The sequence below is a fragment of the [Flexibacter] sp. ATCC 35208 genome (genome assembly GCF_001975825.1).
Taxonomy (GTDB): Bacteria; Bacteroidota; Bacteroidia; order Chitinophagales; family Chitinophagaceae; genus Chitinophaga.
Window position 1 is genome coordinate 1 of the sequence record NZ_MTKN01000047.1, and the last position, 57,671, is coordinate 57,671.

The 57,671-nt window shown below is 44.2% G+C and carries 46 protein-coding genes and 1 tRNA gene (1 of these 47 running past the window's edge); 16 read left to right on the plus strand and 31 right to left on the minus strand.

The genetic code is table 11. The features are described from left to right. The first annotated feature begins 489 nt into the window (after nucleotides 1-489). Nucleotides 490-1,533 carry a virulence RhuM family protein gene (locus BW716_RS24670; protein WP_083727073.1) on the plus strand — a complete coding sequence of 348 codons (1,044 nt, stop codon included), beginning with the start codon at nucleotides 490-492 and terminating at the stop codon, nucleotides 1,531-1,533. Nucleotides 1,534-1,811: 278 nt separating this feature from the next. On the opposite strand, the gene BW716_RS24675 is transcribed toward BW716_RS24670, so the two are convergent. Further along, a tRNA-Ser gene (locus tag BW716_RS24675) sits at nucleotides 1,812-1,896 on the minus strand. A gap of 148 nt (nucleotides 1,897-2,044) precedes the next feature. On the opposite strand from BW716_RS24675, the gene BW716_RS24680 reads away from it, so the two are divergent. From BW716_RS24680 to BW716_RS38500, 3 genes are read left to right on the plus strand one after another with little or no spacing between them, the layout of a single operon-like run. Continuing rightward, nucleotides 2,045-4,075, plus strand: a complete 2,031-nt coding sequence (locus BW716_RS24680; protein ID WP_083727075.1) for a gliding motility-associated C-terminal domain-containing protein — start codon at nucleotides 2,045-2,047, stop codon at nucleotides 4,073-4,075. A 22-nt stretch (nucleotides 4,076-4,097) separates the two neighbouring features. After that, on the plus strand, nucleotides 4,098-5,804 hold the full coding sequence (locus BW716_RS24685; RefSeq protein WP_083727077.1) for an amidohydrolase family protein: 1,707 nt from the start codon (nucleotides 4,098-4,100) through the stop codon (nucleotides 5,802-5,804). A gap of 57 nt (nucleotides 5,805-5,861) precedes the next feature. Then, nucleotides 5,862-5,990 (plus strand): hypothetical protein, encoded by a 129-nt coding sequence (locus tag BW716_RS38500; protein WP_255373899.1) that lies wholly within the window; start codon nucleotides 5,862-5,864, stop codon nucleotides 5,988-5,990. Nucleotides 5,991-6,488: 498 nt separating this feature from the next. Here the strand turns inward: BW716_RS38500 and BW716_RS24695 are convergent, their stop codons facing one another. Then, nucleotides 6,489-6,728: a hypothetical protein gene (locus BW716_RS24695; protein ID WP_083727081.1), complete on the minus strand. Its 240-nt coding sequence runs from the start codon at nucleotides 6,726-6,728 to the stop codon at nucleotides 6,489-6,491. Nucleotides 6,729-6,897: 169 nt separating this feature from the next. On the opposite strand from BW716_RS24695, the gene BW716_RS24700 reads away from it, so the two are divergent. Then, nucleotides 6,898-7,311, plus strand: coding sequence for a hypothetical protein (locus BW716_RS24700; protein ID WP_083727082.1), 414 nt, complete (start codon nucleotides 6,898-6,900; stop codon nucleotides 7,309-7,311). Between the two features lie 3 nt (nucleotides 7,312-7,314). On the opposite strand, the gene BW716_RS24705 is transcribed toward BW716_RS24700, so the two are convergent. Next, entirely contained in the window at nucleotides 7,315-7,725 is a 411-nt protein-coding gene (locus BW716_RS24705) for a hypothetical protein (RefSeq protein ID WP_083727084.1), read from the minus strand. Between the two features lie 68 nt (nucleotides 7,726-7,793). On the opposite strand from BW716_RS24705, the gene BW716_RS24710 reads away from it, so the two are divergent. Further along, nucleotides 7,794-8,276 carry a GNAT family N-acetyltransferase gene (locus tag BW716_RS24710; RefSeq protein ID WP_083727086.1) on the plus strand — a complete coding sequence of 161 codons (483 nt, stop codon included), beginning with the start codon at nucleotides 7,794-7,796 and terminating at the stop codon, nucleotides 8,274-8,276. A gap of 34 nt (nucleotides 8,277-8,310) precedes the next feature. Here BW716_RS24710 and BW716_RS24715 read toward each other — a convergent pair whose 3' ends face one another. The 3 genes from BW716_RS24715 to BW716_RS24725 all read right to left on the minus strand — a co-directional run bounded on the left by BW716_RS24715 (nucleotide 8,311) and on the right by BW716_RS24725 (nucleotide 10,297). Continuing rightward, nucleotides 8,311-8,550: a hypothetical protein gene (locus tag BW716_RS24715; protein WP_083727088.1), complete on the minus strand. Its 240-nt coding sequence runs from the start codon at nucleotides 8,548-8,550 to the stop codon at nucleotides 8,311-8,313. 9 nt (nucleotides 8,551-8,559) lie between these two features. Further along, the gene (locus tag BW716_RS24720) at nucleotides 8,560-10,056 is read right to left on the minus strand and encodes a S8 family serine peptidase (protein WP_083727090.1); all 1,497 of its coding nucleotides are present in this window, start codon (nucleotides 10,054-10,056) and stop codon (nucleotides 8,560-8,562) included. Nucleotides 10,057-10,132: 76 nt separating this feature from the next. Next, the gene (locus BW716_RS24725) at nucleotides 10,133-10,297 is read right to left on the minus strand and encodes a helix-turn-helix domain-containing protein (RefSeq protein WP_083727092.1); all 165 of its coding nucleotides are present in this window, start codon (nucleotides 10,295-10,297) and stop codon (nucleotides 10,133-10,135) included. Nucleotides 10,298-10,520: 223 nt separating this feature from the next. On the opposite strand from BW716_RS24725, the gene BW716_RS24730 reads away from it, so the two are divergent. Further along, nucleotides 10,521-11,420, plus strand: coding sequence for an AraC family transcriptional regulator (locus tag BW716_RS24730; RefSeq protein ID WP_083727094.1), 900 nt, complete (start codon nucleotides 10,521-10,523; stop codon nucleotides 11,418-11,420). A gap of 94 nt (nucleotides 11,421-11,514) precedes the next feature. On the opposite strand, the gene BW716_RS24735 is transcribed toward BW716_RS24730, so the two are convergent. Beyond that, a complete protein-coding gene (locus BW716_RS24735) occupies nucleotides 11,515-12,576 on the minus strand; it encodes an alpha/beta hydrolase (RefSeq protein ID WP_235643939.1) in 1,062 nt (353 codons plus the stop codon). A 287-nt stretch (nucleotides 12,577-12,863) separates the two neighbouring features. Between BW716_RS24735 and BW716_RS24740 the strand changes: the two genes are divergently transcribed. After that, a complete protein-coding gene (locus BW716_RS24740) occupies nucleotides 12,864-13,325 on the plus strand; it encodes a GNAT family N-acetyltransferase (protein ID WP_083727096.1) in 462 nt (153 codons plus the stop codon). 190 nt (nucleotides 13,326-13,515) lie between these two features. On the opposite strand, the gene BW716_RS24745 is transcribed toward BW716_RS24740, so the two are convergent. The 7 genes from BW716_RS24745 to BW716_RS24775 form a co-directional block, all read right to left on the minus strand. Then, complete coding sequence (locus BW716_RS24745) at nucleotides 13,516-13,974, minus strand: RICIN domain-containing protein (RefSeq protein WP_083727098.1); 459 nt, start codon at nucleotides 13,972-13,974, stop codon at nucleotides 13,516-13,518. A gap of 307 nt (nucleotides 13,975-14,281) precedes the next feature. Beyond that, nucleotides 14,282-15,763, minus strand: a complete 1,482-nt coding sequence (locus BW716_RS24750; protein WP_083727100.1) for an efflux transporter outer membrane subunit — start codon at nucleotides 15,761-15,763, stop codon at nucleotides 14,282-14,284. Nucleotides 15,764-15,783: 20 nt separating this feature from the next. After that, nucleotides 15,784-18,951 (minus strand): efflux RND transporter permease subunit, encoded by a 3,168-nt coding sequence (locus BW716_RS24755; RefSeq protein ID WP_083727102.1) that lies wholly within the window; start codon nucleotides 18,949-18,951, stop codon nucleotides 15,784-15,786. Between the two features lie 186 nt (nucleotides 18,952-19,137). Beyond that, nucleotides 19,138-20,334: an efflux RND transporter periplasmic adaptor subunit gene (locus BW716_RS24760; RefSeq protein WP_083727104.1), complete on the minus strand. Its 1,197-nt coding sequence runs from the start codon at nucleotides 20,332-20,334 to the stop codon at nucleotides 19,138-19,140. 403 nt (nucleotides 20,335-20,737) lie between these two features. After that, nucleotides 20,738-21,619, minus strand: a complete 882-nt coding sequence (locus BW716_RS24765; RefSeq protein ID WP_083727106.1) for an AraC family transcriptional regulator — start codon at nucleotides 21,617-21,619, stop codon at nucleotides 20,738-20,740. A gap of 258 nt (nucleotides 21,620-21,877) precedes the next feature. Next, nucleotides 21,878-22,312 carry a MarR family winged helix-turn-helix transcriptional regulator gene (locus tag BW716_RS24770; protein ID WP_083727108.1) on the minus strand — a complete coding sequence of 145 codons (435 nt, stop codon included), beginning with the start codon at nucleotides 22,310-22,312 and terminating at the stop codon, nucleotides 21,878-21,880. Nucleotides 22,313-22,474: 162 nt separating this feature from the next. Beyond that, on the minus strand, nucleotides 22,475-24,598 hold the full coding sequence (locus BW716_RS24775; protein WP_083727110.1) for a DNA mismatch repair protein MutS: 2,124 nt from the start codon (nucleotides 24,596-24,598) through the stop codon (nucleotides 22,475-22,477). A 185-nt stretch (nucleotides 24,599-24,783) separates the two neighbouring features. On the opposite strand from BW716_RS24775, the gene msrA reads away from it, so the two are divergent. The 3 genes from msrA (at nucleotide 24,784) to BW716_RS24790 (ending at nucleotide 27,343) form a co-directional block, all read left to right on the plus strand. Beyond that, nucleotides 24,784-25,440, plus strand: coding sequence for a peptide-methionine (S)-S-oxide reductase MsrA (gene msrA / locus BW716_RS24780; RefSeq protein ID WP_083727166.1), 657 nt, complete (start codon nucleotides 24,784-24,786; stop codon nucleotides 25,438-25,440). A 140-nt stretch (nucleotides 25,441-25,580) separates the two neighbouring features. Then, on the plus strand, nucleotides 25,581-26,261 hold the full coding sequence (locus BW716_RS24785) for a hypothetical protein (RefSeq protein ID WP_083727112.1): 681 nt from the start codon (nucleotides 25,581-25,583) through the stop codon (nucleotides 26,259-26,261). A gap of 29 nt (nucleotides 26,262-26,290) precedes the next feature. Beyond that, a complete protein-coding gene (locus BW716_RS24790; protein ID WP_179091256.1) occupies nucleotides 26,291-27,343 on the plus strand; it encodes an SGNH/GDSL hydrolase family protein in 1,053 nt (350 codons plus the stop codon). A 75-nt stretch (nucleotides 27,344-27,418) separates the two neighbouring features. Here the strand turns inward: BW716_RS24790 and BW716_RS24795 are convergent, their stop codons facing one another. Next, nucleotides 27,419-28,591, minus strand: a complete 1,173-nt coding sequence (locus tag BW716_RS24795) for an AGE family epimerase/isomerase (protein ID WP_083727114.1) — start codon at nucleotides 28,589-28,591, stop codon at nucleotides 27,419-27,421. A gap of 236 nt (nucleotides 28,592-28,827) precedes the next feature. After that, complete coding sequence (locus tag BW716_RS24800; RefSeq protein WP_083727116.1) at nucleotides 28,828-29,031, minus strand: hypothetical protein; 204 nt, start codon at nucleotides 29,029-29,031, stop codon at nucleotides 28,828-28,830. Nucleotides 29,032-29,122: 91 nt separating this feature from the next. Here BW716_RS24800 and BW716_RS24805 point away from each other — a divergent pair, with 91 nt between their 5' ends. Beyond that, nucleotides 29,123-29,542, plus strand: a complete 420-nt coding sequence (locus BW716_RS24805; protein WP_235643940.1) for a hypothetical protein — start codon at nucleotides 29,123-29,125, stop codon at nucleotides 29,540-29,542. Nucleotides 29,543-29,608: 66 nt separating this feature from the next. On the opposite strand, the gene BW716_RS24810 is transcribed toward BW716_RS24805, so the two are convergent. From BW716_RS24810 to BW716_RS24860, 11 genes are all read right to left on the minus strand, one after another. Continuing rightward, the gene (locus BW716_RS24810) at nucleotides 29,609-30,634 is read right to left on the minus strand and encodes a family 43 glycosylhydrolase (RefSeq protein ID WP_143709013.1); all 1,026 of its coding nucleotides are present in this window, start codon (nucleotides 30,632-30,634) and stop codon (nucleotides 29,609-29,611) included. Between the two features lie 56 nt (nucleotides 30,635-30,690). Next, a complete protein-coding gene (locus BW716_RS24815; RefSeq protein ID WP_083727120.1) occupies nucleotides 30,691-32,190 on the minus strand; it encodes a SusD/RagB family nutrient-binding outer membrane lipoprotein in 1,500 nt (499 codons plus the stop codon). A gap of 3 nt (nucleotides 32,191-32,193) precedes the next feature. Continuing rightward, nucleotides 32,194-35,349: a SusC/RagA family TonB-linked outer membrane protein gene (locus BW716_RS24820; RefSeq protein WP_083727122.1), complete on the minus strand. Its 3,156-nt coding sequence runs from the start codon at nucleotides 35,347-35,349 to the stop codon at nucleotides 32,194-32,196. Between the two features lie 33 nt (nucleotides 35,350-35,382). Further along, on the minus strand, nucleotides 35,383-36,303 hold the full coding sequence (locus BW716_RS24825) for a FecR family protein (RefSeq protein ID WP_083727124.1): 921 nt from the start codon (nucleotides 36,301-36,303) through the stop codon (nucleotides 35,383-35,385). 46 nt (nucleotides 36,304-36,349) lie between these two features. Continuing rightward, nucleotides 36,350-36,907, minus strand: a complete 558-nt coding sequence (locus BW716_RS24830; RefSeq protein WP_083727126.1) for a sigma-70 family RNA polymerase sigma factor — start codon at nucleotides 36,905-36,907, stop codon at nucleotides 36,350-36,352. A gap of 161 nt (nucleotides 36,908-37,068) precedes the next feature. Beyond that, complete coding sequence (gene eutC / locus BW716_RS24835) at nucleotides 37,069-37,842, minus strand: ethanolamine ammonia-lyase subunit EutC (RefSeq protein ID WP_083727128.1); 774 nt, start codon at nucleotides 37,840-37,842, stop codon at nucleotides 37,069-37,071. Next, nucleotides 37,839-39,209: an ethanolamine ammonia-lyase subunit EutB gene (locus BW716_RS24840; protein ID WP_083727130.1), complete on the minus strand. Its 1,371-nt coding sequence runs from the start codon at nucleotides 39,207-39,209 to the stop codon at nucleotides 37,839-37,841. Before BW716_RS24840 ends, eutC begins: the two co-directional genes overlap by 4 nt. After that, complete coding sequence (eat, locus tag BW716_RS24845) at nucleotides 39,206-40,522, minus strand: ethanolamine permease (RefSeq protein ID WP_083727132.1); 1,317 nt, start codon at nucleotides 40,520-40,522, stop codon at nucleotides 39,206-39,208. The genes BW716_RS24840 and eat overlap by 4 nt, the downstream gene beginning before the upstream one ends. 124 nt (nucleotides 40,523-40,646) lie before the next feature. After that, nucleotides 40,647-43,844 carry an LpqB family beta-propeller domain-containing protein gene (locus tag BW716_RS24850; protein WP_083727134.1) on the minus strand — a complete coding sequence of 1,066 codons (3,198 nt, stop codon included), beginning with the start codon at nucleotides 43,842-43,844 and terminating at the stop codon, nucleotides 40,647-40,649. Nucleotides 43,845-43,934: 90 nt separating this feature from the next. Next, a complete protein-coding gene (locus tag BW716_RS24855) occupies nucleotides 43,935-44,387 on the minus strand; it encodes a GNAT family N-acetyltransferase (protein WP_083727136.1) in 453 nt (150 codons plus the stop codon). After that, nucleotides 44,359-45,819 (minus strand): amino acid permease, encoded by a 1,461-nt coding sequence (locus BW716_RS24860; RefSeq protein WP_083727138.1) that lies wholly within the window; start codon nucleotides 45,817-45,819, stop codon nucleotides 44,359-44,361. The genes BW716_RS24855 and BW716_RS24860 overlap by 29 nt, the downstream gene beginning before the upstream one ends. A gap of 418 nt (nucleotides 45,820-46,237) precedes the next feature. Between BW716_RS24860 and BW716_RS24865 the strand changes: the two genes are divergently transcribed. Together BW716_RS24865 and BW716_RS24870 are read left to right on the plus strand one after the other, a co-directional pair. Further along, a complete protein-coding gene (locus tag BW716_RS24865) occupies nucleotides 46,238-47,284 on the plus strand; it encodes an AI-2E family transporter (RefSeq protein WP_083727140.1) in 1,047 nt (348 codons plus the stop codon). 68 nt (nucleotides 47,285-47,352) lie between these two features. Further along, complete coding sequence (locus BW716_RS24870; protein ID WP_235643941.1) at nucleotides 47,353-47,847, plus strand: DinB family protein; 495 nt, start codon at nucleotides 47,353-47,355, stop codon at nucleotides 47,845-47,847. Here the strand turns inward: BW716_RS24870 and BW716_RS36255 are convergent. The 4 genes from BW716_RS36255 to BW716_RS24890 form a co-directional block, all read right to left on the minus strand. After that, a complete protein-coding gene (locus BW716_RS36255; RefSeq protein WP_143709014.1) occupies nucleotides 47,806-48,234 on the minus strand; it encodes an AraC family ligand binding domain-containing protein in 429 nt (142 codons plus the stop codon). The two genes, BW716_RS24870 and BW716_RS36255, sit on opposite strands and share 42 nt — an antisense overlap. Before the next feature lie 10 nt (nucleotides 48,235-48,244). After that, nucleotides 48,245-48,781 carry a DUF1877 family protein gene (locus BW716_RS24880; RefSeq protein ID WP_179091257.1) on the minus strand — a complete coding sequence of 179 codons (537 nt, stop codon included), beginning with the start codon at nucleotides 48,779-48,781 and terminating at the stop codon, nucleotides 48,245-48,247. Between the two features lie 207 nt (nucleotides 48,782-48,988). After that, nucleotides 48,989-50,914, minus strand: coding sequence for an alpha-L-fucosidase (locus BW716_RS24885; RefSeq protein ID WP_083727146.1), 1,926 nt, complete (start codon nucleotides 50,912-50,914; stop codon nucleotides 48,989-48,991). Between the two features lie 159 nt (nucleotides 50,915-51,073). After that, nucleotides 51,074-54,268: a carboxypeptidase regulatory-like domain-containing protein gene (locus BW716_RS24890; protein WP_235643942.1), complete on the minus strand. Its 3,195-nt coding sequence runs from the start codon at nucleotides 54,266-54,268 to the stop codon at nucleotides 51,074-51,076. A gap of 323 nt (nucleotides 54,269-54,591) precedes the next feature. On the opposite strand from BW716_RS24890, the gene BW716_RS24895 reads away from it, so the two are divergent. Both BW716_RS24895 and BW716_RS24900 read left to right on the plus strand, forming a co-directional pair. Next, on the plus strand, nucleotides 54,592-56,766 hold the full coding sequence (locus BW716_RS24895) for a catalase (protein ID WP_083727150.1): 2,175 nt from the start codon (nucleotides 54,592-54,594) through the stop codon (nucleotides 56,764-56,766). 579 nt (nucleotides 56,767-57,345) lie between these two features. Beyond that, nucleotides 57,346-57,671 carry the 5' end (the start) of an STAS domain-containing protein gene (locus tag BW716_RS24900; RefSeq protein ID WP_083727152.1) on the plus strand. The gene runs 544 nt beyond the window's last position, so the window shows 326 of its 870 coding nt (coding positions 1-326); it begins with the start codon at nucleotides 57,346-57,348; its stop codon lies beyond the right edge, outside the window.

Here is a 57,671-nt window from a genome sequence, read left to right on the forward strand (position 1 = left end):
TACCTGTTACAGTCAAAATCATTCGCGGCATGACCGCCAATTTCGATCTCAAACCTACCAAATATTGAAGGCCTTCAGATGGAAAATCTGAAGGCCTTCAATATTTGCTAAACCCGGTCAGTTTATTTAGTGGGCTGCCGGGGTACAACTTTCGAACCAGTTTATAGAAGATTTATCTAAAATTCACGCTTTCATTAGAGATATTATTCATTCTGAAACTAGTTATTGGTAATTGTGGAATACTCCACCGCCTTGTTACCTCTTAGTTTTGAGTTGAGCTTTATTAAACTTAAGTGTGCAAATACGAACCTGCCGGATTTCACTCAAGGAGCCCTGAGAAGGATGCTTCAACATTTGATTTGCTAATCAGCTACCAATAAAATAACTTCATAAAGTGAAGTAAAAGAAGATGATTTTGGGAGTTGTAAATCACTTTCTTACATTATCATATTGGCCAAAACATAACCTAATTATACGATATCATTCTAAATGGAAAACGAAAATTCATTTCAATATAACGACATTATTTTCTACAGTACACCTTCAGGAGATATAAGAATTGAAGTAATATTTAATGATGAAACATTTTGGCTTACTCAAAAACGGATGGCCGAATTGTTTGCAGTGGAAGTACCTGCCATTAGTAAGCATCTGAATAATATATATGAGTCGGGAGAGCTGGATAAAGGTTCAACTATTTCCATTTTGGAAACGGTTCAACAAGAAGGGGAAAGGCAGGTAAAACGTAAATTGGAATTTTACAATCTGGATGCAATAATAGCTGTCGGCTACAGGGTAAATTCAATGCAGGCTACTCAATTTAGAATTTGGGCTACCAGGAACCTGAGAGAATTTATCGTTAAGGGTTTTTTGTTAGATGATGAACGTTTGAAACAAGGGAAGTCATTTGGCAAAGATTATTTTGACGAACTATTGGAACGTATTCGCGAGATACGGGCAAGTGAACGTAGATTTTATCTCAAAATAACCGATATATATGAACAGTGCAGTATCGACTATAGCAAGGATTCTGAAATAACACAAACCTTTTTCAAGACAGTACAGAATAAATTACATTGGGCTATTACCGGTAAAACAGCTGCTCAAATTATTGCGGAGCGGGCTAATGCTGACAAGCCCAATATGGGGTTGCAAACATGGAAAAATGCGCCGTCCGGTAAAATACTTAAAACAGATATCAGTGTTGCGAAGAATTATCTAATTGAAAAGGAAATTAAGGAACTGGAACGTATTGTAACTATGTATCTTGACTTTGCTGAGTTACAAGCATCGAGGCAGATTTCTATGAAAATGGCAGATTGGATAAGTCGTTTGGATGCCTTCCTGCAATTTAACGAATATGAGATACTAAAGGATGCTGGCACAGTAAGCCATGCAGTCACTATTAAGTTAGCCGGTGATGAGTACCAGAAGTTTAGGATAACACAGGACGAAAATTTTGAGAGCGATTTTGATAAAGAGATTTTAAAGATTACGACATCTTCCGCTAAAGGACGAAAAAAGAACGTCTGATTAATATCTGCCTATTGAATTATATCAACGGTAATAAGAATCAACTTTATCCGCTAATAATTCTTAGTGTCGGTTTCGAGTTTTCTAAAAAAAGCCTTCAAATCTCACGACTTGAAGGCTTTTTATTTAGCGAAGAAAGAGGGATTCGAACCCCCAAACCTGTTACAGTCAGAATAATTTTTGATAAGACCTGCCATTAGATCTCAAATACGAAAGAAGCCTTCAGATTTTTACATCTGAAGGCTTTAATATTTCCGAAACTGGTCAAGTTTCTTCGGCGGAGAAAGAGGGATTCGAACCCCCGGACCTGTTACAGTCAACGGTTTTCAAGACCGCCGCATTCGACCGCTCTGCCATTTCTCCGGTGCAAAAGTAGGAAACTGGAACAATTTTCAAAAAAAAATTTTCAAGTCCCCCCTCATCACGCACGAAAATCCAACCGTAGTCTGCATTTGCAAAGAAAAAAAACCTATTTTTAAGAACTAAAATGTTTACCCGGACGACTTAAAACATGCTAATTAAGAAATTTTTCCTGTACCACCTGTTGGTGCTGGCTCTTATGAAAACTGCTACAGCGCAAACCTGTACCTCCATCGGCCAGACTCCCTCCACCGCCTTCCCGGTCTGTGGTACAAAATCTTTTATTCAGCAATCCGTCCCCGTCTGTGTCACCCACGAAATTCCCGGACCAAATTGTAACGTGCCCGGCGATGGCACCCACACAGACGTCAATCCTTACTGGTATAAATTCACCTGCTATACTTCCGGCACCCTGGGCTTTACCATCACCCCCAATACATTATCCGACGACTACGACTGGCAGATCTTCGACATCACCAACAAAACAGCTGATGCTGTTTTTACTGATAAGTCATTGTATGTCTGTATGAACTGGTCAGGCGAAGGCGGTAAAACCGGCGCCTCTTCTGCCGGCACCTCCCTGGATGTATGTGGTGGCTATGGACAGCCACTCTTCAGTAAGATGCCCACCATCACCAAAGGACATAACTACCTGTTACTAATCAGTCACTTCGATGGCGATTCGCAAAGCGGGTACAGCCTTTCCTTCGATGGCGGTACCGCAGATATTACAGATCCGACTGTTCCGGAATTACAGTCAGCAACTTACCGCTGTCTCAATAATACCATCAAGGTGGCCCTCACCAAAAAGGTCAATTGTACGACCCTCGCTGCAGATGGCAGTGACTTTACTTTCGTAACCACAGGCGGTTACCAGGTAACCGGCGCTTCCAGCACACAGTGTAGTAATGGGTTCGACCTGGATACCATCACGCTCACCCTCAATACCACACTGCCTTCCGGAGATTATATCATTGCCGCTCAGGCAGGTACAGATGGCAATACATTGGCGAATACCTGTGGCAACCCGGTACCTGTGGGTGATACGTTGCATTTCCATATTGGCACGCCATCAGTGGTCACCACCGTTTCGGATGTAACTACCGGCTGTGCTCCGGACCAGTTAAAAGTAGGACTATCCTCCCCGGTACGATGTGGATCTATCGCGGCCGATGGTAGCGACTTTACCATAAGCGGACCCACAACAGTGAGTATTACAGCCGCTTATGGCCTTTGTGACAGCGATAACCTGACGGATACAATCGTGCTGCAACTCTCCCGCCCTATCTATACAAAGGGCAATTATAGCGTCACTATCAAAAACGGCAGTGACGGCAACACCTTGCTAGGTGAATGTGGCCAGTCGGTACTATATCCTCAAACCACTGTTTTTCATACGGCCGATACCGTAAATGCGGCTTTCTCTTACACCAGGAATATCAATTGTAAGATCAGTACCATTGATTTTTCGCATGATGGCGCCCACGATGTAAACAGCTGGCTATGGACATTTGAAGATAGTTCCACCGCTACCACACAGGAAGTGGTGAAGGTGTATAATTCCTTTGGCGTCAAAACCGCACAACTGATAGTGTCCAACGGTGTATGTACAGATACCGCATTTACCAGCATCACCTTTGAAAAAACACTGGGCGCCTACTTCACAGTAGATCCTGGACCATACTGTCCACTGGATGTAGTGATGGCGAAAGACAGTAGTTATGGCAATATCATCCGTTACTACTGGGATTATGGCAATGGGGTAACCAGCGTCAGCCCATCTGCAGAGCCACAACAATACTTCCCGACCAGCAGGGAGCAACAATACCTGATCCGGTTAATTGTGGAAGACGAACTCCATTGCAAGGACACTGCCGATCATTACATTACAGCTGTAACGAGTTGTTATATAGATGTTCCGAATGCATTTTCTCCCAATAATGATGGAGTGAATGATTATCTTTATCCACTGAACGCATACAAAGCGATAGACCTGTATTTTGCTGTATATAACCGCGTAGGACAACTGGTATTTGAAACCACCGACTGGACCAAACGGTGGGACGGAAATGTAAAGGGACAACCTGCCGATATTGGCACTTATGTGTGGATGCTCAGGTACACAGTGAAAGATTCCGGAAAGAAGATTTTTAGAAAAGGGACAGCCACCCTGATAAGATAAGATAACCTAAATTAAATTTACGATGAAGAGCCCTTGTTTGCTGCTGGCAGCACTATGCCTGACTGTGTCAGCAGCAGCCCAGACGATTTGCATTGCCCATGTGAACATGATAGATGTGAAAAAGAATGTGACCCTGCCAGACCAAACCATTATAATTACAAAGGATCGCATTGTCACCACCGGCCCTGCAAATAAAGTAAAAGCCCCCGCTGATGCCACCGTCATTGATGGCACAGGCAAGTATATCATGCCGGGGATGACAGATGCACATATTCACTTCTTTCAGAGTGGAGGTTTGTATACACGCCCTGATGCGATCAACCTGACCAATTATCATCCTTATCAAAAAGACCAGGATTATGTAAAAGCAAACCTGAGCGACCTCATGGCGAGATACCTGGCTTGTGGGATTACGTCTGTCATAGATGTAGGTGGTCCCATGGCTAATTTTGAAATCAGGGACAGAGCGAATAGCGATTCCGCAGCGCCGACAACATGGGTGACGGGCCCCCTGGTTTCTACCTACCTGCCGCAGAGACTGGATGAAAAAGATCCGCCGATTGTGAAAGTGACCTCTCCGGAAGAAGCGAAGAGACAGGTGCAAAAAGAGCTGCCTTATAAACCGGATTTTATCAAGATATGGTATATCGTCTATTCCGGACATAAAGCGGATAGTACTTTGCCCATTGTGAAGGCCGCTATTGCAGAAAGCCATGCCAATGGACTGAAAGTAGCAGTGCATGCTACACAGTACGAAACAGCCAGACTCGCGGTAGCGGCGGGTGCCGATATTCTCGTACATAGTGTGGATGATGCTGTTATGGATGGTGGCATGCTGAAGATGCTGAAGGATAAACATATCCTGTATATTCCAACACTGAGGGTGATGGATGGATATTACAGGGCAATGATACAACGACAGCCATTTACCACGCATGAACTGGCCTATAGTGATCCTTTTATGCTGGGTACGCTGACTGATTTGCTGCATATGCCTGAAGCATATGATTATAAAGCGGCGCGTGGTTTTATTCATGTACCGAACAAAGCAGATACGATTATGGCCACTAATTTAAAACTGGCTCAGGATGCAGGTGTATTGGTAGCGGCAGGTACGGATGCGGGAAATATTGGTACTCTGCATGCCAGTTCTTTTCTGGAAGATTTGTTGGCCATGCAAAAAGTGGGTTTGAGTAATGCTGAGATTATTAAGGATGCGACATTGAATGCAGCGATCGGTTTTGGAAAAGAGAAAGATTATGGGAGTATAGAGAAAGGGAAAATCGCTGACCTGATCTTGTTGGAAAAGGATCCTTTACTCGATCTGAATGTGTTGGGGAACGTATCGATGACTATTCATAATGGAAAGATCTTTACTAAAGAAAAATTATTGCCGGTGACACCGGAGATACTCGCACAGCAACAACTGAATGCGTATAATGCGGGGAACCTGGAAGCTTTTCTGGCGCCTTATAGTGATAGTGTGAAGATCTATGATCAGGCAAGTGGTAAATTGTTACTGGAAGGTAAAGAGGCGATGAGGAAAAGTTATGGACCGCTTTTTAAAGCAGCACCGGAATTACATTGTCAGGTGGTGAAGAGGATTGTGGCAGGGAATACAGTAGTGGATGAGGAACGGGTAACGGGGATAAAAGATAAGGCGCTGACAGCGGTAGTGATTTATACTATTGATCATGATAAAATAGTGAAAGTTGCAATGGCGATGTAGGATTGTTGCAGTGGGATAGTGTAAATTGATTGCTTTATTACCTTCAAAATAACATGTATGAAAAAGCAACAAGCGAAAAAGCTGAACCTGCAGAAGATTAAAATTGCAAATCTGAATGTGAGTAAAGGTGAGAAGAATGTAGCGCCGACTACTACGGTTTGGTTGAGTTTGAAGAATCTTTGCTGAGTGATTAAATCATTGTCAAAATGAGAATGGGATTGGCTTAAAAGTCAATCCCATTCTCATTTTTTGTGCAATATCATTCATTATTATGGACTTTAAAAAAAACATACGACATTTGAAAGAAATGAAAAAGCCCGCCATCCGACCAAAGATAAAACGGGCTTTTATTTTGTAACCTGCAGGGCCGTAACCCTGCAAAAAATTTGAGATAATGAAAAAGAAACGAAAACCTCCGCGATGTTTTTGGGAGGTATTCCCTATTATTTTAAAATTGTTACCGGTCATTATTGATTTATTACACAATCATCGATGGTAACAGAAAAATTTAATTACATTCATCATAAACGGCCTGGGAATTCCTTCCTGGGCCTTTTCTATTTCATTGATACCAAAGATAAGAATATATTCATAATTACACTCCGATTATCAACTCAGAAAATATTTATACAAAAATGATAATTTCAATATCATATCCAATTTAATTTCGCCAACATCAGCAAGCTATTTTGCAGCTTTTTTTTCTTCAATCATTCTCTCAGCAAGATGAATAAGGTCTTCATTATAATATTTATTCTCTTTATCAAACGCAGCCCAAACGGTATTTCTATGGAATGGTCTGCCATCTTCTCTCAATTCACCACTACGCTCTTCAATAGCTTTAAGAGTGATCCGATAGTTTTTCAATTTAGCTCGAACAATCCCCTTCTTTACTTTTTGCTGGCGGGTGGTTAATACGGACATGAGTAATTTTTATATTTATATTTGCTAAAATCTCACTGTGAAAATCACTATGGAAAATACTGTGATAAATACCGTGAAATTCACTGTGGACGTGATACAATAAGATTTAAATTCATCAAATTATTCAACGTGAAATTACAGTTTTTCTGTATAAAAATAAAAAATCACTATGGCAGCAAACCAGCTAACTGAACGGTTTATAGACCTTTTTAATATCCTGAAAAAAATTAAAGGACTTCCTGCTAACAAAATTTTAGCTTCAGAACTGGGATATAAAACTGGAAATTCAATTACTGAAATCTCAAAAGGAAGGCAGAATATTACATTAAAAGCAGTTCAGGCTTTCTGTGATATTTACGGAAAAAAATATGGTTTTTCTATTGACTATTTTATTAGAAGTGAAGGAAGCCAATCAGAAATAAAAACCTTGATCGAAGAAGAAAGAATTACACGCGAATTTTATATGGATCAATTTGCTGAACTAAAAATGGAGCTTGCCGAGTTAAAAGGCCAATCATTCTCCCGGGAAGATTATAGAAAAAAACTATCAGCAAAATTAAAGGCCAAACTTCAGGGGGATTAAATATTACATCAACTCCAACTCCTCCCCTGTCAAACCATAAAACAAATTCTGCAACTGATGCACATACACCATTGACCTCCCATACGGCACCAACCCTGCCGGTGACTCTGCCAGCATTTGAAAAGAATACCCCTCATCCCGGATATAAACACTATCCTTGTGCGTATACCGATAAGAATATACGTTGATATCCTCCCCATACTCCCGCTCCCCCCTCACAAAACCCAACGCATTCAACTGATCCACCTCCAACTTTAACGGATTCACTTTTGCCAATGGCAACTTGCTTTTCGGCAGACAGGAATTATAGACATACCCTTCCAATATACCTTCTATTTTGAAAGTAGTTTCATTCATATACAAATCATAGTAATAAACTAAATTCCCCACACGGATGTCTGTATCTGCTATCATTTACAAAACTTTGTTATGCAATTATAGGTATTTTGTCTATTTTGACGACCTACTAATTTTAATTATTGATGCCCACTATCAGAACAATGGAACAGCGAGACAATAGCGCACTCGCAAAAATAATCAGGGACATCTTCATTGAATTCGACGCACCTTTGATCGGAACAGTTTATGACGATCCGAATACAGATAGATTGTATGAAGTTTTCCAACACCCCGGATGTGTTTATTATTTAGCAGAAGAAAATGGAGAAGTATTAGGAGGATGTGGATTGTACCCTACAGATGGATTGCCGGATAAATGTGCAGAACTCGTGAAGTTTTATCTTTCTCCTGCAGCACGTGGAAAAGGATTAGGGAAAATATTAATGGAGCAGGCTATTGCCGCGGCACCCGGATTGGGATATAAGGAGATCTATTTAGAAACATTTGATCAACTGGCGACTGCGGTGGGAATGTATGAGAAAGCAGGATTTAGAACACTGGAAAAACCGGTGGGAAATTCAGGACATTATAATACCACCCTGTGGATGATAATGGACGTGAAATAAACAAACCAGTTTTGCCATAAATGGCAAAACCGGTTTACTTTAAAGGACGTTTCTTTGTATCCGGCACCCTATATTTCTTTTCAGGAGTCAGCGACCACTCCGCTTCAAACCGCCCCCGCACATTCTCCACCTCACCATCACTCATATCCAACAGTACCGTCTGCGGCAGCAGACTACCATCAATAATATTCACGCCACAAATATGTAAAGTCTCCTTTACCTGCTGTGAATCAGGAATACCTTTACCCCTGTATTGTAATATATAGTTTGCCATAACAATGAATTATTTTTCTTCTGTCAACATACCTTTTCCCTCATAATTCGCACCAAATCCCATAAATTGAATCTTTGTTGAAAGATATTTCATCATCTCATCTGCCCTTGCTGAAGCTCTTGGCAAAGCCAAAATATCAGGCGCATCCGCCAATACCCGCGCTGCCATACCTACCGCCGCCGGACAAGCCATACTCGTACCATCCATGATCGCATACAAATCATCCGGAAAGGTAGATATAATTCCCACCCCAGGAGCTGTCAAATCCGTTTCCACACCTATATTGGAAAAGTCTGCTATAAAGTTAGCCTTATCTGTACCATATGGTGACTTTACAATCCCTGTTTGTACCGTATTTTTTGGAAACGTATTTTTACGCCCCATAGCAGACACGGCTACCGACAGACTGTAATTGGCAGGAAAACTCACCGGTCCCCTATCATCATTGCCATTGGCACAAAAACACAATATCCCCGCATTATAAGCCTGCTTGATATAACTACTAATCCCTTCATCCGTTCCTGATTCACCCAGACTCATGTTGATGATATCACATTCATCCTGTATCGCCTGCGCCAATCCTTTCATGATGTAAAAGTTAGACGCATCGGAATTTTTAGGGAACACCCTGTAACTATAAATTTCCACGCCGGCAGCCAGTCCATATACCCCCCCATAGGCACTTACAATACCTGCTACGTGGGTCCCATGCCCTTCGCCATTATCTTTATAATCACCAGGATCTTCATTCGCCACACAATTCAGACCGCCACTTACCACCAGGTCTTTGTGCGGCCCTACACCTGTATCTATAATACCAATGCGGAGCTTCTGCGTAATTTTTGGCCACTGTGGTGTGTCGTAAAAATGACGTAAGGAATCGGTGTAACCGGTATCTATTTTCTGCAGTTTGATGGTGAGACTGGTGGCAGAAAAACCCGTTTTGTAATATCCCCAGTACGTATGTTCCGGATACACATAAATCCGCTCTATATTCTTGCTGGCTAAGGTCAGTGAGAGCCTGCCCTTTGCATTGGTATTCCCGGAATCTCCCGTTCTGTTCTCAAAATCAGTAAATGCAACAATGAAAATACCAGCTATGGGCGTACCGTCTGTATCCGTTACTGTCAGATCCAGTTTTTTAGTGGTCTTCGTTTTCTTTGCCTTCTGTTGAATAGATTCCCTGAATACCAGCGCTTTCTTGTAAAATTTCTCTTTAATAATACGCAGACCGGGATAGGAGAAACGAAAATCTGCCAGTTCTTCCTGACTAAGTTGTACGAGCTTGGCACCGTTTTCCTGAATAGAGTCGATGACTTTCACAGGAATTCTCTTTGCAGATTTTTCAGGTCCGCGGGTTTTCAGGCTAACGGCCTCCCTGCTTACTGCGGGTTCTAACACAGCTGTCAGGAAGTTTTCAACTTTAGGATTCGTGTCGGCAGTAGTTTGAGTGTCTGTGACGGGCAGCAGGATGTAGTTACCGGTCTTTGATTTGCTCTTTGCCATAACAGGTAGTTTTTTGAGTAAATGGAATTCTTCTAATGGTATAAAAGTTAACTATATGAATGTACTAAAGAAATAGCTAATCGTATCTGAACTTATTAAAATGAGCCAAATCATCAAAACCAAGCTGACGCGCAATCTCCTTCATACTCGCCCCTGAATAGGGAGCCTGTCGCCTGACCTCGGGCACGACCCGTTGCCTGATATGATGACTCGCAGGAAAACCGGAGACCTTCTTCACCATTTCATTCAGATATCCCTCCTACTACACTGGAGTCAAAAATGAGAAAACCGGGGATCCGGAAACAACATTTCCCGATCGACTAAATAACGATATTTCGCACCAATTTTAATAATATAACGATATATCGTTAATTTCAAAATCGGCACCTATTCATAAATAATTGATTTACAATCATATTTAGTTAGGCACAGGATGTGACACTTTCAGGCAAAACACAGCTATCATGAAATATCCTGAATATTTTCCTTTGGTGGAATTTAAACAGAAGGAAGCTGATCTTCCTTTTGAAATCCATCCCTTCCGGTGGGATGATGAATCTGTCAGAGCGCATAACGCGCTTCCTCACCGTCAGAACTTTATTGAGATCATCTGGATAACAAAAGGTCACAGCACGCTGATAGTAGATTTGCAAAAGTATGAGATGCCCGCCAATAGTGTTTACTGTGTTACTTCCGGACAAATCCATCAGCTGGTTGGGAATGAACATACTGAGGGGTACATTTATCAGTTCACGGAAGACTTCCTGTATATGGGAAAGCATGAGTTTGATCTGATGTATCATTCGGGTTTGTTTCAGGCGTTTTCGCGATCGGCAGGCATAACCGTTGATAGCGAGATAGCGGTGGAAATGAAAGAGATTACATTGAAGATGATGCGGGAGGCGGATAATTTGTATTTATTGCGGACGGAGTTGATGCGGAGGTATCTGAAGATCTTTTTGATTTATTTGACAAGACAGCTGAGAGGGACTTTGCAGACGACGATTCAGACGAGGAATATTGAATTGGTGGAGAAGTTCAAGAATATGGTGGAGGCGATGTTTAAGAGTAAGAAAAAGGTGGCGGATTTTGCGAGGGGGTTGTCAGTCACGCCAAATTATCTGAATGAGATTGTGAAGAAGATTACGGGATATCCGGCGAGTCATCATATCAGGCAAAGGATTGTATTGGAGGCCAAGCGGCAGGCAGCGTATTCAGATGTGTGTATGAAGGAGGTGGCGTGGAATCTGGGGTTTTCTGATATTGCGCATTTTAGTAAGTTTTTTAAGAATTCGACTGGGACAAATTTTTCTGATTTTAAGAAGGAGTGCCTGGTATTTGCTTCTACACCCCCTGAAAATTAGTCCCCAAAAATCGCTTTTACCTTCGGCAAAAGCGATTTTTTGGGGCGTAGTGGCCTGCAGCTGGCTTTTAATGTTTATAATTTTATGAAAGCCTTTATTTTATGAATGCTTTGATGAATGCACCAGCATGTAACATCGCATCTTGTGTACTAGGTACTGTCGCCAGTGGATTCAACAGCCCCCAATCGTGGATGGTAGTGCTATAATCTACAAGTGTAGTGGTTACCCCTGCAGCATCCAGTTTGTGTGCATAAGCAGTGCCTTCATCATGCAGTACATCATTACCTGCTACCATTACCAATGCTGGTGGTAAACCTTTCAGTTGTTCGGTGGTAGCCTGTAATGGAGATGCGTAGATATCTTTACGCCTTGCAGCATCAGGCAGGTAGTTATCCCAGAACCATACCATCATGCTCTTTGTGAGGAAACGGCCGGTGGCATATTTATTATAAGATTCAGTTTCGAAGTTAGCATCTGTCACTGGCCAGAACATCAGCTGGAACCTTATTTCAGGACCTTTCTTATCTTTGGCCATGAGCGCTACTACAGCGGTCATGTTACCACCTACGCTATTACCTGCGATACCCAGTTTTTTGCTGTCTACATTGATTTCTTTACCATGTGCAGCTACCCATTTTGTTGCAGCATATGCCTGGTTAATTGCTACAGGATATTTTGCTTCAGGAGAAGGTGTATAATTTACGAAAACCGCTACAGCGCCGGAACCTACTACCAGGTCACGTACCAGACGCTGGTGTGTTGGAAAATCGCCCAGTACCCATCCACCACCATGGAAAAACATAAATACAGGCAACTGCCCTTTTACACCTACAGGACGAACGATGTTTAATTTAATAGACTCACCATCTTCAGTGATTGTCTTTTCAGACACTTCGATGCCAGACAGATCAACTTTTACAGATTCCTGTGCACCTGTCAGTACTGCGCGTGCATCTTTTGGAGAGAGGGTCTCGATTGGAGCACCACCACTTGTATTGAGGGCATGTAGAAAACCTTTTACACGGGTTTCAATGGCGGGGTCTTTGTCCGGATCTAACGGTGTAATGGTTTGTGCTCTCATGTTCATTGCGTTGAATGTGAAAGCTGTCATTAACAGGAATGCAGCGGCTTTGTTCACTCGTTTGATTTGTTTCACTTGTAGTTATTTATATTGTGAAAATTCCTGCAAATCTATGCCTGTATTGGGCGGGAGTCAATTGATAAATACTGTTTACCCTTGTACATTTCACTGTGTTGAAAATAACCATTATACGTACAGCGCTTTCGATAATTTGTACAACAGTTGCGATAATCCGGCAATTGGTTATGGAGTTGGTTGCACCTAGCTTTGACCCCATATTGTCTCCATAAAAATCAGGTATCCACGTTACTGTTTAACCGCTTCAGCATTTAGTTAAAGCATTATTTTAAAAAATATTAAGAATGAATACTTCATATAGATTAGCGCGGCTGATGGATGCTGAAGAACTCACCATAATGTCGATGGAACTATACACCGAAATAAGCAGTCGCAAAGACTTTACGGAGAATAAGATTGTGGCTACGCTACGGTTCTATGAGCAGCATAGTAATATGGGGGAAGTATTGATGATTGAATGTAATGGTGGACTGGCAGGGTACTCGGTGATATTTCGGTTTTGGAGTCAGGAATATGGAGGGCTGATGGTGGGGGTAGATGAATTATATATCAAAAAGAAATACCGCAGATTAGGGACGGCGAAGCAATTCATCGATCTGTTAATAGATAGTGAACGTATGCATCCCCAATTTGCGGGTATTGAGCTGGAAGCGCATTATAGTAATACACTTGCACTTAAACTATTCTCCTCTCTTGGTATTCCTAAGAATAATAACGCTTTTTATATAAAGCTGCTCAAGGAGTAAATACCCCTAATACGTACAAGTTATTCCGCTTAAATGCCATTGCAGGTGTGTGATGGGATGAGCATCTTTGTGTTACAATTTATCAGGTTGGCATTGGTTATGATCCGGCTTTTTTTATAGAGGAACAGCCTATTTTTTGAGAGGATGTTGAATGACAGTGTCAAACAATCTATTCAGAATTTACCTTCCTCTACATGGTCGGATGCTGTTCAACCAAGGTCCATGATTGTGAACGAACATCTTTTTTCTTTGCAGCTAATACAATGTTCTCCTCCGCCTGTGTAATGTATAACTCCGTTCCCTTCACCCGAATCAGGTAACTATTCTTTTCAGCAGGCAGAAATTCATACTGCTGGTCCGCAATAGGTTGCTCTTCCAGAGATGCTCCTTTTGGTTGTAATGTTTTACCAGAAAAAAGATTCTTTAGCTGGTAGGTCTGGCCTTCTACAATTTTGAAATCCCAGGTCACACATTTCCAGTTGACTGGAGAGTATGGAACAATGGGGGTACCATTGGCTGTATTCGCATCTTTAATACGGAGTACCATGCCGGAGGCTACGTTCTTAATGGCATATGTGCCATGGATGGTCTGAGCATACGTGGTGACAGTGGCTATGATGAGCGCCAATGTACAAAATAAGCTTTTCATGTTGGATGGATTTTTCTATATCAAATATATAAAAAAGGCAGCGCCATACGGGGAATATGGCGCTGCGGGTTAACAACAACTTATCTACCTATTACAACTGTTATTTTTTTTGATTTTATATAAATCTGATTCGATCTGGTTCTGATCCCTTCTACTTTTGATCAAATCTAATTCCGACCCTTTCTAATTCTGATCCTATCCAATTCGAATCATTTCTACTGCCGATCCCATCTAATTCTGATCCTATCCCAACCAGATCATTTCTACTCCCAATCCATCCAATCAGATCTAAATCTTTCTTCGCTTCTTAATTCCATCCACCCCCCAGGCTTCTGTACAATTCCACACCAGCACTCAGTTGCTGACGGGTAATATCTGCCTGTGTCAGCTCAGCCTGCAAATATTTTCCCTGTGCAGTGATCACTTCCAGGTAGTTAGCCATACCGCTGCGGAATAGTAATTGTGCTTGACGGGTAGCCAATTGCGTAGTTTCTACCTGTTGGGAAGCGATGGTTTGCTGCGATTTCAACTTATCCAGTTTCACGAGTGAATTGCTCACCTCTCCTACTGCATCCAATGCCAGTTGGCGGAAACGGATCACAGCTTCTTCACGCTGAATCTTTGCTACTTCCAATTGTGTTTTCAATTGTCTGTGCTGAAACAATGGCTGAGTGATACCTGCAGCAGCTACTCCAAACAGGGAAGCCGGCACGGTGAACCAGTCACTCGCTTTGAAAGCATTCAATCCGCCGGTGGCAGTGAGGGTCAGAGTGGGATACATACTCCCCTGCGCCACACCTACTTTTGCATTGGCAGCTACCAGCGCCATCTCTCCTGCTCTCACATCCGGACGCTTGCTGATCAGATTGGCAGGAATACCTACCGGCAATGATTCGCGCATCAGGTTAGTACTCAGTTGCTGACTACGTACGATGGTACCTGGTAATTCACCTGTGAGGATACGCAGGGAATTTTCCTGGATAGCCAGTGCCTGTTCAAGCTGAGGTATGAGCAGGGCGGCTGTTTGCTGTTGGGCAATGGCCTGCTGTACACCTAGTTCTGTTACTTCGCCCGCTGTTTTTTGCAGGCGGATCATCTGCACAATGGTATCGCTCAGCGACAGGCTGTTTTTAGCTACCTTTAACTGTGCATCCAGCATAAGCATGTTATAATATGCATTGGCGATATCTGATACGAGGGTGGTTTGCACAGCATGTGCTCCTTCGTAGGTTTCCAGATAACTGGCCAGTGCTGCTTCTTTTTGTCTTCTGATCTTGCCCCACACATCTATCTCCCAGGATACTGCTGCATTCAATGAATAGTCTTCGATATGATCGGTACCCAGGAATGAACTAAGGCTAAGTCCATTCAAACTGTTATCAGACGGATTGGTGGTATTCGCGGATACATTCAGCGTGGCAGTTGGCAACCAGGCTGACTTTGCCTCCTTTAAGTAGGCAGATGATTCTTCGATTCGTTTTACAGCCAGCTGCAGGTCGTAGTTGCCACTCAGGCCTGCGGCGATCAGCCTTTGTAGTGTCGTATCGGCAAAGAAGTTCTTCCATGGTATCTCCGCTATACTGGTATCTGAAGGAGCTTTACCACCGCCAGCAGTGCTGGTACCTGAAGCAGCCTTATCGCCAGCAGCACTCGTACCTGAAGAGGCATTGTCGCCAAACCGCTCCGGCAGTACCAGGGCAGGCTGTTTGTAGTCACGGCCCACCCGGCAAGCTGCCAGTATAATTATAGCAATGAAGACGGTTAGGACACTGATATATTTTTTAGTCATCACTTTTTTCTTTAATTTTTTTAATACTCTGCTGCTGTCTGCATGTCTTCCTGTCTTGCAGGTTTACCGCTGATGCGCTCCTGTATATACTGGAAGATGATGAACAACACCGGTATCACAAAGATGCCCAGCAATACGCCTGTCAACATCCCTCCTGCTGCACCGAAACTGATTGAACGGTTACCCTGTGCAGATGAACCTGTCGCTCTCATGAGTGGTGTCAGACCTGCAATGAATGCAAACGATGTCATGAGGATCGGACGCAAACGTAACCTGGCCGCTTCCAATGCGGAGGCCAGCAGCCCCATTCCACCCTTGCGCCGTTGTACGGCATATTCTACGATCAGAATGGCGTTTTTAGCCAGCAAACCTATCAGCATGATCAGACCTACCTGCACATATATATTGTTGTCTATACCAAACAGATTGATGAAGGCAAATACACCGAAGATACCCAGTGGAATAGAGAGGATCACTGAGAATGGCAGAATGTAACTTTCATACTGTGCTGACAGCAGGAAGTATACAAAGATCAGACACAACAGGAAGATAATACCAGCCTGACCACCAGCTGCAATTTCTTCTTTTGTCATACCTACCCACTCGTAAGAATAACCTCTTGGCAGGTAACTAGCCGCCACTTCTTCTACTGCCCTGATCGCATCACCAGAACTATAACCCGGTTTTGGCTGACCATTGATGCTCACCGCATTAAAGAGGTTATTGCGGGTAACGGTTTCAGGGCCATATACTCTTTCCAGTTTTACCACGGCATTGATCGGTACCATTTCACCTGATTCATTCTTTACAAACACTTCATCCAGTGAAGAAGGTTCTGCACGTGCAGGTACATCCGCCTGTACGATAACACGGTAGTATTTACCAAAACGGTTAAAGTCAGATGCAAAGGTGCTACCATAAAACACCTGCAATGTTTGCAGGATCTCTGATACTTTCACTCCCAGCTGTTTCGCTTTGCTGTCGTCGATCTGCACACTGTACTGAGGGTTACCGGCATTAAAGGTGGTAAAGGCAAATGCAATTTCTTTGCGCTTCATCAATTCTCCGATAAAACCGTAAGTGGTATTTGCCAGTTTATCCATTGGGCCACCGTTACGGTCCTGCAATATCACTTCGAAACCATCTACGTTACTGAAACCAGGTACGGTTGGCATGTTAAACATGAAGATATTTGCTTCAGGAATACCTGCCAGTGCGCCTTGCATCATACCCATCACGGTTTTCAGGTCTTTCACCTTCCCACGCTGTTCGAATGGTTTGAGTTTTACAAACCCTACACCAGATGAAGAACTGCTGGAGTTGGTGATGATGTTAAAACCGGAAACGCTCAGATAAGAATTGACAGACTCGAAGTCGTGCATGATTTTTTCCACCTTGCCCACAACTTCCCGGGTACGTTGCAATGAAGCACCTGGAGGCATGCTCACAGAGTATACTACGAAACCATTGTCCTCTGTAGGAATAAACCCGGTAGGGGTACGTTTTACTAAGAATACCGTTACTGCAGTGATCAGTGCCAGACCACCTATTGCAATCCATTTACGTCTTACGAGGAAACGGAGACTATTGATATATTTATTTGTTACCGCATTAAAACCTGTATTGAATGCTTTGAAGAAACGACTACCGAAGCCCATTGTTACATGCTTTGGTTGATGGTCATCTCCATGGTGTATGTTCTTCAACAACAGGGCACAGAGAGCAGGACTCAGGGTCAATGCATTCAATGCAGAGATCAGGATCGCGATAGCCAGTGTGAAGGCGAACTGACGGTAGAATACACCCGCAGGGCCCTGCATGAAACCAACAGGTACGAATACCGCTGCCATGACGAGGGTGATGGAGATGATCGCACCGGATATTTCCTGCATACTGGTGATGGTCGCATTTCTTGGAGACATATTGATCTTCTCCATCTTGGCGTGCACCGCCTCGACGACGACGATAGCGTCATCCACTACGATACCAATAGCCAGCACCAGTGCAAAGAGGGTAAGCAGGTTGATGGTAAAACCAAACAGCTGCATGAAGAAGAATGTACCTATGATCGCTACTGGTACTGCGATAGCAGGAATCAGTGTAGAACGGAAATCCTGTAAGAATATGAATACAACGATAAATACCAGTATAAATGCTTCCAGCAGGGTGTGTTTCACCTGGTCAATAGATTCATCCAGATATTCCTTGGTGCTATAGATATTGAAATATTCTACGCCTTTAGGGAATTGCAGGGATGCTTTCTTCATCAGGGCATTGGCAGCTACCTGGATATCATTTGCGTTTGAACCCGCTGTCTGATAGATAGCTATACCAATACCGTATTTCCCATTCACCTTGGTGTCACTGCTATATGTAAAGGAACCGAACTCCACTCTTGCCACGTCTTTCAAACGCAGTAAGGAACCATCTGCATTTGCCTTCAGCACCATGTTTTCATAGTCTTCGTGCTGATTCAGTTTTCCTTTATATTTTAATACATATTCGAATGCCCTGTCACTGCTTTCACCGAAACGACCCGGTGCTGCTTCTACGTTCTGCTCCTGGATTGAACTCAGTACATCCTGTGGTGACAGGTGATTGGCAGCGAGACGATCAGGGTGCAGCCAGATACGCATTGAGTAATCTTTGGAACCGAATACCATGGCCTGACCTACGCCTGTGATACGCTGTAATTCAGGGATGATGTTGATCTTTGCATAGTTCTGCAAAAACTTTTCATCGTATTCTGATGTATTACTCATCAGGTTCACCACCATAATCATACTGTTCTGTTTCTTCTCTGTGGTGATACCTGCACTCACGACTTCGGATGGTAAGAGGCTGGTGGCTTTGGATACGCGGTTTTGCACGTTTACTGCTGCCAGATCAGGATTGGTCCCCAGTTTGAAGTACACGCTCAGGGTCATGGAACCGTCGTTGTTGGAAGTAGAGGTCATGTAGGTCATGTTCTCTACGCCGTTTACCGCCTCTTCTATAGGGGTGGCTACGGAACGGGCTACCACTTCGGCGTTAGCGCCGGGGTAGGATGCTGTAACGGCCACGCAGGGAGGGGCAATGTCCGGAAACTGAGTAACCGGCAATGTGAATAGCGATAAGATCCCCAACAGTACCAGCAGGATGGAGACCACCGTAGCCAGTACCGGCCTTTCTATAAATCTTCTTAACATAAATCTTTAGTTGAATTTTTTACAAATGGACTTGCCTTTAGCTGGCAATCCATTTAACTGGTTTGGCCATCTACAGGTAATTCATGATAATGGAACTGCTTTCGACACATCATCCATTTACATGTTTTTCACCTTTAGACAGGCAATCCATTTATGATGGAATCACCTTCATACAGCCGCCCCATTTTACAATGGCTTTACCTTCAGCAGGCTATCCATAGATATTGGCTGTGGAGCAATCACAGCACCATCCTGTAGTCTTCCCAATCCTGCATATACAATAGTCTCACCTGCCTGCAGTCCTTTCTCTACGAAGTAGTACGCGCCAGATTTACCAGAGATTATAATTGGCTTGCTCGCCACTTTATTGCTATCTCCTACTGTGAATACAAATACTTTGTCCTGCACCTCAAATGTCGCTTCCTGTGGCACCAACAGTGCTGCAGAGAGTTGTTCAGGAATACGGACTTTACCTGTATTACCGGAACGAAGCAGCCCTGCACCATTCGGGAAAATAGCCCGGAAACTTACAGAACCCATTGTTTTATCAAACTGACCTTCCATCGTTTCTACATGCCCTTTTTCGGTGTAGATGGTATTGTCTGGAAGTACCAGGTCTACAGCCGGCAATTTTTTCACTTTATCAGCGACGGTATTACCAGCTATTTTATTTTTAAATTGGAGAAAGTCGATCTCACTCATGGAAAAGTAAGCATACACCTCATTTATATCCGATAATAAGGTAAGTGGCTGTGTTTCTCCACGGCCTACCAGGCTACCGCTTTTGAATGGAATACGACCGATGTAACCACTAACAGGTGCAGTGATCAGGGTGTATCCTACACTGATACGTGCATTGCTTACATTGGCACGTGCCTGCGATACGTTGGCTTTCGCAGCCGCATAGGCAGCATTGGCAGTTTTCAGTTGTACGTCAGATACCACGTTGTTTTGTACGAGTGGCGTAAGACGGTTTACCTCTACCAGTGCCTTTTCTTCATTGGCCTGTGCAGCGAGTAAGAGTGCAGATGCATTACTCAATTGTTCCTGGTAAGGACGGTCATTGATGCGGAATAAAGGTTGGCCTGCTTTTACGTAAGCACCTTCATCTACAAAGATCTTGTCGAGGTATCCATCTACCTGTGGGCGGATTTCAACGTTTACCTTTCCTTCTAATGTCGCGTTGTATTCACGATAGGTAGTAGCTGGAACGGAAGTTACTTTCAGCACAGGAAGTACTGCTGCTGGTGCTCCTCCTGCATTTTCTGTTTTTGCAGAAGAGGAGGCGCATGATGAAAGGAACGCGACAATAATGATACTATAAAGAAGACTCGCTGGTCCGTGTTTTTTGTGCGCTTGTTGTAAAAAGAATAAGTGATTCATACAATTGTTCATTTTAAGAAAAGTATGGCAATAGATAGCCACGCCGCCAATGGCGGAAATTTTAGGCAAAAGCCTCCCCATGGCCATAGTTAGCCATTCCACCATTGTCAGAGATGTAATGCATACCTCTCCCACACACGGTGGTCACCGGTTAATAAATAACGACAGTTATTGGAGATAGAAAAGCCACCCCACCCGCCTGAACCGGGAAGCCAGATGACAAAGTTTTTTGATTGGTTACTGCTAAGAGAAACTTATGAACAGGTTAGCAGGAGAAATTTAGATACTTCATGTGCTAGTGGTTTTTTAGGACGACATTATTTCAACATCATCATGTTATGATTATTATAACCTTACAAAAGTACAATGATCAGCAAGGAAGTTCATTTAACTAATTACGGTATTAATTGTACTTTTCCCGGATACTCTTCTGGAACGTTGCTGGTGTGTATCCAGTATGCTTTTTAAAGAACCGATTGAAGTACCCATCGTCTTCAAACTTAAGCTCCCACGCGATTTCCTTGATGGTATGTTCGCCATAAAACAAGAGTCGCTTGGCTTCCATCACCCGTTTTTCATCGATAATCTGTTTTGCGGTTTTTCCCAACACAGCCTTGATCGTATCGTTGAGATGACCAGGTGTTACATACATCATATCTGCATAGTGCGCTACCTGCGTTTTGTCTTTGTAATGCACATCAGACAATTCATCGAACTGACGTACGATGCGGTTAGGCAGCGTATCTGATTGCATAGCGGCAATGTCCCGTTGTGGTAAACGGGAGATAGCAGCAATGAGAGAATGTAGCATGTTGCGGATAATCAGTTCCCGCAATGGTTGCCTGGTTTCCATTTCTCTCAGCATGAGACGCGCGAATCCCATGAGATCTTTCAGTTGTGCATCCGTGAGTTCAATTACAGGCGTGCCGCATACGCAACCCCAGCAGATAGGACTACCTAAGCCTGTTTCATTCACAAGAAATTCCTGTGAAAAGATAATATTAACGACCTCGCATAAACTATCGCCTGTATGTTGATGTACCTGGTCAGGATATAACATCACTACAGCAGGACCTGTGACAGTATATTTTTCGAAGTCGATATATTGAGTTGTTTCGCCTGATAGCACAAGTGTGATACTGAAATGCTTACGGCGATGCGGTTCTTTAAGATCTTCTGGTTGTACCAAGTAGGTAGTGCGGTTGATTAAAAAACCTTTTAAAGGATTTTGTATATCAACACAGTCGTCAACATTGTAAACTGGTATGACTACATTAGTCTTCATATCACATACAGTTTAGTCGTTAAAAAGAAGAGGGCTCAGTCGTAAAAGTTCAGAGGCAGTGCCATTCTAGCTACAGAATCGGCATGGATTAATTAGTCGGCAGGATTGTAATCAGTAGATGATTAGCAGATTATATCTATTACATAGTGCGACAAAAATATAATTTACATTTCATTTTTCATCGAACTATTTTTACATGATAAATATACTTATTATCTTCAATTATTATTAGCCGGCTAATTAAATAAGTAAAAAATATTATTTCTTCAGATTTTCCAGTACCTGCATGAGCAGACGTTTTAAGATTATCCTTTCTTCTGTACTTAGCCCTTGCACCATTTGCTGCTCCAATTGGTTCCAGGTTTGTTCTGTGATATGCATAGCGGCTTCTTTACCTTTTTCAGTAAGGGAGACGCGGACGGCGCGCTGATCGGTACAGCATTTTTCTTTGACAAGGAAGCCGTTTTTTTCGAGACGGTCAGCCATGCGGGTGACAGTTACGGGTGTGACTTCCATGTTAGTCGTAAGGTCACTGAGCATGATGCCGTTGTGACATAGTACTTGTTGCAGGAAGATCTCCTGACCGGCGTGCAGGTTGTATGCCGCGAGCATTTGATTTCCTTTGTTTCTGTGCGCTTTGCTGATTTGTACCAATAGGTGACCAATGGTACTGCACATAAGCGGTTTGTTCATGAAGCAAATATAATAATTAGCCGGCTAAATAAAATAAAAATTAAAAAAAACGCTTTTACCACAGGTAAAAGCGTTTTTTTTCGAACGAAAGCGGTCTTTCTGATGCCGTCGCATTAGAAAGACTGCAGAAACACAGAAATGCAGGAAGCCTGCAAAAATCTATTATTTAGTAGCCGGCTCCTTTTCTTTAGGACGTTCTTTCACTAATATCAGATCAGCCAACAATACGTTCATCGGGATATTACCCAATTTAACGATGCCTCGCTTATCACGTATTTCGATCAGTTTGCCCACCTGGCCGTTTGTTTTAATTTTTACAAGGTTGCCAATCTCGAGGTTGCTACCCACTACTTCCTGGAATTTGTCCTGTACCTTCTTCTCCAGCTTGTCATTGATAGCCTTTTCACGTTTTCTGAACAGGAGTGCTTCGGCCTGCTTCAAAACTTTCTGTTTGTCGTCGGTACGCTTCCATTCAATCACGATCTGCTTCATCTTGCGCTCCATATCTTTCAGGTAGGCCAGTTCGTCTTCCTTGATCTTATTCTGCAACTTCATCATGCCGAACTGCTGGTTCTTTCGTTCCTTGTCAGAAAGTACCTCGTACTCACGTTTCAACTTTTCGTTTTCACGCAGCAACTGCTGTAATTCCTTCTCTTTTGCCTCTATCTTTTGCAGATCCTGTTCTGCTTTGTTCAGGAGCTTATCCAGCTGAAAATGGCCTTCATCTACCAGGTTTCTGGCCCTGTTGATCAGGGAAGGATGCAGACCTATCCGCTGTGCGATAGAGAATGTATAGGAGCTACCCGGTTTACCTACTATCAGTTTGTACATCGGTGACAAGTTCTCCTCATCAAAGCCCATCGCCCCGTTGATGATACCCTTTACCTTGTTGGCCATTACCTTCAGGTTCAGGTAGTGGGTGGTCACAATACCAAATGCGTGTTTCTTAGCCAGCTCCTCCATGATCACCTCCGCAAAAGCACCACCAAGGTTCGGATCGGAACCGCTTCCCAACTCATCGATGAAAAAGAGGGTCTTACCATTCGCATTTTCCATAAAATACTTCATATTTTTCAGGTGCGAACTGTAAGTACTCAATTCAAATTCGAGGGATTGTGTATCACCAATATGGATCATCAGTTGCCTGAAAATACCTATCTGGGAACTGGGATGTACCGGTACCAGCAGTCCTGCCTGCAGCATGAGCTGGACCAAACCGACTGTTTTCATAGTCACCGTCTTACCACCGGCATTCGGTCCACTGATCACGAGGATATGATTGTTCTGATCCAGCGTGAGGTTGATGGGAATGGTCGGCTTGGTATTACGACGGTTGTACAAAAGTAACAGTGGGTGATACGCATCTACCAAATGCAGTTGTGCTGTGGGTGTGAGCATTGGGTAATTACCATCCATATCAAGTGCCAGCTTAGCTTTGGCACGGATAAAGTCGTAAGTACCGAGAATAATGTGGTAGTTGTTCAGCAGCAATGAATGCTTGCTCAGGTCTGCTGTCAGGGTACGCAATATCTTGTACACCTCACGGCTCTCATCTCTTTCCAGGGCGGCTACATCATTATTCAGCTCAATGGTTTCTTCCGGCTCCACGAATGCGGTACGACGGGTATCAGATTCTCCATGGAGAATTCCTTTTACCATACGTTTGTTTTCGGCATAAATGGCCACTACCCTTCTGCCATTCAGAAAAGCTTCGCCTGTATCGGCGAGGTAGCCCAGTTTGCTGAGTTTGGACAAACTACGGTCAAATACCCGGCGCAGTTCATTCCGCTTGCGAAACAGGGACATACGGATCCTGGATAACTCCGGAGTGGCGTTATCCCTTATCAGTCCTGCCTCATCCAATATCTCGTCGATGATCAGGATGATCTTCTTTTCGTAGTGGGTATGAGTGATCACTTCGAACAGACCCGCATAAGTGACGCGCCTGTCGTGATCAAAAAAACGTACAATGCTGCCCATGCTTTCGGCCAGCTTGCGCAATTGCATTACCTGCTCTCCGCTCAATACGGCTCCCTGGATGCCCAGTAAGCGCAATTCACTTTTCAGGTTCAGTACATAATCGTTGGGAAAATGTTCCTGCAGCAGCGTGAGCTGCTTATATTCGTGCGCCTGCTGTAATGCTGTTTTGACGTAGTCAATGTGGGTATGTAAACGCAGTTCCTGCGCCATTTCTTTACCCAGCTCCGTTTTACAATGTTCCTCCAACAAAGCCTGAACTTTGTCGAATTCCAGCTGTACTAAGGCTGAATCGGGAAAATACTTCATCTTAAATTAATTCCATACAAAGCCTGCGGTTACAATTACACAGGCGGTTAAAATTGGCTTTTGGCCCTTCAAAAGAATGTTAAAGTTAATTAATTGGGCGATCCGTTACATCAAACTTATCGTAATTTAACTTGTCTGGGGTGGAAGTGGTTACGCATACAAAACTACTCCAAACGAAAAAAATCATGCGAAGATACTCATTATTAAGCTTTTTGCTCGCACTTACCTTTGTAGCCTGTGCGCAAAGCAAATCATCGAACGACAAAGTTCCAGGTGATATAAAAGTTCCTAAAGACCTGAAAACAGAGACCGCGACCTTTGGCGGAGGGTGTTTCTGGTGTACCGAAGCCCAGTTTCAATACCTGGATGGGGTGATAAAGGTAGAATCAGGTTTTTCCGGAGGTACGGTAAAAAATCCTTCTTATGAGGAAGTGTGTACCGGCACAACGGGGCATGCGGAAGTGATCCAGGTGACTTATGACCCTGCTAAGATCTCCTATGAGGAATTACTAAAGGCTTTCTGGACCGCCCATGACCCCACCCAGCTGAACAGGCAGGGGAATGATGTGGGTACCCAGTATAGATCTGTGATCTTCTATCATAATGAAGAACAGCATAAACTGGCGGAATTATATAAGGACAAACTGGATAAGTCCGGAGCCTATGATAAGCCGGTGGTAACGGAGATTGCGCCTTTTACGAAGTTTTATAAGGCAGAAGATTATCACCAGGATTATTATAAGCAAAATGGAGAACAACCATATTGTCACTTTGTGATAGCCCCAAAATTGGAGAAGTTTAAGAAAGTGTTTAAGGATAAACTCAAAGCTGACGCAAACTAATTTATAACAAAAACGCTTTTCCCTAAGGACAAAGCGTTTTTGTTATAGGCTGATACCAGTTAAAAACCGGGAACTTAAAATTTAAATATTATATATTAAAAAATTTATTATATTGCTGTAGTACAATCCCAACCTATGCTATGAATCACGTTACTACTCAATCCCTAATTACCCTGATCCGCCGGGATGCTGTTTTAATTTCGTTTCTGGAAACAGGTACTATTCCCAAAGGAGGTCGGTTCCTGAACGATCCCAGATACAATGAACCTGCATTACTACAAATCATCGCTCCTCATTTTGAACCTGTCTTTACCGCAGCAGTCATTAGTTGCCTGCAAATGAAAGATACTCAATTGATGCGCGATCTGATGGCGAATCCACATCTGCTCGATGATAGTCATGAGGCAAAGAGCTACACCGCAATCCTGCAATTCCTGAATGAAAAAGAGCGATTCTTATTGTCACTCAGACATCAGCTGCAACTGGCGCAGGCCGTAGATGCTGTGGCGCTGGAAGAAACGGCTGACATCACGTACATCTGTCTCCTCAATTTACTGCCGGATGAATTTCATTCCTTCCGCTCAGAATATTGTAAGGAGGTGATAAAAACCGCCCGTATACTCGCGAAGAAACATCACAAAATGGCGATAATAATGCTCTCTAATATCCTCGAACTGCAATGCGATTCGCCTTCTCACCTGCGGGCAGAAATGCTCTACAATGAATTACAGGCGGAAATCCCTGACCTGAGCAGACAAATTCCGACTTCACGCACATCTATCTGGATGACGATCGGCAGTTTATATTCTAAGTTATTTTAGTATTTTTCGCAGAGATTTATTTCCCTGCTATGATACAACGTATTTTATTTTCGCTGCTCATACTATGCAGCCTGCAGACCTTTGCACAGGACCTGGTCGACTACAGGGCCAATCATCCTTATATCCAATACACCGGCCGTATTTTTAAGAGCAATTTTGTGACATATCGCTTCTGGCAGCCAGGGGTATATATCCGCGCGAAATTTAAAGGCACTTACTGCAATATCGTGATGGATGATGAAGAACTGTATAACCAACACAATTACCTGGCTATTCAGATTGACAACCAACCTCCTCAAAGGGTGCAGACCACTGCGAAGCACAATGTGATCAAAGCCGCTTCCAATCTGCGTGACGGAGAGCACATCATCACTATCTGTAAAAATACAGAAGCAGGTATCGGCTACCTGGAGTTTATCGGATTCCAGTGTAATAAGCTCATGCCTATTACGGCTACTCCATCGAGAAGACTTGAATTTATAGGGAATTCAATTACCTGTGGTACGGGGAGTGATCAATCTACCTTTCCCTGTGGACAGGGACAATGGTATGATCAGCACAATGCCTTCATGAGTTATGGACCCTTGACCGCCCGTGCGCTGGATGCACATTGGATGCTGTCTTCCGTGTCCGGCATTGGATTGATCCATAGCTGCTGTGACATGAAGATCACTATGCCTCAGGTGTTTGACAAGATCAACATGCGGGATAATAGCCTGCAATGGGATTTTAATAAATATCAGCCACATGTAGTGACGGTTTGTCTTGGGCAGAATGATGGTAAGCAGGATTCTACTACTTTTTGTAATGCCTACCTGCGGTTCATTCGTACATTGAGAGGGTATTACCCAAATGCCAGTATTGTTTTGTTGAGCAGTCCAATGGCAGATGCAGACCTGAGTGCTGTATTGAAGTCTTATATTAAGACGATCGTGGTGGCAAGTGGCGATAAGAATGTATCTTATTATTTCTTTTCGAAAAGATATCATGGCGGATGCGGAGATCATCCTACACTGGAAGAGCATCAGCTGATTGCCAAAGAACTGACGGCTTATATCAGTAAATTGAAAGGATGGAATTAAAATAAAAAAGGCCGGCTAATCAGTGGCTGTTGTGCAACGGCCACTGATTAGCCAGCCTTTATGTTCATGTACGTGTTAAACAATTCGGTGAATGAGTTCCAGGCACGCCCTGCTATTGTGATAAGGACATTTCCAGAACCCGGCTTTATCTTGTCCGGGCATGATTGTCAATGTTTCTGTAACCCCCCAGTACCACTCCCCTTTTTCCGGGTCAATGATGTATTTTTTTACAAATGCCCAGGTATCTAAAGAATAGTGTAAATAATTTTCCTCCCCACTTAGTTGCCAGGCGTTGAAAAATCCCACCATTGCTTCTGCCTGTACCCACCAGTGTTTTTCTTTGTTGTCATCTTCGTATTGCAAACCTCCGTTCTCTTCTACACCGGCAATGGTAGCTTTCGCCATCAGGATGGCGTTTTCTTTCACTTTGTTTAAAAGGGACTCATCTGCCAGGACCTCTGCGGCATCGTACAACAGCCAGGATGTTTCTATGTCATGACCATAAGAAACGACGGCTGATTCCGGCTCCCAGGCTGTATTGAAGAACAGAATCTGCTGGTGGGTGACAGGATGAATGATCTTATTTAAAAAGAGTTCAATGAGTTGTTTTATTTTTTTATTCAATTCCGCATCCGGCCAGATACGATACAGGTTAGTATAAGCCTCCAATACATGTAGATGCGTATTCATGGTCTTGGCGGCATTGTCATCTTTTGCACTCAGGCGCAAGTCTGATATAGGCCCCCATTCCCTGGAAAATGCTTCGTAGTAACCCCCGTCTACAGGATCATAACTATGCGCTTCCAGCAATCGATATACATCAATGGCCCAATCTAATACTTCTTTTGAAGGTTGAATGGCATGGTACTCACTTAAGGCATAGATCAGAAAAGCTTGTCCATATACCTGTTTCCGTGTTTCCAGTGGTTCGCCGGTGGCGGTTACCGACCAATATATGCCACCGTATGCAGGATCATTGAAGTGAGTACGTAAGTACTGGAACGCTCTATCGGCCAGTGCTAAAAATTGTGGTTGTGGATCGAATTTATATGCGGCGGCAAAGGTCCACAATATGCGGCTATTCAGCACCCCACCTTTGGGACTTCCCTCCAACACGACATTGTCGTTGTTTAATGCCCCATAAAATCCCCCATCTTGTATATCAACTGTAAATTGTTGCCAGTAGTGCAGGATATCGTATAACGCTGTTGTTACCTCCTGCCTGTAAGCCGCTAGTCGCTTGTCCATAGTCTTTCGAAAACGTGGTGCTGTTTCTTCAAAGCTAGGGTTATTCCGGATGCAGGAATAATACTTTTTTATCTAAATATTGACCTTAAAGGCATAGCGCGATGCCGCCATGATCAGTATACCAAAAGGTCACTAAAAGGTCACTTCAATATCCCTGGGATAATGAGGTGTCCTTTTAGTGACCTTTTGGTGACCTTTTAATGTACTAGTTGTACTATAGCTTGCCTATAGCCCGACTAAGGCTCCATATGCTCATGAATCATATTATTAACTTTTTTGCGGGTTTTGCGCAAATGTTTCTTTGCCAGACGACGACCTTCGTCTGCGGTATCATTCAATTCGTCCAGGATCTGTTCTGCACGACTTCTGTTGGTCAGATAATAAATTACACCGGCTGCTGCTGCACCCACGATAGTGGCTGCTATTAATGCCTTTTTCATATCTCTGCTTTTTTGGTTCCCTATAGATATTACAAGAGTTATACCAATTGATGCCAGATTTTTTATTTTTGCCCCTCAATCAAAATCAACAATGGCTGAAACCACCATTACGCAGGAGAAAAGTCCTGTTTACAGCATTCCCCTTAAATACCGGAAGATGGAGAACCTCCACATCGTTTTCTGGTTGCTCAAAGATATCAGCTGGTGCATGGCATGGCCTGTATTAGGGATTATTATGATCTTCCCAACGCTGATCATTTCTATTGTGATTGCATGGCGTACACGGCAGTTCATGTCTGAACTCTGCCATAACCTGGCGATTACTGTGTGGATTACGGCGAATTCTTACTGGATGATCAGTGAGTTTATGCATTTCGACACGGAGATCCTCTTTGGAAGTATTACTTACAAGCATCTGGCACTGATTCCATTTTTTATGGGGGTGGTGATCCTGGCTTATTATTATTTCTGGCACAAGCCCAGGTACCCTGAGGAGCAGGAAACGATGTAATTTCTTTTTAACAGGAAAATAACTTCGAAACGGAAATGGATTTGTCCCCAGGGGGCTCCGGCACAATCATTTCGAAGGCAGGAAGAACTCAAACGGCGCATCTCTGTCGCACGTCAACGTACCATTATCAAACTTCAGTTCAGCTACCTCAATGCTGGATCGGCGGATGGAGTAAGGTTGTATGCCATCTTCATTCACCGGACTTTCGCTATGTACTTTTCTGCCTGGGTGGGTGAAGTAGATCACGTATGCCTGATCGCCGGTGACTACCACATCGCCATGTGCACCGGTAGGCGTATCGTCTTTTCTCTTGCCCGGAACGTCAAGTATTAATCCCTGTCTGGTCCAGGTATTCAGGTCGTCAGAACGGTATACGCGCATGCCATGCCATTCATCGGTGACCATCCAGTAGTAATCTTTGAAGCGGAATACCTTGGGACCTTCGTGGCCGGTGCCGCCAATGGCTGGTTTGGTACTGGTGTAGGTCCATTTATTGAGGTCCTTGCTACCGGCCATCATGGTGTTTGAGCCATGATCTTCATCTTTGTACCAGATGCGCCAGGTCTTGTCCGGGAGTTGGTATAGCGTAGGGTCAATCACTTTTTCGGAGGTGAGTTGAGGGAAGCCTTCGAACTTCCAGTCCCACATATCTTTGCTGGTGTAGTGTGCAATGCGGGCGTGACCTCCCCAGTTGCTGCGAACGCCCTGGATATAGGCGACGAACATATGGTAGGTACCGTTGTTGTAAACGACGTCGGGAGCCCAGAAGGTGTTTTCGCCTTTTTCGAATTCAAGGTTTAGTGCGCCTCTGTATACCCAGCTGTGGCCGTTGTCTTTTGATTCGGCAATACCGATTTTACTGCCATAACAGTAAGCCACGTTTTCAGCGTCGACGCTGGCACGGCGTTGGGTGTAGAGCATCCACCAGGCTTTTTCTTTGTCGTTCCAGATGAGGGTTGGGTCAGCGGCGCCATCGAAGATAGGGTCGCGGTAGAGAGGTGCAGATGCTGTATGGATGGGCTTTGTTTGCGCACAGCTGTTGAGTACAGGCAGGGCTGTAGCCAGTGTTAAAGCCAGATAAAGTTTATACATAGTGGAACGCATGATTATAAGCGTGCGAATTACAAATAATTCGGGAGATATTATAATCATTTATTCCACCATACTGGTATCATCCAGTCATTGCTCCCTCCCAGCCTGTCTATCGCTTCCTGGTAATGTACAGGATTAGATGTGGCCTCTGTAGCTGGATAGAATAACCGCTTTGGCTCATGGCCGCCAGTTTCAGACTCCCCATCTATGTCCACTATCGGGTTCAATTCAGGATAACCTGTTCTACGTTGATTCGCAAAAGCCTCATATCCATTTGGAAATAACGCTACCCATTTCTGCATACTGATAGCTGCTATTGCATTGGATGGTAAAGTATGTGTACCCACAAAACTATCGATCGCAGCACCAGATAACGGCGTCATACCCGGATACATTTCCAGTTGATGCATAGCCGCTCTCAATCCTGACTGATAATGGGTATTGGCATCTTCGCCAATCCAGCCACGTACGGCGGCTTCTGCCAACAATAATTCTACTTCTGCATAGCCGAGATGTAACCATGATCCTCCCTGTTGATAGAAAGGTGCATTGATGTGGCAATATTTATTCGCCTGTCCTACTATCTCTCCGTTTTCACCTACAAAGTCTGACCAATACTCCCACCAGTAAAGGCCCGATTGAATAGGGAGATAATTGGTAATGCTATCTGTATTTACGAAAAACAATCCTAAGCGGGGATCATTTTCTGCTTTGAGGTAATTGACAAAGGTAGTTGTACCAATGGTATATTTATATGCTGCTTCCTCCTGTAATGCCTGCGCATAGCCATTGCCACGAAGATCAGGGTAACTGTAGTCTTCATGTATCATCACAAAATTATCATTATTGCTTTGCATCACGCCACCGGCAAATGCCGCCGCTGCCTGTATTTGTGCCAATGAGGGATCCGCGGCAGACAGGCGTATGGCAAGGCGTAGTTGTAGCGAACGGGCCATGCGCTTCCATTTGGTGAGATTACCATTGTAGACAATATCATTGAGGATGACAGGCTTACGATCATCAAATTGCTGAATAGCGGCTTCCAGTTCTACAAAGAAATCTTTGTAAATATCTTCCTGCTTATCGTAGACAGGGGTGTAAATTTTATCATAATAAGCAAGACCTGCCTGAGAATAAGGAATATCACCATATGCATCTGTCAATAAGGAAAAGATATATACTTTCAAAATGCGCGCAGCAGCTACATAGTTCACTTGTGTGCTATCATCCTGATGTTGCTTCAACAGGTCTGCCAGTTGTTTGATGCATTTACCATAATAGTTAGACCACATCAATCCATTGTAAAATTCATCTCTTACATACTTGCCACCTGCACGCATACCATAAGTACCACTTACATATTGCACCATTGGCTGGAATAGATATAAGTTTGGATATCCCATTTCCCGGCCACCATCCAGCAGGTAAGCAGCGGCTGTGAGTTGCTCTCCGGCTGCAATGGTAGTGTCATTGACAGGATCCGTATTTATGACGCCAAAGTTTGTTGTACAGCTGCTACTCAAAATTATGATCAGGCAATAATGATAAAACTTCATCTTTTAAAATTTTGCATGCAGGGTGATACCATAGGCACGGCGGGTAGGCAACGATCCATATTCAAAGCCCTGCCCATCGCCACTATTATAACTGGATTCAGGATCTATATTGGGTACATGTTTACTTAATGTAAGCAGATTACGGGCAATCACTGATACAGATACTTCTTTCAAAATCCTGTACCCCAGCGTGAGTTCGCGGATCTTTACCATACCTGCATCGTATACAAAAGGTTCGGGAATATTCTCTGTCACTCTTGTCCAGTAGGTTTCAGGATTTACGTACCGGTCTACCTGCTCATATTGTGGTCTGTTCAAACCGACTATTTTTACCCCCTTCACACGCAGTCCCCCGGTAGGTGTCCAATCTGCTGACGATACACCGGCGGCGATCCTTTCTTTTTCTGATCTGGCCCACCCCTCTCTGCCTTCCAGCGTGCCTTTCTGTTGGCCATTCTGATAGGCAAGTAAGTTGGTCATGGAGAATATCTTACCTCCTTGTTTGATATCTAATAAGACGGCGCAGGACCAGCGACGATACGTAAATGTATTTGTGATACCTCCGATCCAATTGTATTGCGTACTTCCAAGGTTGTAATCAGTAGATGTATATTGAGGTAAATAATTTGCATCCAGTACCATCTGCCCATTCTCATCACGAAGAAATTTCTTACCGGTGATCATACCATAAGTGGATCCGGCTTTTGCAATGATACTGGCATTTCCCCAGCGTGCGGAAGCAAGGGTGTAGTAGTCGGAGACCAATGAGCTTAGAGAGATAATCTTATTCCTGTTGCGTGCAAAGTTGGCGTTCACCTGCCATTTAAAATCTTTGTTGCATATAGGCCGCCCTCCCAATGAGATTTCTACACCTTCGTTGGATACATCTCCTGAATTGATAACTGCACTGGTGTAACCACTGGTTGGTGAAATAGGTGCATTCAATATCTGGTTCCTTGTATTGGAATGATACCATGTCAGATCCAGGTTAATACGGTTATCAAAAAACACCATGTTCAATCCTGTTTCATAAGAACGGCTGATACTTGGTTTCAGGTTTTCATAAGGTACTTTATCTGTCGCTACGCCACCAATGAGATAGCCACCCACACTGGGGATATCAGGATTCGTGGCATAAGTGAGTGCTGTCTGATAAGGTGCGATGGCATCTGTGCCTGTCTGCGCAATGCTTGCTCTCAGTTTTCCAAAGGATAATATAGCATTTGACGGTAATAATGAAGAAAATACAAAGCTGGCAGATGCAGAAGGATAAAAATAAGCATTGTGTCCGGCGGACAATGTAGAAGACCAGTCATTACGACCAGTCAGATCCAGGTAAAGAAAGGCATCATAACCAATGGTGACCCCTCCGTAAACAGAGTTGATCCGCTTTCTGTACAATTGATGACTGCTCAGTTGTGTCTCAAAATTATTGAGTTTTTTAACACCTCTTGTTTTCATATCTCTCCCAGTTATATTGCGCACATCTTCTGTATAGTCCATTCTATTGGTACCCACATTTATTTCGAGAGAGAACCTGTTCCATTTTTTATGATAATTCACTAAAAGATCGGAGTTGGTTTCCTGCAGATTCCGGTGCAGGAGTACGATACCCCCGGTTGTATAGTAAGGCGTGGAATATTGCATAAACTCAGTAAATGAAAAACGGGAATAATCCGTACCTGTACGTCCCTGAATATATAATCCCGGCCACAACTGGTATTTCAATAGGAGGAATCCATTAAAGCGGCGCTGAGTACTGTTGTTAGGTTGTTCATTAATAGCCCAGTAAGGGTTTACCTGGTAGGCATTGTTATTCCAGTTGATATAATCGCCAGCGGAATCTTTGTATTTTTTGAGCCAGTTGATATCGATATTGGGTGCAATGCCACTCAGTACATAACCGATATTATTCGGGTTATCAGAGAGTGCAGGGCGATTAAATACATCTTCGGAAAGATAAGTTCCTTTGGCATCAAGTATCAGTTTTGAAGACAGCTTTGCAGTACCTCTCAGGGAAATATGATGACGATCGAGTTTACTACGGGGAATAATATCATTGTTTCTCACATTAGTATAGGTAGCGCGCAATTGCGCTTTGTCTGTACCCGTAGATAAAGAAACTGAATTGGTAAGTGTCAGCCCTTTGCGAAAAAACTTACTAATGGCATTACTTGCATTCACGTAAGGAACTTTTCTGCCATCCCAGATCACGACGGTGCTGTCTTTACTCATTTTTGGTCCCCAGCTTTTCTGTGCATCCACCCGGGCAGTAAAAACATCTTTTGGTAAAAAGCCATCCTGCCCACTACCATATTCATGCTGAAAGTCGTAACTATTATTCAGTTTTTCAACGAGCATATTGGCAGTGTATTCTACCGAAACACCTTTGTTTCCTTTCTTTGTGGTGATAATAATCACACCATTTGCAGCGCGACTACCATACAATGCGGAAGCAGAGCCGCCTTTTAAAATAGAGATGCTGGCTATTTCATCAGGATTGATAATGGAAGTCCCATCTCCTAAATCATATCCGCCATATTTATCTGCCTGACCGGGGGAGGAATTATTCACAGGAATACCATCTATTACAAACATAGGGGTATTATCACCACCTATAATTTTCAATCCTCTCAGGGTCACTTTGGCCGATCCTCCTACTCCGCTATTCACAGGCGTGATATTCAATCCGCTTACCTTTCCGGATAGTGCACTGACCGGATTTATCGTAAAAGTCTGCGGTCCCAGGTCGGCGTAGGCATAGCCTAAAGATCTTTGTTGCCTGCTGATACCCAATGCGGTGATCACGACAGGGGTGATATCAATAATATGGGGTGGCGGAGTTACAGGCACAGGCGCCTGTTTTTTCAGGATCACAATCTGTTTGCCTATGAATCGTAATTCATACAGAGAAGATGGAAAAATAACGTCTAAAATGGTCTTTAATGGCACATTGTCCCAATGTATGGTAATGCGGTCATGCACATCGATGACTTCATTGCGATAAGCAAATAAAACACCTGCCTGTTTTTCTATGAGATGGAGTACGGAAATGAGGGGTTCATTCACTACATGAATGGTTAGTTTTTCCTGCGCTTTTACGCAGTGGCACATAACGAGGAACAGGGTGAGTAAACAGCAAATGGCTTTGGTTTTCATAATAGGCGATACAGTGGTCAGATTAGCTGACGGCTATTGCTCCAATATCGCATTGAGTACCTGCTGTACTTCACTGGCTGACATGTTTTGGAAGTTGGCTGTTATTTTTTTCTTCCTGAATGTGCTGTCTGGCAATGTAATGTTCACCAGGTAAAACTCAGACAATGCAGTAGCCACTGTACCGGCTTCTTCGTTGGTAAAGGACAGTTTGGGTTGAAGTAGTTTTCCGCCTTTTGTGACCTGGCCGGCCAGACCTTTGGTCAGAATCAGGGTATCTGTCAGGGTAGTCAGGCGAACCTTTCCTTCCTGCACGACTACTTTTTCCGTTGTGCCACTGACATTTACATTGAATTGGGTACCGAGTACTGTGACCGTGGAGCGTGGCAGCTGTACAATAAATGTACGCTTTTCATCTGGTGAAATAGAAAAATCTGCTGCTCCCTGCGTAAGAGAAACGCGGCGGTTGGCAAATGCGGGGTCGTATTTTATTACAGTGCCGGGCTGTAGCTGGATGGACGAACCATCTGGCAGGGAAAGGGTATTTTTTATAGCAGCATGAATAGTAACAGGTTGTTCCACCTTTTGCCAGATCAGGTAACTGGCCACGAGGAATAAAGGGAAACATGCAGCTGCCAGCCATCTGTATCGCCTTAAAAATGGAGCAGTAACGCCGGGTGCTTCTTCCCGGGTACTGCTCGCAATTTCCCTCTTTAATTCAACAACGTGAGCTGATGTACCAGAAATTTGCTGAGACAGGGCCTGCCATCCCTGTTCCTTGTCAAAAGGTATAACAGGCATGTTTTCCGTGGCATCCCATAACTGCTTCAGTTCAGCATAAAGCGTACGGTTTGCTTCGGATTGCTGTAGCCATTGCCCCAGTGCTGCCTGTTTATCTGCGTTTGCAGGGTGTGCCAGACAGTCGATTAAAAATTCCCTTATATCATCAACACTCATGATTGTATATTAATTAAGACAATTCAGGATGGAGGTACTTTGATAGTTATTTTTCTTTTTTTTCACCCAGCAGGTGGATGCGGAGGTGTTTTAGTGCGACAGATAGCTGAAAGTAAACGGTATTTAGTGTAATATTCAGTTTTTCAGCGATTTCTGATGGTTCGAGGCCGTTGACCCTGCTTAATAAGAAGATTTCCCGACAGCGGGGCGCGAGTCCCTGTAAGAGTTGAATCATTTCTTTTTGTAGCAGGATGTAGTCAGCGGTTTCGTATAGGGAGGCCGGATCCGCCTGCCATTGGAGAATGTCTTCGCTTACGTGACGCGATTGACGTTTTAGCTCATTGATAGAACGGTTGGTGACGGCACGGTACAGGTAGTGCCGGACATTGCCGGTGATAGTGAGGGTGGCGCCTTTTTCCCAGAGGTGCACGAATAAGTTGTGGACGAGGTCTTTTGCAAGGTTTTCGTCTTTTACCCAGCGGAAGGCGAGTAGGAACAGGTCTTCGCTGTAGGTGAGGTATAGTTGTTGAAAGACTTCCATATTCCGGTCACGGAGGCCTTCGGTAACGATTGCGGCAGAAATGTCAGTTCCGTACCAGGTCATTTTGATTGTGTCTGGTCAGTAAAATATTAATAATTTTTGATAAACTGCCTGTTTTTTGAGGGGGCCTCCGGCACCATAGAAGAGGAGCTTAGTTCGGCTGACGCCGTCGGGGCGGGTTCGCGCTAAGACGGTAGGGAAGAGTCGTTTTTTTAAAAAAGATTTTATTCCAATAGGCCGGCATTATCTAAACTGGTATTATCTTTTAATGCAACACCAGTCAACTTTAACCGAATCGCTTCCATTATCAGGTATAAAATTTTCTGCGCGGCTGCCTCATACTGTAACCCCTCCTCCCTGATATTTGAAATACAATTCCTTGCCTCATCTGTTATACCAGGTTTGGGTGCAAATGTAATATACGCCCCCATGCTATCTGCCGCGCTGAGACCAGGCCGCTCTCCTATCAGCATCAGGGTCACTTTCGCCTGTAATATCTGGCCCGCTTCGTCACCACTGGCCACTCTTCCCTGTTGCACCATACAAATAGGTGCTAATGACAGACCTGCTTTTTTAAATACCGGAATTAATACTTCCAAAAGAGGTTGTGTATGCACATTCATAGCTGTTGCAGACAAGCCATCAGCAAGAATGATAGCGACATCTTTATGAAGGTACCTGGAGTCCGTTTTCCCTAATAATGCAATACTATCTTCATCTAATTGTCTGCCTTTATCCGGCCGTTGCAAATATTCATGGCGATCCCCAGCTTTGCTGTGTAGCAATAAAACAGGGAGGTGAAAAGGTTGTAGCTGCTCCTGCAAAGTATTGACTGATAGTGCAGAATACACCGCATCGCGGGCATGTGCATGCGCCAGTCTGAAATTCAGCACTTCACGTAAAGGTATAGCAGTGCCTGTTCTACCCAATGCAATCCGGGCAGTTGTAAAAGCTTTCAGCGAAGCCCATGGATCCTGTTCTATTATTTCCTCACTCATACGTATTTCAGTAATTTATGTGCACTCCCTACCGGTAATAACCCACCACTTTGATTCATAATTCCCTGTTGCTGCAACCACTGATCAAACTCCGGCGCAGGTTTCAGCCCCAAAACCTTCCTCGCATACAATGCATCATGAAAGGAGGTAGACTGATAGTTCAACATGATATCATCCGCCCCAGGCACCCCCATGATGAAGTTACAACCTGCTACCCCTAATAATGTAAGCAGGTTATCCATATCATCCTGATCCGCCTCTGCATGATTTGTATAGCAAATATCTACACCCATCGGCAATCCCAACAACTTGCCGCAAAAATGATCTTCCAATGCCGCACGGATGATCTGTTTTCCATCAAATAAATATTCAGGTCCGATAAAGCCGACCACTGTATTTACTAACAACGGCGAAAATTTACGCGCCACCGCATATGCTCTTACTTCGCAGGTTTGCTGGTCCACCCCTCCATGCGCATTTGCAGATAAGGCGCTCCCCTGCCCTGTTTCAAAGTACATCAGGTTATTGCCTGCTGTTCCTCTCTGCAATGATAATCCTGCTTCATATGCTTCCTGCAATAGTGAAAGATGGATACCAAAACTACTATTCGTCTGCTCAGTACCACCGATTGACTGAAACACCAGATCCACAGGTGCACTTTGCATGATCTGCAATGCCGTCGTCACATGACAAAGCACACAGGATTGCGTAGGAATTTCAAATTGCTGCCGCAACTGATCCAGCATTTTCAATAAGGTGATTACGGCCTGCGGACTATCCGTAGCCGGGTTGATACCTATCACCGCATCCCCACTTCCATACAATAATCCATCTATGATACTGGCCGCTATTCCTTTAGGATCATCTGTATTATGGTTGGGTTGTAAACGCACAGAGAGATGGCCTTTCAACCCGATCGTATTTCTGAATTTAGTCACCACCTCACACTTCTTTGCCACACTGATCAGATCCTGGTTCCGCATCAACTTCGACACAGCCGCCACCATTTCTGGCGTAATCCCAGGGGCTAATTGCTGCAAGGTGAATGTATCCGCATGATCACCCAATAACCAATCCCGAAACTGCCCTACTGTAAAATGACTGACCAAAGCAAATGCATCCGCATCATGCGAATCAATGATCAAACGGGTGATTTCATCTTTCTCATAAGGAATCACAACCTCTTGCAGGAACGTCTTCAATGGTACATCTGCCAATGCCATCTGTGCCGCTACCCGCTCCTCTGCACTATCTGCACACAGCCCTGCCAGCGCATCGCCGGAACGGAAAGGCGTCGCCCTCGCCAATAAGGTGCGCAAATCACTGAACGCGTAATTTGTATGCTGAATCGTATGCCGGTAACTCATGAAATCAGGTTTATGACGGCTTGATGTTTATGTCTGCCCATCCCTATAAATATAAGTAATGCCACCACCAAACCGGCGAAAAAGATCAAACTTAACATTGGATAAGTGTAAATGATGGCAACCAAAGAAACGATCGAAAGGAACAATGCAATACCCGGAAACCAGGGATATAATGGTGCTTTGTAAGGGCGGTCTAAAGCTGGTTCTTTATCTCTTAATATAAACAGGCTGATCATACTCAGGATGTACATCACCAGGGCACCCATTACGGACAATATAACCAACTGATCCGTTTTCCCCATATACAATGCGAACACACCTAACAGCCCACCTATTACCAGGGATATATAAGGAGCTTTCCGACGCGGACTTAAGGTCGACATAAAAGCCGGCAAATACCCCGCACGCCCCAATGCAAACAATTGCCTGGAATAACTGATGATGATTCCATTGAATGAAGCAATCAGGCCAAATAAACCGATGCCTGCAAAGAGTTTCGTGATTCCATTTTGTTTGCCTAACACGACCCCAATCGCCTCCGGCAATGGATAATCTATGGCAGACAACGATTTCCAGTCTGTTATGCCCCCGGTAAACACCATCACTGCTATCGCCAGCAGCATCAGGGTCAGGATGGCAGAAATGTACCCTTTCGGGATGTTCCGGTGCGGGTCCTTTACTTCCTCCGCTACCATCGCAATCCCTTCTATACACACATACAGCCAGATGGCAAATGGCAGGGCATTGAACACCCCCCTCCAACCAAAAGGCATGGCATCATGGAGAAAATTGGATGTCTTGAAATGGGGGCCTACAATCCCAAGGTAGATCAGTAATTCCACCACCGCCAATAAGGTGATTATCAAAGAAAATAAGGCTGACTCCTTGATACCTAATAAATTGACCACCGTCAAAAGTATATAAAAAGCCACCCCACTCCCCAACACCGGCAATGCCGGATGTAAGAAATGCAGGTAGTTTCCCAGCGCCAATGCAATCGCCGGCGTGGCCAGCAAAAACTCCACTGCTGTCGCATAGCCCGCTATCAATCCGCCAATTGGCCCCATGGCCCTATGCGTATAGGTAAAAGGCCCGCCTGCCTGCGGGATAGAGGTTGTCAATTCCGTAAAACTGAATATAAATGTAATATAGAGCAGGGTAATGACCAGCGTTGCAATGAGAAAGCCAATGGTACCGGCTACCCCCCAGCCATAATTCCACCCGAAGTACTCTCCGGATATCACTAATCCAACACCAATAGCCCACAAATGAATGGGCCTGATCACTTTTTTTAACGAATGCGAAGACGACATAACAGAACACTACCTTTTGATGAAAAAAGAATGTTCCCAAATCCCTGAAGTGCGCTTAAGATACAAATAAAAATGGGACCAGGTATACCCCGGCCCCATTATACTTAAATAAAAAAACGACGACTTATTTTATTTCCTGCAGCATTTCTTTCACTGCCGCTTCCAGTTGAGCATCCTTGCCACTCATTTCTTCTTCATATTTCAATGGTACCCTGATATCAGGCTCTACCTGTAAGTTCTCGGTAGGACGGCCTTCTTTACCAATTGTGGCAATCATTGGTATACCAAAAATGATGGTCGGGTCTATCTGTCTTTCCCACCATACAGCAGTACCCGTACCAGCTACAGGCATACCTACCAGTTTACCCAAACCATTCTGCTTGTACACGTATGGGAAGATAAAGGCATCGCTATAGTTGCCTTCACTCATGATCACACAGCTAGGGCGTGTCCATCTATCCAGCGGTTCAGCACCTTCTACCTTTTCCATCTGCGGAGCAAAGGTCAGGTATTGCTTACCACTCAGGAAGGTATTCAGGTCATTGTGCAACCATCCACCCCCATTGAAACGGGTGTCTACGATCAAGGCTTTTTTGCCTCTGTTACGGCCCATTACTTCATCGTATACAGAACGGTAGCTGGCATCATTCATAGACTGTACATGTACATAGCCTACTTTGCCATCACTCAGTTTGTCTACCATATCCTGCATCCTGGCCACCCAGCGTTTGTACATCAGCTCAGTTTCTTCACCTGCTGCAAATGGGATGACTGTTTCTTCCCAACGCTCCTGCGAACCAGGGTTGTACAAGCTTAACAACACATTATCCCCTGTTTTGCGGTTCAGGAAAGTTGCCCAGTCTACATCAGGCGTAACCGTTTCGCCATCGATCTTTTCGATCACCACGCCTTTTTTGATCTTGCTCTTAGCTTTATCAGAAGGACCACCAGGTATTACCTCATCTATCTTCAGACCGCTGCCTGTAAAGGTTTCGTCGTACAGCAATCCAAGAGATGCTGTTGCATCGCCCTCTGGTGCAGATGGATAATAACGACCACCTGTGTGTGACGCATTCAGTTCTCCCAGCAGTTCGCTCAGGATCTCCTGGAAGTCGTAGTTATCGCTGATGTGTGGCAGGAAACGCGCATAGTTCTTTGCATACATTTCCCAGTCTACGTTATGCAGTTTTGGATCGTAGAATTTATCTTTCACTTCCTTCCATGCGTGTTCATAGATATATGCTCTTTCGCTGGCGGGGTTCCAGTTGAACTCTGTACTGATGCTTACGGGTGTGATCTTACCGGAGGTGGCATCTACTTTTACTACGCTACCTCTGTTGCTTACGAACAGGGTATTACCATCTTTGCTCAATACGATATCACCGGATGTACCACCGAGTTTAGCAAGGATCTTTGTTTCGCCGGTGCGTGGTTCTGTTACCCACAGGTCGTATCCCTTTTCAAATGAAGCCATGTAATACAGTTTGCTGGCATCTTTGTTCAGCACATAGTCACTGATACTTGCACTGTTGATAGTGAGACGAACTTTCCTGTTTTCAAGGTTGTCGAAGTCCGGTTTGAAAGGAGTTTTGGAAACAGTATCCTTTTTTGTAGCAGCTGTATCATCCTTCAGCAGGTTGAACTGATCTTTGGATAATTTGAAACGATCGTATGCTTCCTGATCTAAGAACACAGCATAAATATCTTTCTCCTTGCTACCTTGTCTGGCAAGAGAACGACGACCATTAGCGTTACTCAGGTAGAGCAACATTTTACCGTCTTGTGAGAACTTATTACCTTCTTCACCGAAACCGCTCATTACAGGGTAAATGGCTTTACCATTGCCATCGGCAGGGATCATCGCTGCATTGCTTACATCAAAATAACCCTGCTGATCTTCGGTCACAATATACTTACCATCGGGGCTCCAGGCAAAATCCCAGTCTTCGTCAGAGTAAGAATGATTGCGGCCTTTCGGTAAGATGGTACGACTCTTTTTAGCAGCAAGGTTGTATACCTTCAGGATATTTCTATCTTCTACATAAGCCACTTCTTTTCCATCAGGAGAAAATACCGGCTGGAACTCTGTAGCTGCAGTAGCTACCAGCGGTTCTTCGTTCACCAGTGTTGCACTGAAGAAATAATTTTCTGCTGGTCTTGTCAGGGTTGCTTTGTACAGATCCCAGTTGCCATTACGCTCTGCGGCATACACCAGTGTTTTGCCATCAGGTGACCAGCTAAGGCCACGCTCCTGTGTAGGCGTATTCGTAATACGGCGGGTCATGTTATTTTCCACGCTGCTTACAAATACTTCACCCCTTGCTATGAAGGCCATCTGTTTGCCATCAGGACTCATTCTGAACTGTGTGACATTGCCATTGACAGGCAGGTGTTTTACCACTGCTGCACGGCCATCATTCAGTACCTGGATGGATAGTTTCTTAGGCTCCTGCCCTTCTTTCAGGGTGTAGATTTCACCATTGTAAGAAAAGCAAAGGATGCTATTATCAGCGATGGATAAATGACGTACAGGATGTTTGTCAAAATGCGTCAGTTGTTTCATTTCACCTTTGGTGGTCAAAGAAGCTTTGAACAGGTTTTGTGAAATGCCGCCTTTCTCACTCAGGTAGTACAGCTGGTCGTTTGCACCCAGTACAGGTTCCCTGTCTTCGCCTTCGTAAGTAGAGAGCTGGTTGTATGACTTATTCTTTATATCGTACACCCATATATCGCGGGTTACGCTGCTGGTGTGGTGTTTGCGCAAAGGATCTTCGTATCCTTTCCTGTCCTGGAAAACGATCTGGTCACCTTTGGCAGAATAATGTGCATTGTCCGCACCCGCAGACGTCACCAATATTGAGCGGCCACCGGTTACGGGTACAGTATAGAGGTTATTGAACAACCTGACACTAAAGCGGATATCTGAAGCCGGCGCATTGCGGGGGCTACCAAATAATACCTGTTTATTATCAGGCGTAAAGTCGTAAGGATAATCAGCAGTGCTGTTGTAAGTAAGGCGTACCGGATTGCCGCCCATGGCTGGCATTACGAATACGTCGAAGTTCCCATTCCGGTCGCTGGCAAAAGCGATTTGCTTACCATCATGACTCCATACCGGCATCATGTCGTGTGCTTCGTGAATGGTGAGCGGTACAGCAATGCCCCCATTGACATCCACCCTGTAAATATCTCCTTTGTACCCAAATGCAATGGTCTTACCATCGGGAGAGATGGCGGGATAACGTAGCCATAGTGCATTGTCCTGGGCATAGGTTGCCAGGGTCATACAGCAGGCTGAAAAAGCAAGCAGTAATTTTTTCATATAAAATGGCGATTCAGATTGTTGTTTATCCTTTAAAGGTAACAATTGATGAGCTGGCGCCACTAAATAACTGGATAAAAGGCAACAAGCCTACAGCAAGGGTTTCTGCAGACATACACTGTTCTCCATCTGCTCGTAAGGCGGGTATTTATCCATGAATGTATAACCGGATTTTTGATAGAGGGCGATGGCTTCCGGCTGACGAATGCCGGTTTCCAGTACGGCACGGGAAAAACCCTCAGAGATGGCCCAGGTTTCCAGCTCTTTTAAGATGGCGTACGCAATGCCCTGACCACGATGGGTATTATGTACGAACATGCGCTTGATTTCGATCGTATTTGTGTCAAACTGGCGAAAACAGGCACAACCTACCGGCAGCGCATCTACATATGCGACTACAACGGTAGGTATGTTTTTAACTTTATCGAGGACTTCGTAATCCTGTTGTACTTCAGGATACCTGATCCATAAATCTTTGTCAAGGGCAATTATCAGCTCCTGAAAATGAGGATCATCACTGTGCGTTCTTTTGAGTCTTAGCATAGCCCCCTAATTTACTGTTTTTTTTACCGTATCCAAAGTATACGATAAAACCTAACAGCAACCATACAATGAGGCGGATCCACGTATCCAGTGGCAGGGAAAACATCATTACCAGACAGGTCAAAATTCCTAACACCGGCACTACCGGCACCCATGGTGTTTTGAATGCACGGGGAATATCCGGTTGCTTTTTGCGGAGAATAAGGATACCTAAGCAGACCATTACAAACGCCAGCAATGTACCGATGCTACACATCTCTCCTACTACTGAAATAGGTACCAGACCTGCAAAGAGACTGATGAAGATACAGAGTACGATATTAGATTTGAATGGTGTGGCAAAACGCTGATGCAGCTGCGCAAATACGGGTGGCAATAACCCGTCTTTACTCATGGAATAAAATACCCTGGATTGTCCCAGCAGGTCTACCAGTATCACGGAAGTATATCCTATGAGGATGGCGCCGATCACTGCCAGGAACAAACCTTTATAAGGTGTATGTGCGATGGCCACTGCAACGGGTGCAGGGTTGTCTTTAAACTCTGTGTAATGCGCCATACCTGTCATCACGTAACCAAACAATACAAACAGTATGGTACATATGATGAGGGAACCTAAGATCCCTATCGGCATATTCTTTTTTGGATTGCGGGTTTCCTGCGCCATGGTGGCGACGATGTCGAAACCAATGAATACAAAGAATACTACGCCCGCACCTCTCAGAATACCGCTCCAGCCAAAGGAACCAAATTCGCCGGTGTTCGCAGGGATGAATGGGTGATAGTTTTCAGGATGAATGTATTTCCATCCCAATGCAATGAATACCAGTACCACTCCTACTTTCAGTGCTACTACGATCGCATTGAACAATGCCGAACTTTTAGTACCGCGTATGATAATAGAAGTAATGGCTACAATGATCAATACAGCTGGCAGATTGATAAACCCATGTACGAATGTATGATCTGCCAGTTCTATTTTTTCAAATGGAGACGCGACCAGCTGAGGAGGTATATGAATATTGTAAGTGCCGAGAAACTTGACAAGATAACGTGACCAGCTGATGGCTACAGTAGAGGCGCCTACTGAATATTCCAGGACCAGGTCCCAGCCTATGATCCATGCCCACAGTTCACCGAGTGTAGCATAAGCGTATGTATACGCACTGCCTGCTACGGGTACCATGCTGGCCATTTCTGCGTAGCAGAGTGCGCTGAAAGCACAGCCTACGGCCGCCAGTATAAATGATAAAATAACAGCAGGACCAGCGTTATTCGCAGCTGCAATACCAGTGAGGGAAAAGAGCCCTGCACCGATGATCACGCCAATACCGATGGCAATGAGATTGAAACCTCCGAGACTACGTTTTAATGTATTACTGCCACTTTGAGCAGCTTCCTGTTGCAGGCTTGCAATTGATTTTCTTATCACAGGTATGATTTGGATTGGGTGCAAAGGTAAGGGATTGAGATTACTCTACAAAACAACTAGACTTAATACCATCCCACGATCGTATTTGCCGTCTATAAAGTTTCCGCATTCTTTAACATCGCATTAACCGATGGTAACTTGGCTGAGTTGTAACTTAGCCGGACTATAAAATTATTATTTCATAGGTATAGGGATATCAGACAGCTGCTCTTTTAAGGGTGGCTTTTATTTTTTTAAACCATTGTTGATTTTAAATGTTACATCATTATGGCTCCACTCAATCCTTATCTCAATTTCAACGACTCCTGCAAAGTATGGCATCCACTGGATGGTGAACTATGATTATAAATAACAAAGATACTGCGGTGCGGCATAGTTTGGCATTCATTATGTTCACTATATCCCAAAAGGTAATATTATGAAAAGCGTTAAACTGGCCTTCTATGCCCGCCTGGCCCTGATCTTACATGCGCTTATCCTGTCCATGCTAATTATGCATCTTGGCAAGACGGTGATTATTCCACTGTTCTTTGCCTTGCTGATCTCCTTTGCTCTACTGCCTGTATGCCGGCAACTGGAAAAATGGGGATTGCATCGTGGTATTGCGGCCGCTATTTCAGTACTGCTATTTGTGGTACTGATCGGTTCTTTTATAGATGTGCTGAGTCACCAGGTGGTAAACTTCACCCATAATCTGCCTGAACTGCAAAAGCGGTTTACGGAAAGTCTGACAGACGTCAGAGCCTGGCTTTTTAATACCTATCATATCGATTATCAACAGCAAACAGACTATTTGAAGCGCTCTACCAGCGGTCTGCAGTCTACGGCTATGAGTTCACTGGGAGCCACCTTTATTGGGGTAGCAGAGGTCTTTATCCTCTTTATCTTCTTCCTCATCTTTACTTTCTTCATGCTATACCACCGCCGGTTGCTCAAGCGCTTTGTGGTAGCCCTCTTTCCAAAAGAAGAACTGCCCAAGGTAGAGGAAGTACTGGTAAGTGCCCGCAGCATGATCAACCGATATATTATCGGGCTGCTGACTGAAATGTTTATCCTGATCATCTTATTGCTTTCTACCCTGGCCATATTAGGGATCAAATATGCCCTGCTGATCAGTGTAATGGCAGCACTGTTGAACGTAATACCCTATCTGGGTATTTATACAGCGATGGCCATCAGCATGTTCATCACTTTTGCCAATGGGGAACCTTCACAGGCGTTAACTGTTGGTATTGTTTTTATCGTGGCGCATTTCCTGGATGCAAATGTTATTCTGCCCCGTGTGGTAGGTGGTAATGTAAAGCTCAATCCCCTCATCACTATTATCGCCGTACTCACCGGCAAGCTGATTTGGGGCATACCGGGTATGTTCCTGTTTATACCCCTGGCGGCCATTATCCGGATTATCAGTGAAAAGGTGGAATCATTGCAACCATGGGCAATTTTGATGGGAGAGGAAAAATAATTTGGGGGCTACTGACATACTGTTGTCACCTGCCCTTTTTTACTTTGTGATAACAAAACAAACCTCACATGAAAGAAATGACCACCACTGTAGCTACGGAAACATTTATGACCCCGGCTCAACTGCTGAAACACTGGCAGTTGCACCGTAACCTGACCCGTAAAACGATCAATGCATTCCCGGAAGATAAACTCTTTAGTTATTCTGTAGGTGGCATGCGTCCTTTTGCTGAACTGGCAATGGAATTCATAGGTATGGCCGTACCTACCCTGACAGGGATTATCACTGAAAAATGGGAAAAATTCAAGCATGATGAAGCTCCTGATACCAAACAGGCATTGCTGGAATTGTGGGATGAGCAGACGGAAATTATTGACACCTTATGGCCAAAAATTTCTGCTGAAAGATTCAATGATGTTGTATTAGCCTTCGGTCAATGGGAAATGCCGGTATACCTGTTGGTAATGTATGTGGTTGATAATGAAATACATCATCGCGCTCAAGGCTATGTGTACCTGCGTTCACTGGGTATTGAACCACCTTTCTTCTGGGACAGAGAGTAGTAGTATACCCCCCATTCTAAAATCTGATAAGAAGCGCCTGCTGTATAGCAGGGGCTTTTTTATTGAAAATAGTTTGAGATACACCTCATCCAGCTCCTGCCATTCGAAGGACTTAAAATGCCCCGGATTGGTGAAGTAAATGGTACCCGGCTGGGTAGTGTATATCTGCTCATCTGTTGTATAACGGCCCGTTCCACTCTTTACAAATACGAAAGAGAAGAAATTGACACGGTATACAATAGAAGTATAGGGCAATACCGGATGTATGTCCCTGATATTATGAATCGTAAAGTCGGTTTGATCATCAATAAGATCGGTGGGCAAATCCTGAAAAAGGTATTGTTCTTTTAAGGAGTTAAAAACATGCCTTTCTATATCCTTTTTCATGGGTTGCGATTTAGTCCACGTAGCTCACGATATAAGCATCCTGCTCCTTTGCCTTTTCATAGATAGCTTTCAGCGCCATCAATTCTGTAGCCATATGCTGGGCATTGAATGTTACGCCTTCTTTTTCATCGTCTGTCCATACCTGGCCAGGTTCTATGTCATGTTCATTCAGCTCTGCATGGTCAAACAGCGCGATAATGTTGCCTGGTTCGATAGCTGACAGCAGGTCTGCAATCTCTACCACGGTAGCCGGATCATTGAAATATAACGGTTGCCTGTCGAAGTCAAAATCGTCAGGGAGTTCGTCGATATCGATATTTTCAAAGTCGATCTCCTCTCCTACATATGCTTCAGGGTAAAAGATCTGCCTTACGATAGAGATGTCCTCAGGTCTGCTACCTTTGGAAATCAAAAATAATAATCCTTCGAAGGATTTCTCAAAAGTTGTTTTTTCCCTGGCTATGTTGGCCACTGGGTATTCAGGATCGTCTCCTATTTTGGAAAATTCGTTCCTGTCTACGAGAAATAGTGTAGCACTTTGTCCCATAAGAGCGTTTAAAGATTCCGCAAATTTATTTGAAGATATTAACATCTGCCAAAAAAAGCAAAAAAGGATATTTGAGTGGGGGGTTTTATGCTTTTTGTGGGCTTAACCAAAGACAATCGCTTCTGCCTTGGGCAGAAGCGATTGTCTTTAGAAGGTGGGCCTGCGGCCGGTTAAGAAGATCCGGCATCATTCGAAAGCAAGCCAGCACTATTTTATTATGCCTATTTCGGCGATGCCTACATATTGTTTGCCATCTTTAGCTGGCAGTACATGTAAAGGCTCAAACCGGAAGTATCTTGCGGTGACTGGTTTTTCCAGGTCAATCCTTTGTTCGATCGGGTTAGCTTTAATATTAGAGAACTCCCCTTCTTTCTGCAATTCCCAGGTCTTACCATCCTCACTGGTGTAGATCTTATACTTGTCTACCAGGCCTTTATCTTTTAACGGCAGGTAGTTAAAGCCGATCATCTTCAGTGGAAACTGCATATCTACGATCACGCCTTTAGGAGCAATCTTCTTAAAGGTAGACATTTCCATCTGTACAGCACTCGTTGCATCCCCGTCAATAGCGGCAGAGAACTTCGTATTCGGCGATTTCCATTGTGTTTTATCGACAATGGTATTTTTGTTTGTAGTGGCTACCTTTACCTCAGGGGCTTTGAACAGGGCTACATCACTGAGACAGATACTCGCAGCACCCTTTGTGATACGGATCCTTACCTTATCGGTCGTTACCGTACGCTCACTACGGATCAGGCGGCAATAACCAATTGCTGTACCTTTCTTCAGTTCTGTCCACTGGTTATTTTCCCAAACATCTACTGCCCAGTCGTCTATACGCTGACCTAATTTAATATTCTCACGGAGACGGATGACGTTGAATGTTTTTGTACCTGCCAGGTTCAGTACCAGCTCACCGGTGTTCACACCATCTTTAGTACCCCAGTAGGTGTATGGATCATTATCCAGTACATTCTCAGCAGCATATGCCTTATCCTCGCTTCTTACATCGCTGGCCTGCACTGTTGCGCCTGCCGCGAAGTTCACCTTGTACATTTCTTTGATGATATCGCCAAAGCCTTTCAGCGAAGCAACGTCAATTTCATTTACCAGACCTCGTTGATCAGGAGGTACGTTCAGCAACATGGTAGTACCATGACCTACTGAAGCGAAGTAATGGTTCAGCAGATCCTCCGGTGTTTTCACTTTGCCATCCTCAGTAGCATGGTAAAACCATCCTGGCCGGATGGAGAAGTTTGTTTCTGCCGGCATCCATTGTTTACCATTCCGGGTACCATTCAGCCCCAGTTCATACAATACCTGTCCCGGTGATGCCACCGCTGAATCCTTATCACCGATGGGGGTGTAAGTAGCCCAGCAAGGGTCGCCGGAGAAACCGGTTTCGGTACCTACCCAGCGTACATCCGGTCCTACATCGCTCATGATCACTGCATTTGGCTGCTGCTCTTTTTCCTGTCTCCAGGTTTCAGGCCAGTTATAATAAGTGTAACGATCGATCTTTACTTCTTTACGTGCACCACCATAATAACCATCGCCACCATTTGCGCCATCATGCCAGATCTCGAATACCGGACCATAGTTGGTCAGCAATTCTTTCATCTGTGCGCGATAGATGCGTACATACTCCTGAGTGCCGTAAGCAGCATTGTTCCTGTCCCATGGAGAGAGGTATACGCCAAATTTGATCCCCTGTTTTTTACAGGCATCTGCAAATTCTTTTACCATATCGCCCTGGCCATTCTTCCATGGGCTTTTGGTAATGTTGTGAAAAGTGGTTTTGGTTGGCCAGAGGCAAAAACCATCGTGGTGCTTACAGGTCAGGATCAAACCTGTCAGTCCTGCGGCCTTAATGCTCGATACGATCTGATCGGCATCGAAGTTGGTAGGATTAAATATTTTCTCATCTTCGTCGCCATACCCCCATTCCTTGTTAGTGAAAGTATTCACAGTGAAATGTACAAACGCGTACATATCCATAGCCTGCCATTCCACCTGTGGTGCGGAAGGCAATACGCCGTAAGGTGCAGGTGCACTTACCTGTGCGTTGCTACAGCTGGGCCCGAGCATCAGCATGGCAAATGCCAGACTTGTGCCGCCTATAAATTTCTTCATGTAGTATTGTGTTTTTTGTTAGACCTGTGTTCACATGAGCTATAAAAATAGGTCGTTTTATCAAGGAATGGAACTATACGGAAAATAGTATTACCTATACTCAAAATAATATGAGGGCCCGCATATGCAGGCCCTCATTACAATTCAAATCCTTATCAGTTAAAAGATATATCTCAGCCCCAGCTGCATCTGCCATCTGGATGGCAGGTCAGGACTGGTGGTAAAGGTCTGTGTTTGTCCGGGGTCAAACTGGTAAATTGCCTTGCCATCGGTATCCTTGCCGGTATAGGCCAATGGCTGGTAGTAACCTGTAGTACTGGCGTATTTACGCAATCCCCATTTACTGCTGATCAGGTTTCCGAGGTTCACGATGTCCAGACTCACCTGAATGGTGCTGGTATGATCTTTCCCTTTAAAGTTGAAATCCTGTAACAAACGCAGGTCCAGCTGACTAAACCAGGGCGTGGTACCATCATATTTTCCGGTATACTGACCTCTGTGTGAACTAAGGTATTTATCCTGCTGGATAAATCTTTCCAATGCTGCTCCCTGCGCTGCCGCATCCTGCACCGTACCATTTGCATCTGTCAATGTTGCAAAATTCATTTTGCTGATCTCTGACTGCGTAGGCACATACAGGAGGTCGTTTGCTGCAGAACCATCATTGTTTACATCGCCACCATATACATAGGAGTAGCGGTTGCCGCTTGTCCAGTTGCTAAAGAAGGAAATGGTGGTTGCATATTTTCCTTTGCTGTATTCAAACTTCTTGATTCCTGCCAATGTGATACGGTGGGTGTTACCATATAGGGAGTTCGATTCTCTCGCCTTGTTTGCATTGCCCAATACCGGGTTACGGTCAAATGCATCGCCGGAAATCTCTGCGGAGATTGAGCTTGCATCTTTTGCAATCAGATAGTTATATCCTAACATGAGGAAATAACCTTCGCCAAATGTTTGCTGCGCCTGGAAAGAAGCATTGAATGAATAACCGATCTTTGTATTGGTAAACACATAGGTAGCTGTATTGCCTTTATCACTTGCCTGGTATACTTCGCGTGTATCGCCTGTGCCTGAGTTCAACACACCAGTTGGGGTACCCAGACCATAATCTCTTACCATCATAGAGTTCAGGTCTTTTGAATAAGCCAGGTCACCTGTCAGGATCGTACCGATTGGTAATTTATAATCCAACCCGATATTAGAACGCCAGATCTGTGGCCACTTAAAGTTGCGCGCTGTCACATCATAATAACCGGTGAAAGGATTACCAATCTGGTTACCCACCCATACAAAGGGGAAACGGCCGGTAAACAAACCGGTACCACCACGTAACTGTACGGTTTTATCACCATTGATGTCCCAGTTGAAACCTACTCTTGGAGAGACTAAGACCTTACCGCTGGGCATGCGGGTATTATCAATTGTCTGACCGGGACCATTCTTTACGGGGTTCCCGTTTTCATCAAATAATGTGAGATCATCTGTATTCGCCACTGTGGGAGAACCTTCTACAAATGTACCTGCGAAGGTGCCATCTGCATTGACGTTAGGGCTCTTATAGCTTGCTTTGGACGGATAATACAATGCCTTGTCAAAGCGTACACCATAGGTTAATTTGAAGTTGGATACCGGGTTCCATTCATCCTGTGCATAAGCAGAAGCCTGCCCTACAGTGAGGTAATACCAGGTCCACTGATCAGCAGCTGCGCGGTTCTTTGCATAAGATACATTTGCATCGTACCCGCCAGCAGCAGCAGAGGTGAGGAAGTCATTGATGTCTACCCCTGAGAAGAGGGTATATCCAAACCCTGTCAGGTTGAAAGAGTTCCCAAATTTGAACTGCTCGTACGAACCACCAATGGTGATGGTATGCTTAGGCAGAATGATGTTGAAGTTATCTGTCAGCTGTAGTGCATCCTGGTTCAGTACATTATTAATTGAGAATGGCTCATACCCTGCTACGATATAAGGCACGCCATACTTCGTAATATTCAAAGCAGGGAAAGGGGTTGAGAATGGATTACGGTTATCTCTGAAGATGGTATAAACTGCCCTGAATTTATTGGCGTAGGTATCATTGAAGTTCGACTTCAATTCCAGTCCGAATGAGTGCAGTTTATTGACCATTTCATATCCTGAATTTCTAAATTGCAGGGTAATGGCATCTGGTCCGCGACGGTTGATGGCATTGGGGTGAGCCGTTTTTTCCTGGGAACCATCCAGGCCATTATAAGTAAATGCCAGTGAATGTTTATTATTGATCACCCAGTCAATTTTTGCCAGCCATTTATAGTTGCTTCGTTTCAGGTTATAATGTTCGTAAGGTCCTGTGTTATAACCATACTTTGAACTCAGCAGGTCACTCACCGCCTGCAGGTCAGATGCCAGTACGCGGGAAGTGGTGATGTCGCCGGCATTATCCGCAGTTTGTGCTACATATGCACTGGCTTCATCCTTGCGCTGTTCGGATTCGAAGTTGACGAAATAAAACAGTTTGTTCTTTTTGATAGCTCCACCTAATGAAAACCCTGCCTGAAAGGATTCCAGTGTAGGCACAGAAAATTTCTGTCCGTCTATTTTGTTGCCGGACAATGCATCATTACGATAGAAAGCGTAGACGGTACCACTAAATTTGTTGCTACCGCTTTTGGTCACTGTGTTTACACCAGCGCCGGTAAACCCTGACTGGGTTACATCATAAGGTGCGATGTTGATCTGGATCTGATCGATCGCATCGATAGAAATGGGCGTGGCATTGGTTTGCCCGCCGGGAGTAGGTGCATCCAGACCGAAAGGGTTATTGAACACCGCTCCATCCAGGGAGAAGTTGTTGTACTGCCCGTTCCTGCCTGCAAAGGAAATTCCGTTGTAAGTAGGAGAAGCAGATGGTGTAAGGCGCAGGTAGTCGTCTGCCGAACGGGAAATGGTAGGCAGCTGACGGATCTGGATGCTGGAAATATTTGTAGATGCACCCGTGCGCTGGTCATTAAAAATGGTAGAGCGACCACTCACTACAACTTCGCTGAGGGTACCTGCGGCTTCAGAAAGACGCAGATCCAGTGAGGTCGTTTGACCCAGGTTCAGGAAAACCCCGGAAGCAGTTTTAGTCGCGTAACCGGTAAAAGACACTACTACGGTGTAAGGACCTCCCACACGGAGGTTGGGCACAAGAAAACTTCCATCTGATTTGGTAATCAATCCTTTGTTGATACCTGCGTCTGACCATGTTACCTGTACTGTAGCACCGGGTAAAGCCTCCCCGGCCTCGGTTTTTACTACACCACTCAGGCTGGCTGTCGTTACCTGGGCAAACACACTACTTAACGAAATACAGGCAATTAATAAGCTCAAAAGGAGCTTGTGGCGATTTGGTTGATACATCTTTAAGATATTGGTGAGTAAGTAATGGCTAACATTCAAAGAACAACTACAGCACCATTCGGATAAACATACTGTACAATTTACCATAAAAACTGCACAATTCCACCGGGTTTTCTGCAAAAAATTCAGGCAAGAGCTTCAAAATAAATACATAAAATTATTTAACATGTATATGTTCCTACCCCATTATGCAGAGTTATGTAAACACTGCATAAAAGTGCGAAACCTTCTCCCTATTCGGTTATGTGCTCAGGCACCATCCTTGTTGCGCAGAGTAATTAAAATCTGATAAAATGACGAAGAAAAAACCACTTGCGAAAAACTCCCCAAAAGACAATACGGGTCAGCCAGCATCTTCCGAAACGGCCAAGACCATCGACCTACAGCCACAGACCATCGATGCAACAGATCAAACCATGAATACGAACCAGGGCACACTGATCAATGATGATATGAATACCCTCAAAGCAGGCGACCGGGGACCTTCTTTACTGGAAGACTTCATTTTCAGAGAGAAAATGACACACTTCGATCATGAGCGCATTCCGGAACGTGTGGTACATGCACGCGGCGTTGGTGCCCATGGGGTATTCCGGGTATACGAATCACAGGCAGATATTACTAAGGCAGGGTTCTTAAACGACCCCTCCAGAGAAACACCCGTATTCGTCCGCTTCTCTACGGTTGCAGGCAGCAGAGGTTCTTCTGACCTGGCCCGCGATGTAAGAGGCTTTGCCGTAAAGTTCTATACACAGGAGGGAAATTTTGATTTAGTAGGCAATAACATACCTGTGTTCTTTATACAGGATGCCATGAAATTTCCAGACCTGATCCATGCGGCCAAACCAGAGGCAGACAATGAAATACCACAGGCGGCTACGGCACATGATACTTTCTGGGATTTCATTTCCCTGATGCCGGAGAGTACACATATGGTGATGTGGGTGATGAGCGATCGTGCTATTCCACGTAGCCTTCGTATGATGGAAGGATTTGGTGTACATACCTTCCGCCTGATCAACGAAGCAGGTCAGTCACACTTTGTAAAGTTCCACTGGAAACCTATACTGGGTGTACATGCTGTAGCATGGAATGAAGCGCTGAAGATCTCTGGTATGGACCCTGATTTTCATCGCCGGGATCTCTGGAATGCTATTGAAAGCGGGAACTACCCTGAGTGGGAACTGGGCATACAGGTGATTGCAGAAGAAGATGAACACAAATTTGACTTTGATATATTGGATCCTACCAAGATCATCCCGGAAGAATCTGTGCCGGTACAAAAGATAGGGCGACTAACATTGAACCGCAACCCGGACAATTATTTTGCAGAAACAGAACAGGTAGCATTTCATGTGGGGAACATTGTACCAGGTATTGATTTCTCTGATGATCCATTGATGCAGGGAAGACTGTTTTCTTACACGGATACACAGCTGATCCGGTTAGGAGGGCCTAACTTTCATGAAATTCCGATTAACAGACCTATAGTCCCTGTATATAACAATCAGCGGGATGGGCATATGCGCCAGACCATTAATAAAGGGAAAGCGAATTATAGTCCGAACACTGTTGGAGGTGGTTGTCCTTATCAGGCAATGATGAAAAATGGTGGTTTCAGTTCTTTTCCTGAAAGAGTAGATGCGAATAAGATCAGACAACGCAGCAAAAGTTTTATGGATCACTTTAGCCAGGCAAAGTTATTCTGGTATAGTCAGAGTGACTATGAAAAGAATCACATCATTGATGCATTGAGTTTTGAACTGGGTAAAGTACAGACGAAGGCGATACGTGAAAGGATGTTGCGAACATTGGTGCAGGTGAATGATAAACTGGCGGCGGCAGTAGCTTTTGCGTTGGGTATGCCGGTGCCCGATGAACCCGTAGTGAATGAAGGAAAGCCTGCTGATGGAAATCCCAAACACTACGCCAGCATCATACGTGAGCCTGATGTAAAATTCTCTGCAGCATTAAGTATGGCGCATACAATTAAAGATAGTATTCTAACCAGGCAGATTGCAGTGCTGGTAGCCGATGGGGTGAGTGCAACTTCGCTAAATACCGTAAAGAACAAGCTGATGGCAGCAGGTGCGGTAGTAGAAATTATTGCGCCCAGGCAAGGGTACATTCAAACAGCAGAAGGAGATGCGATCGAAGTGGATAAGAGTTTTCTGACGAGTGCATCTGTGTTATATGATGCAGTGTATGTGCCGGGGGGAGTAGATAATGTGATTGCTTTGCAGGATGAACCGGATGCGATTCATTTTCTGAATGAAGCATGGAGGCATTGTAAAGCGATTGCGTTTGATGCGGATGCGGAGCCTGTTTTAAAGGTGACTTATATTAAAGAGAAGGCGGCAGGGTTAATTATTGGTGACGATGCGGCAACACTGGCAGACGAGTTTATAAAAGCGGTGCAGCAGCATCGCTTCTGGGAAAGAGAGACAGCGAGAAAGGTACCCGCTTAAACAACTCCCGGGTGCTAGCCCCCCTTCCCAGGGCAAAAGTGTTAGCACCCGGGTTCGCTTATTTAGCTTATTTTGGATGGTTTCTACCCTATAACCATTGCTGTGACCAAGTCGCATTTTGCCCATAAAAGTCTGGCGATTGTACCAATAACGTATAAAACTGTGCAGTCCGGTCCACACATGAATTCCCCAATACTGGTGAAACACAGTACTACCAGTCTGCAAATATTGCATTTGCCGGAATATTTTTTTTCACCACATCGGGTTTGTAATGTAATACCAAATAGCATATGCTACAGCCAGCCAGTATTCCTTCAATTGCCGTATGGTGGCTGGATTCAAATATCCTCAAAATGATTAAAAGGAGAAACAGGCGATCCGCTCTGTAATATTTATTGCTGAGATTTTTTCTTTATTTGTGTGGAATCCAAAATTCCCTTATCAATTAGCATGCCTATTGCTATGTACATGAATTACGCTAACAAAATAAAAATGACACCGCAACGAACTTATAACTGTTAACTATTAGGATTGGCAGTGCTATAAATAATATCTACATTAAATTTCTAAACATCAACAATGGCAACAGACATAGCGAAGCTGCTTCAAAAGAAGCAGAAAAAGATTATGGAAAACTGGATGAACGCCCAGCTTTCCAACGTCAGCCTTAGGGAAGACCTAATGAGTAACGAAGACCTTAGAGAACAATCCACTGAACTCTTAGACACACTTTTAAAAGTATTATCTGAGAAAAATCTCAGCAATTTTGAATCTACTGAATTTGAACCCGTTCATGAACTCCTGGCCGGGGTATCTCATTCCCGTGCTCAACAAGGATTTACCCCTTCCGAAACTGGTGTTTATATTTTTAGTTTGAAAGATGCCCTGCTATCGACTTTACTCAC

Bases quoted from the DNA above. Each gene is read 5' to 3' on its own strand.
- BW716_RS24670 (WP_083727073.1), top strand. From the start codon at position 490: ATGGAAAACGAAAATTCATTTCAATATAACGACATTATTTTCTACAGT.
- BW716_RS24680 (WP_083727075.1), top strand. From the start codon at position 2,045: ATGCTAATTAAGAAATTTTTCCTGTACCACCTGTTGGTGCTGGCTCTT.
- BW716_RS24685 (WP_083727077.1), top strand. From the start codon at position 4,098: ATGAAGAGCCCTTGTTTGCTGCTGGCAGCACTATGCCTGACTGTGTCA.
- BW716_RS38500 (WP_255373899.1), top strand. From the start codon at position 5,862: ATGAAAAAGCAACAAGCGAAAAAGCTGAACCTGCAGAAGATTAAAATT.
- BW716_RS24695 (WP_083727081.1), bottom strand. From the start codon at position 6,728: ATGTCCGTATTAACCACCCGCCAGCAAAAAGTAAAGAAGGGGATTGTT.
- BW716_RS24700 (WP_083727082.1), top strand. From the start codon at position 6,898: ATGGCAGCAAACCAGCTAACTGAACGGTTTATAGACCTTTTTAATATC.
- BW716_RS24705 (WP_083727084.1), bottom strand. From the start codon at position 7,725: ATGATAGCAGATACAGACATCCGTGTGGGGAATTTAGTTTATTACTAT.
- BW716_RS24710 (WP_083727086.1), top strand. From the start codon at position 7,794: ATGCCCACTATCAGAACAATGGAACAGCGAGACAATAGCGCACTCGCA.
- BW716_RS24715 (WP_083727088.1), bottom strand. From the start codon at position 8,550: ATGGCAAACTATATATTACAATACAGGGGTAAAGGTATTCCTGATTCA.
- BW716_RS24720 (WP_083727090.1), bottom strand. From the start codon at position 10,056: ATGGCAAAGAGCAAATCAAAGACCGGTAACTACATCCTGCTGCCCGTC.
- BW716_RS24725 (WP_083727092.1), bottom strand. From the start codon at position 10,297: ATGGTGAAGAAGGTCTCCGGTTTTCCTGCGAGTCATCATATCAGGCAA.
- BW716_RS24730 (WP_083727094.1), top strand. From the start codon at position 10,521: ATGAAATATCCTGAATATTTTCCTTTGGTGGAATTTAAACAGAAGGAA.
- BW716_RS24740 (WP_083727096.1), top strand. From the start codon at position 12,864: ATGAATACTTCATATAGATTAGCGCGGCTGATGGATGCTGAAGAACTC.
- BW716_RS24745 (WP_083727098.1), bottom strand. From the start codon at position 13,974: ATGAAAAGCTTATTTTGTACATTGGCGCTCATCATAGCCACTGTCACC.
- BW716_RS24750 (WP_083727100.1), bottom strand. From the start codon at position 15,763: ATGACTAAAAAATATATCAGTGTCCTAACCGTCTTCATTGCTATAATT.
- BW716_RS24755 (WP_083727102.1), bottom strand. From the start codon at position 18,951: ATGTTAAGAAGATTTATAGAAAGGCCGGTACTGGCTACGGTGGTCTCC.
- BW716_RS24760 (WP_083727104.1), bottom strand. From the start codon at position 20,334: ATGAATCACTTATTCTTTTTACAACAAGCGCACAAAAAACACGGACCA.
- BW716_RS24765 (WP_083727106.1), bottom strand. From the start codon at position 21,619: ATGAAGACTAATGTAGTCATACCAGTTTACAATGTTGACGACTGTGTT.
- BW716_RS24770 (WP_083727108.1), bottom strand. From the start codon at position 22,312: ATGAACAAACCGCTTATGTGCAGTACCATTGGTCACCTATTGGTACAA.
- BW716_RS24775 (WP_083727110.1), bottom strand. From the start codon at position 24,598: ATGAAGTATTTTCCCGATTCAGCCTTAGTACAGCTGGAATTCGACAAA.
- msrA (WP_083727166.1), top strand. From the start codon at position 24,784: ATGCGAAGATACTCATTATTAAGCTTTTTGCTCGCACTTACCTTTGTA.
- BW716_RS24785 (WP_083727112.1), top strand. From the start codon at position 25,581: ATGAATCACGTTACTACTCAATCCCTAATTACCCTGATCCGCCGGGAT.
- BW716_RS24790 (WP_179091256.1), top strand. From the start codon at position 26,291: ATGATACAACGTATTTTATTTTCGCTGCTCATACTATGCAGCCTGCAG.
- BW716_RS24795 (WP_083727114.1), bottom strand. From the start codon at position 28,591: ATGGACAAGCGACTAGCGGCTTACAGGCAGGAGGTAACAACAGCGTTA.
- BW716_RS24800 (WP_083727116.1), bottom strand. From the start codon at position 29,031: ATGAAAAAGGCATTAATAGCAGCCACTATCGTGGGTGCAGCAGCAGCC.
- BW716_RS24805 (WP_235643940.1), top strand. From the start codon at position 29,123: ATGGCTGAAACCACCATTACGCAGGAGAAAAGTCCTGTTTACAGCATT.
- BW716_RS24810 (WP_143709013.1), bottom strand. From the start codon at position 30,634: ATGTATAAACTTTATCTGGCTTTAACACTGGCTACAGCCCTGCCTGTA.
- BW716_RS24815 (WP_083727120.1), bottom strand. From the start codon at position 32,190: ATGAAGTTTTATCATTATTGCCTGATCATAATTTTGAGTAGCAGCTGT.
- BW716_RS24820 (WP_083727122.1), bottom strand. From the start codon at position 35,349: ATGAAAACCAAAGCCATTTGCTGTTTACTCACCCTGTTCCTCGTTATG.
- BW716_RS24825 (WP_083727124.1), bottom strand. From the start codon at position 36,303: ATGAGTGTTGATGATATAAGGGAATTTTTAATCGACTGTCTGGCACAC.
- BW716_RS24830 (WP_083727126.1), bottom strand. From the start codon at position 36,907: ATGACCTGGTACGGAACTGACATTTCTGCCGCAATCGTTACCGAAGGC.
- eutC (WP_083727128.1), bottom strand. From the start codon at position 37,842: ATGAGTGAGGAAATAATAGAACAGGATCCATGGGCTTCGCTGAAAGCT.
- BW716_RS24840 (WP_083727130.1), bottom strand. From the start codon at position 39,209: ATGAGTTACCGGCATACGATTCAGCATACAAATTACGCGTTCAGTGAT.
- eat (WP_083727132.1), bottom strand. From the start codon at position 40,522: ATGTCGTCTTCGCATTCGTTAAAAAAAGTGATCAGGCCCATTCATTTG.
- BW716_RS24850 (WP_083727134.1), bottom strand. From the start codon at position 43,844: ATGAAAAAATTACTGCTTGCTTTTTCAGCCTGCTGTATGACCCTGGCA.
- BW716_RS24855 (WP_083727136.1), bottom strand. From the start codon at position 44,387: ATGCTAAGACTCAAAAGAACGCACAGTGATGATCCTCATTTTCAGGAG.
- BW716_RS24865 (WP_083727140.1), top strand. From the start codon at position 46,238: ATGAAAAGCGTTAAACTGGCCTTCTATGCCCGCCTGGCCCTGATCTTA.
- BW716_RS24870 (WP_235643941.1), top strand. From the start codon at position 47,353: ATGAAAGAAATGACCACCACTGTAGCTACGGAAACATTTATGACCCCG.
- BW716_RS36255 (WP_143709014.1), bottom strand. From the start codon at position 48,234: ATGAAAAAGGATATAGAAAGGCATGTTTTTAACTCCTTAAAAGAACAA.
- BW716_RS24880 (WP_179091257.1), bottom strand. From the start codon at position 48,781: ATGGGACAAAGTGCTACACTATTTCTCGTAGACAGGAACGAATTTTCC.
- BW716_RS24885 (WP_083727146.1), bottom strand. From the start codon at position 50,914: ATGAAGAAATTTATAGGCGGCACAAGTCTGGCATTTGCCATGCTGATG.
- BW716_RS24895 (WP_083727150.1), top strand. From the start codon at position 54,592: ATGACGAAGAAAAAACCACTTGCGAAAAACTCCCCAAAAGACAATACG.